Annotated in this window: 37 protein-coding genes; 18 read left to right on the plus strand and 19 right to left on the minus strand. The window is 69.6% G+C overall.

From position 1 onward, the window contains the following. From accD to ACFV4K_RS07820, 14 genes are all read right to left on the minus strand, one after another. The coding region (gene accD, locus ACFV4K_RS07755) for an acetyl-CoA carboxylase, carboxyltransferase subunit beta (RefSeq protein WP_379272946.1) at positions 1-1595 on the minus strand (1595 nt) is incomplete at its 3' end. A 2-nt stretch (positions 1596-1597) separates the two neighbouring features. Further along, positions 1598-3157 carry a PfaD family polyunsaturated fatty acid/polyketide biosynthesis protein gene (locus tag ACFV4K_RS07760; protein WP_379272947.1) on the minus strand — a complete coding sequence of 520 codons (1560 nt, stop codon included), beginning with the start codon at positions 3155-3157 and terminating at the stop codon, positions 1598-1600. Continuing rightward, positions 3154-5232 (minus strand): beta-ketoacyl synthase, encoded by a 2079-nt coding sequence (locus tag ACFV4K_RS07765; protein ID WP_379272948.1) that lies wholly within the window; start codon positions 5230-5232, stop codon positions 3154-3156. Before ACFV4K_RS07765 ends, ACFV4K_RS07760 begins: the two co-directional genes overlap by 4 nt. Next, complete coding sequence (locus tag ACFV4K_RS07770; RefSeq protein ID WP_379272949.1) at positions 5229-11375, minus strand: SDR family NAD(P)-dependent oxidoreductase; 6147 nt, start codon at positions 11373-11375, stop codon at positions 5229-5231. Before ACFV4K_RS07770 ends, ACFV4K_RS07765 begins: the two co-directional genes overlap by 4 nt. A gap of 25 nt (positions 11376-11400) precedes the next feature. Beyond that, positions 11401-12009 carry an SGNH/GDSL hydrolase family protein gene (locus ACFV4K_RS07775; RefSeq protein ID WP_379272950.1) on the minus strand — a complete coding sequence of 203 codons (609 nt, stop codon included), beginning with the start codon at positions 12007-12009 and terminating at the stop codon, positions 11401-11403. Between the two features lie 29 nt (positions 12010-12038). Next, entirely contained in the window at positions 12039-13277 is a 1239-nt protein-coding gene (locus tag ACFV4K_RS07780; protein ID WP_379272951.1) for an NAD(P)/FAD-dependent oxidoreductase, read from the minus strand. Positions 13278-13455: 178 nt separating this feature from the next. Then, positions 13456-15246, minus strand: coding sequence for an AMP-dependent synthetase/ligase (locus ACFV4K_RS07785; protein ID WP_379272952.1), 1791 nt, complete (start codon positions 15244-15246; stop codon positions 13456-13458). Positions 15247-15304: 58 nt separating this feature from the next. Further along, a complete protein-coding gene (locus ACFV4K_RS07790; RefSeq protein WP_379272953.1) occupies positions 15305-15943 on the minus strand; it encodes an HAD-IA family hydrolase in 639 nt (212 codons plus the stop codon). A gap of 67 nt (positions 15944-16010) precedes the next feature. Beyond that, the gene (locus ACFV4K_RS07795) at positions 16011-16943 is read right to left on the minus strand and encodes a LysR family transcriptional regulator (RefSeq protein ID WP_379272954.1); all 933 of its coding nucleotides are present in this window, start codon (positions 16941-16943) and stop codon (positions 16011-16013) included. A 116-nt stretch (positions 16944-17059) separates the two neighbouring features. Next, positions 17060-17884 carry an MBL fold metallo-hydrolase gene (locus tag ACFV4K_RS07800; RefSeq protein WP_379272955.1) on the minus strand — a complete coding sequence of 275 codons (825 nt, stop codon included), beginning with the start codon at positions 17882-17884 and terminating at the stop codon, positions 17060-17062. Between the two features lie 98 nt (positions 17885-17982). Further along, positions 17983-18795 (minus strand): carbohydrate ABC transporter permease, encoded by an 813-nt coding sequence (locus tag ACFV4K_RS07805; RefSeq protein ID WP_379272956.1) that lies wholly within the window; start codon positions 18793-18795, stop codon positions 17983-17985. Continuing rightward, positions 18785-19732 (minus strand): carbohydrate ABC transporter permease, encoded by a 948-nt coding sequence (locus ACFV4K_RS07810; protein ID WP_379272996.1) that lies wholly within the window; start codon positions 19730-19732, stop codon positions 18785-18787. Before ACFV4K_RS07810 ends, ACFV4K_RS07805 begins: the two co-directional genes overlap by 11 nt. After that, complete coding sequence (locus ACFV4K_RS07815) at positions 19732-21096, minus strand: ABC transporter substrate-binding protein (protein WP_379272958.1); 1365 nt, start codon at positions 21094-21096, stop codon at positions 19732-19734. The genes ACFV4K_RS07810 and ACFV4K_RS07815 overlap by 1 nt, the downstream gene beginning before the upstream one ends. Before the next feature lie 28 nt (positions 21097-21124). After that, positions 21125-22291 carry an ABC transporter ATP-binding protein gene (locus ACFV4K_RS07820; RefSeq protein WP_379272959.1) on the minus strand — a complete coding sequence of 389 codons (1167 nt, stop codon included), beginning with the start codon at positions 22289-22291 and terminating at the stop codon, positions 21125-21127. A gap of 203 nt (positions 22292-22494) precedes the next feature. On the opposite strand from ACFV4K_RS07820, the gene ACFV4K_RS07825 reads away from it, so the two are divergent. The 8 genes from ACFV4K_RS07825 to ACFV4K_RS07860 are packed head-to-tail and all read left to right on the plus strand — an operon-like array spanning position 22495 to position 29726. Then, positions 22495-23430: a PDR/VanB family oxidoreductase gene (locus ACFV4K_RS07825; protein ID WP_379272961.1), complete on the plus strand. Its 936-nt coding sequence runs from the start codon at positions 22495-22497 to the stop codon at positions 23428-23430. A gap of 42 nt (positions 23431-23472) precedes the next feature. Further along, the gene (locus ACFV4K_RS07830; protein ID WP_379272962.1) at positions 23473-24153 is read left to right on the plus strand and encodes a hypothetical protein; all 681 of its coding nucleotides are present in this window, start codon (positions 23473-23475) and stop codon (positions 24151-24153) included. Between the two features lie 32 nt (positions 24154-24185). After that, positions 24186-25133, plus strand: coding sequence for an acyl-CoA desaturase (locus tag ACFV4K_RS07835; protein ID WP_379272963.1), 948 nt, complete (start codon positions 24186-24188; stop codon positions 25131-25133). A 12-nt stretch (positions 25134-25145) separates the two neighbouring features. Then, positions 25146-25412 carry an acyl carrier protein gene (locus tag ACFV4K_RS07840; protein ID WP_379272965.1) on the plus strand — a complete coding sequence of 89 codons (267 nt, stop codon included), beginning with the start codon at positions 25146-25148 and terminating at the stop codon, positions 25410-25412. 2 nt (positions 25413-25414) lie between these two features. Beyond that, complete coding sequence (locus ACFV4K_RS07845; protein WP_379272966.1) at positions 25415-26326, plus strand: class I SAM-dependent methyltransferase; 912 nt, start codon at positions 25415-25417, stop codon at positions 26324-26326. Then, entirely contained in the window at positions 26323-27567 is a 1245-nt protein-coding gene (locus ACFV4K_RS07850) for a cytochrome P450 (RefSeq protein ID WP_379272968.1), read from the plus strand. The genes ACFV4K_RS07845 and ACFV4K_RS07850 overlap by 4 nt, the downstream gene beginning before the upstream one ends. Positions 27568-27576: 9 nt before the next feature. Further along, on the plus strand, positions 27577-29283 hold the full coding sequence (locus tag ACFV4K_RS07855; protein ID WP_379272969.1) for a fatty acyl-AMP ligase: 1707 nt from the start codon (positions 27577-27579) through the stop codon (positions 29281-29283). A 2-nt stretch (positions 29284-29285) separates the two neighbouring features. Continuing rightward, positions 29286-29726: a PaaI family thioesterase gene (locus ACFV4K_RS07860; protein WP_379272970.1), complete on the plus strand. Its 441-nt coding sequence runs from the start codon at positions 29286-29288 to the stop codon at positions 29724-29726. Between the two features lie 112 nt (positions 29727-29838). On the opposite strand, the gene ACFV4K_RS07865 is transcribed toward ACFV4K_RS07860, so the two are convergent. Beyond that, the gene (locus ACFV4K_RS07865) at positions 29839-32109 is read right to left on the minus strand and encodes a serine/threonine-protein kinase (protein ID WP_379272972.1); all 2271 of its coding nucleotides are present in this window, start codon (positions 32107-32109) and stop codon (positions 29839-29841) included. 244 nt (positions 32110-32353) lie between these two features. Next, a complete protein-coding gene (locus ACFV4K_RS07870) occupies positions 32354-33676 on the minus strand; it encodes a phosphoribosyltransferase family protein (RefSeq protein ID WP_379272973.1) in 1323 nt (440 codons plus the stop codon). A gap of 281 nt (positions 33677-33957) precedes the next feature. Between ACFV4K_RS07870 and ACFV4K_RS07875 the strand changes: the two genes are divergently transcribed. Continuing rightward, complete coding sequence (locus ACFV4K_RS07875) at positions 33958-35751, plus strand: adenosylcobalamin-dependent ribonucleoside-diphosphate reductase (protein WP_379272975.1); 1794 nt, start codon at positions 33958-33960, stop codon at positions 35749-35751. Between the two features lie 38 nt (positions 35752-35789). Here the strand turns inward: ACFV4K_RS07875 and ACFV4K_RS07880 are convergent, their stop codons facing one another. Continuing rightward, positions 35790-37124, minus strand: a complete 1335-nt coding sequence (locus tag ACFV4K_RS07880) for a wax ester/triacylglycerol synthase family O-acyltransferase (protein WP_379272977.1) — start codon at positions 37122-37124, stop codon at positions 35790-35792. Positions 37125-37391: 267 nt separating this feature from the next. Next, positions 37392-40607, minus strand: a complete 3216-nt coding sequence (locus ACFV4K_RS07885) for a protein kinase (RefSeq protein WP_379272978.1) — start codon at positions 40605-40607, stop codon at positions 37392-37394. A 177-nt stretch (positions 40608-40784) separates the two neighbouring features. Here ACFV4K_RS07885 and ACFV4K_RS07890 point away from each other — a divergent pair, with 177 nt between their 5' ends. Further along, entirely contained in the window at positions 40785-41288 is a 504-nt protein-coding gene (locus ACFV4K_RS07890) for a transglycosylase SLT domain-containing protein (RefSeq protein ID WP_379272980.1), read from the plus strand. Positions 41289-41719: 431 nt separating this feature from the next. Beyond that, the gene (locus ACFV4K_RS07895) at positions 41720-44812 is read left to right on the plus strand and encodes an NAD-glutamate dehydrogenase domain-containing protein (protein ID WP_379272982.1); all 3093 of its coding nucleotides are present in this window, start codon (positions 41720-41722) and stop codon (positions 44810-44812) included. A 97-nt stretch (positions 44813-44909) separates the two neighbouring features. Here the strand turns inward: ACFV4K_RS07895 and ACFV4K_RS07900 are convergent, their stop codons facing one another. Next, the gene (locus ACFV4K_RS07900; RefSeq protein ID WP_379272983.1) at positions 44910-46436 is read right to left on the minus strand and encodes a PucR family transcriptional regulator; all 1527 of its coding nucleotides are present in this window, start codon (positions 46434-46436) and stop codon (positions 44910-44912) included. A gap of 143 nt (positions 46437-46579) precedes the next feature. On the opposite strand from ACFV4K_RS07900, the gene ACFV4K_RS07905 reads away from it, so the two are divergent. The 7 genes from ACFV4K_RS07905 to ACFV4K_RS07935 all read left to right on the plus strand — a co-directional run bounded on the left by ACFV4K_RS07905 (position 46580) and on the right by ACFV4K_RS07935 (position 56166). Then, complete coding sequence (locus ACFV4K_RS07905) at positions 46580-48010, plus strand: aminobutyraldehyde dehydrogenase (RefSeq protein ID WP_379272985.1); 1431 nt, start codon at positions 46580-46582, stop codon at positions 48008-48010. A gap of 50 nt (positions 48011-48060) precedes the next feature. After that, complete coding sequence (gene gabT / locus ACFV4K_RS07910; RefSeq protein ID WP_379272987.1) at positions 48061-49404, plus strand: 4-aminobutyrate--2-oxoglutarate transaminase; 1344 nt, start codon at positions 48061-48063, stop codon at positions 49402-49404. 15 nt (positions 49405-49419) lie between these two features. After that, positions 49420-50877 carry an NAD-dependent succinate-semialdehyde dehydrogenase gene (locus ACFV4K_RS07915; RefSeq protein WP_379272988.1) on the plus strand — a complete coding sequence of 486 codons (1458 nt, stop codon included), beginning with the start codon at positions 49420-49422 and terminating at the stop codon, positions 50875-50877. Positions 50878-51026: 149 nt separating this feature from the next. Beyond that, entirely contained in the window at positions 51027-52604 is a 1578-nt protein-coding gene (locus ACFV4K_RS07920) for an APC family permease (protein WP_379272990.1), read from the plus strand. A 33-nt stretch (positions 52605-52637) separates the two neighbouring features. After that, positions 52638-53603, plus strand: a complete 966-nt coding sequence (locus tag ACFV4K_RS07925; protein ID WP_379272991.1) for a nitrilase-related carbon-nitrogen hydrolase — start codon at positions 52638-52640, stop codon at positions 53601-53603. Further along, the gene (locus tag ACFV4K_RS07930) at positions 53603-54637 is read left to right on the plus strand and encodes an agmatine/peptidylarginine deiminase (RefSeq protein ID WP_379272993.1); all 1035 of its coding nucleotides are present in this window, start codon (positions 53603-53605) and stop codon (positions 54635-54637) included. The genes ACFV4K_RS07925 and ACFV4K_RS07930 overlap by 1 nt, the downstream gene beginning before the upstream one ends. A gap of 164 nt (positions 54638-54801) precedes the next feature. Then, positions 54802-56166, plus strand: coding sequence for a flavin monoamine oxidase family protein (locus ACFV4K_RS07935; RefSeq protein ID WP_379272995.1), 1365 nt, complete (start codon positions 54802-54804; stop codon positions 56164-56166). Positions 56167-56534: the final 368 nt, after the last annotated feature.

Raw genomic sequence — 56534 nt, forward strand, 5'->3', positions numbered from 1 at the left:
AGGCATTCGATGACCGCCGAGCGCAGCGCCTCGGCGGCGGCGAGCAGGTCGGTCTCCGCGCCCGCGCCGGGCTCCTCGATCACCCCGTCGATGACGCCGAGTTCCAGCAGCGACCGGGCGTCGACGCGCAGCGCGGCGGCGGCCCGGGGCGCTTCGGCCGGGGTCTTCCACAGGATCGACGCGCAGCCTTCGGCGCTGATCACCGAATAGACGGCATTGGCGGACATGAGCACTCGATCGGCGACGGCCAGGGCGAGCGCACCGCCGCTGCCGCCTTCGCCGGTGACGACCGCAACCACCGGGATCGGCAGGCCGGCCATCAGCCGCAGGTTCTCGGCGATGGCCACCGCCTGCGCCCGCTCCTCGGCTTCGATGCCCGGGTACGCGCCCGCGGTGTCGATGAGGGTGAGTACGGGCAGCCCGAGTTTGGCGGCCAGCCGCATGACCCGGGCGGCCTTGCGATAGCCCGAAGGATTCGGCATGCCGAAGTTGCGCTGCGCCAGTTCGGTTGTGCTGCGGCCCTTCTGGGTGCCGATGACGACGATCGGGATCCCGGCCAGGCGGCCCGGTCCGGCCACGATCGCCGGGCAGTCGGCCGAGGCGCGATCCCCGTGGAGTTCGACGAAGTCGTCGACGACCAGGCCGATGTAGTCCAGGGTGGTGGGGCGGCCGAAGCGGCGCGCGGCGCGCACGCACTCCCAGGCGTCGCGTTCGGGCAGGCGCGCGGCATCGGTGACCAGTGCCCCGGTGCGAGACCCGCTGTCCACCACGGCGTCCGGGCGACGCGAGGCCACCGACAGCAGCCGGGTCAGGGTGGCCGGGAGTTCGGCGCGCGGCCTGATCATGTCCACGACACCGTGTTCGAGCAGGAATTCGGCGGTCTGGAACTCCGGCGGCAGACTCTGGCCGATGGTCTGCTCGATCACCCGGCGACCGGCGAAGCCCAGACGCGCACCCGGTTCGGCGATGATGACGTCGGGCAGGGTGGCGAAGGAGGCCGCGACGCCGCCGAAGGTGGGGTCGGTGATCAGGCCGACGGTCAGAATGCCCGCCTCGTCCAGCTGCCGGAGGGCCTGGCTGGTCTTGGCCATCTGCATGAGCGCGAGGATGCCCTCCTGCATGCGGGCCCCGCCGGAAGCGGTCACCAGGATCAGCGGAGTGCGTTCGGCGAGAGCGATTTCCGCGGCCCTGGTGATGGCCTCCCCGACCGCAGTGCCCAGACTGCCGCCGAGGAAGCGGAAGTCCATGACCGCCAGGATCGCGGCGAATCCACCGATCTCGCCGCGCGCGCAGACCACCGCCTCGGCCGATCCGGTGTGCTCCTGGGCCGCGCGGAGCCGCTGCGGGTACGGCTTGGTATCGGTGAAGCCCAGGGGGTCGGTGTCGGTGACAGCGAGTTCCAGAACCCGCACCGAGCCCGCATCGCACAGCGTGGCCAGGCGTTCACCGGCGGTGAGCGGACCGTGGCAGCCGCAGGCCGGGCACACCTGAGCGGCCAGTTCGAATCGCTTGCGGTACAGCATCTGTCCGCATCCGCCGCACAGCACCCACTCCGGGTGTGCGGCGGCGGGCCGGTCGGATTGGACGACGGTCATGATCATTCCTCCAGCGGGGTGGGCAGATAGGTGCAGGCCGCGGCCGGCAGCCGCGCGCCCGCCTGCCGCAGCGCCGCCACCCGCGCGGTCACCGCGGTGCCGCGCATGATCTGCGCCGCCAGCTCGGCCACCTGACGGTTGCGCGCCGGGGCCAGAAACGACCCGGCCGCCCACGCGTTGAACGCGCCCATGGCGGGACCGCACCACACCTGATAGTCGGTGGCGCGCTCCGGTTCCCCGCCGATGCTCCACGCCGAGGACAGGCCCAGGTACCAGCGGAAGATCAGCGCCATCTTGCGTTTCGGATCGCGCTCGGCCCGCACCAGCTGCTCGGGATCACGTTCGGTGAAGTACCCGACGCACCCGGCCCAGACCTCGTCGAGTGAGCGCTTGAAGGTGCGCTCCTCCAGCAGCAGGCGCTCAGCGGCCGGGATGGCCTCGATCGAGTCGCAGGCGCGGTAGATCTCGTAGAGCTGCTTGGCCCGCGCCGCGAACATGGTGCCGCGCTTGAGGACCTGCACCTCGACGCCCATCTCGAACATGTCCGCCGAGGGGGCCATGGCGCAGTCGGCGCTGCCCGCGGTGACCAGCAGCTGCTTGGTCGACTCCGACTGCCCGGCTTCGACACTGGCCTGATTGATCGAGCCGGTCACCACGTAGGAAGCACCCAGGGACAGGGCGGCGAAGGCGGCGGTGGGGGTGCCGATGCCGCCGGCCGCGCCGATCCGGACCGGTTCTGGATAGCCGAGTTCGGACTGGACACGGTCGCGCAGGGCGATCAGTTCGGGCACCAGCACGGTCAGCGGCCGACGGTCGGTGTGCCCGCCCGAATCGGCCTCGGCGGTGATGTCGTCGGCCATCGGCACCCGCCGGGCCAGTTCGGCCTGTTCGGCGGTGATCAGACCGGCGGCGAGCAGCTCCCGGACCATCGGTTCGGGCGCGGGCCGCAGGAACAGTTCGGCGACCTCGAGCCGCGACACCTTGGCGATCACCTTGTTCTCGGCGACCACCCGGCCCGCCCGCAACGCCAAGCCCGCGAGCCGGTAATGCACCACCTGCGGGGTGAGGCTCATGAACGCCGACGCCTCGATGCACCGGACCTGGTGGCGCAGGCACAGATCCACCGTGGCGCGCTCCATCGCGAGCTCGCTGGGACTGTGAATCAGATTGCAGGCGAACGGCATCCCCGGCGCCTCATGGCGAATCTCGGTGAGCGCCTCGTCGATGCGCGCGGGCAGCACACCCGCGGCGCCGAAGGACGCCAAGATGCCCTCGCGAGCCAGCGCGATCACCATGCGCGCCGAGGCGATGCCATTGGCCATGGCCCCGGCCATGTAGGCATGGCGCACGCCGTGAGCGCGACGGAAGGCTTCGTCCCCCAACACTTCCGGCCGTCCGGCCGGGACCGCGGCGAGCACCTGCGCGGTGCGCGCCGCCGCCGGGTCGTTGGTGGCCGCGAGACCGGATTCGGTGCGCACCAGGAAGAACGGGTCCTCCAGCCGCAGCAGCGCGGCCTGCACGCCCGCCACATCGGCGGCCATTCGGGTGGGTACGGCGCTCACCACGGCAGCGCTCCTTCCGCACGCAGTTCGACTGCGATATCGCTCAGTTCGTAGATGCGCAGGCCGGGCTTCCACATGCTGGCCTCGCCGACCACGCGGACCCGGCCCGGCCGCCGCTCGACCCGCTCGATGTGGACCTCGAGGGTGAATTCCCCATCGGTGGGCAGGAATTGGCCGCGGTATTTCCAGGTGAACGGCAGCCCGGCGGGCAGCACGAACCCCGGATTCTCCAGGCCGTCGGCGAACCCGCTGTCCAGCACCCATTCCTGCATGGCCTGGATGCAGGATTCGATGCCGAAGGAACCGGGGATCACCGGGTCGTAGCGAAAGTGCCGCGCGAACACCCAGTGTGACGGGTCGATCGGCTGCACGGCGTGCAGATAGCCCTGCCCGTAGCGGCCGCCGCCGTCCACCACGCGCACCTGATCGAGCAAGGCCAGGTGATCGCAGGAGACCAGCCGCGCGGCAGGGTCGTCACGGCGGGCGGCCACGTCGATGATCCGGCTCGCGGGCGGGGTGTCCTGGCTGTCGAGCCAGGTCGGGATGAGGCGGCCGGCGTCGAGACCGGTCTGGTTGGCCATGGCGGCATCGCTGAAGTAGCCGAAAAGCGTATCACCCGAATAGAAGGGCTCGCCGTCGACGGTCATCGTATAGGCGAAGTTCTGCAGCGTCGAACCCGGCACCGGCGAGGTGGACAGCAGCTGCGAGTGCTCGACGATGGTCTTGTCGCGCAGGTCCACCTCCCGCAGCACCGTGGCCGTCCCGCCCAGATTGCGCAGGCTGACCGTGGCGCCTGGGTCGTCGAGGGTCGGTCCCAGGTAGTAGCCGAGCAGCAGCGCGGCCTGCAGGGAGGTCTCCATGTACACGCAGTTGGGCATGGAGGCGTTGGCCGTGTCGCTGTAGTACCAGGAATCGGCGGGCGAATCGTATTCGGTTCGGTGCGAACCACTGTCGAGTTTGCCGCGGGTGCCCGACATCTCCATGAAACGGTCCACCAGCAGCAGCCCGCCGTCCGGTGGACGGGTGGCCTTGCGGGTGCTGTTGCCGGTGAACTCCGGGCCCATACCGATGCCCTGATCGCCGCGGCACATGTGCGCGAGATGGAATTCGCTCAGCAGCGCGTGTTCGCCGAAGCGGCCGACACGTCCCAGCCAGCGGGCGGGAACGCCGCCGAGCTCGGGACCGATCGGGACGCCCGGCTTCTCCACCACCGCGACGGTCACCCCGCGCACCCAGCCCAGCACCGCGCCTGCCGCCGAAACCTGTGCGTCCACCCGCAGATACGGCCTGGGCACCAGATCGATCTCGGTGACCTCCACCACGAGGTCGATCTCGCCGACCGGCAGGGGCTCGCAGTCGAACACGACCGGCAGCTCCGGCAGTCCCGGCGCGGTCCGTTCGAAGGTGGCGTCGGCAAGGCACAGGTGCAGGCCCGCGTGCAGGGCCAGGATCTGCGCCGCCTGCACCACGGCCTCGATCACCACGCCGGAATCGAGCGCCGTGCCATGGGAGGCGGACGGGCGCAGCAACGCGGTCAATCCGCCTCTGCCCCAAGCCCCGCCGTACACATCCAATCCGCGCACCGCCGCCAGTGTGGAACCGCTGGTGCGGATGTCCGGGTTCGCACCGTCCTGGGCGTAGCGGTCGCCGAACACCGCCGCGATGGCACCGGTGGCGAGGTTCGCCAGCGCGGCGTCATCGAGGTCGGTGACAGTGGTGCGGGCCAGCGGCTTGAAACGGGCCTCGGTGTCCGCGCGCGTCCCCGACGCGCGCACCCGCGGGGCCGCCGCGCCCGCAGACGGTGCCGCGAGTGCGGTGTGCGACTCGAATGCCCTGAGCTGCATGGCCGTTTGTGCTCGCAAGACCTGCTCATGGGCGCGGACCATGGCGAACCGCAAGTCCCGAACCAGGCCCGCGACGCTCTCCGGTGCGGGTGCGATCGGCCGTTCGGCGGTGACCTGGACGGGCCGGGAGTCCGTGGCCGCACGCGCCGGTGCGGGCGGCTGGATCGCAGGTCCGGTCAGGGCGAGCGCGTCGAAGGGCTCGCCGACGAAGTCGAGTTCGGATGTGTTCACTGCGCAGTCTCCGTCCGCCAGTTCGCCACCGATTCGGCGAATTTGGCTGCCATGGCCGGTGTCGCCACGAACACCAGCTCGTCGAATCGCATCAGTACCCTGCCGTCGTCGCCGGTGGCCGTGGCGGTTGCGGTGATGCCGTTGGCGTTTCGGCGAAGACCGTCCACGACAAGGAGGAAGTCCTCGTCGCCGGGCAGCGCCGCGTAGTACTCGGCGCTGCCGATGGCCACGGGCAGGCAGGCCTGCCCGAGCAGCCGGCCGCCGAGCACCGACGGGCCCTGCAACAGCAGGTCCGCCAGCACGGGGCTGTGCAGGCCACCAGCGAAGGCTCCGTTCGCGACCCGGGTGTCGGTGAGGCGGCAGCGCACGACCAGGCGTTCATCGGTGAACTCGAGGACCTGCCGCAGGCCTTGCAGCCGGGGGCCATGGAACTGGGTGGCGCTGGTGTAGATGGACGCGCCGTCCTGAGCACCGAGACCCGACGGATGCGGGGGCCGCACGGGTGCGACGCCCGGCGCGGCGGCCAGCTCCAGGGTGGCCGTGTAGTGCGAGACGGGCAGGGCACGTCCGCTGTCGCCACGCGCCGCGGCGTCTACGATCACGCGGTCGCCCGCGACGCGGGAGTCCGAAAGTTCCACCCAGCGTGGAATATCGGGTCCGTCGTCGAACACGATCCCCTTGTTCACCTGGAAGCCGGAGGCCCGCACCACCCGCAGCCCGGGGTGTGCTCGCTCCGCGGCATTGACCAGCCAGCCCAGACCGAATGTCGCGGGCAGCACCGCCTGCGCTCCGATACGGTGATCGCCGATGACCGGATCGTGGCGCAGCGCGGCAAGTTCCCGGCTGGCGATGCGGCCCGGTGCGGGCACCGGCTCGGTCCCGCCCAGCGCGGTGGCCGCCCCGACCAATACCCGGGTGTCGTCGCGGTGGGCCGCGGCGAACTCGTTGGCGAATGCCCGTGCGCCCGTGGCGGGATCGAGCAGGGGCACACCGCGCGCGGTGAACAGGGCGCGCAGTTCGGCGGTCACCATACCGCCGTCCCAGGCCGACCAGTCGATGGCGATGCCGTGCCGTTCGGGGTGCCGGTGCCGCCAGCTCGCGACGAACCGGGCCAGCGCCTCGTTGGCGGCCGCGTAGTCGGCTTGCCCCGGGTTGCCCAGCAGGCCGGCGATGGAGGTGAACACCACCAGGTGCCGCAGCCGCTCGTTGTCCACGGCGTCGAGCACGGCGGCCAGGCCCCGCAGTTTCGGTGCGAACACCCGGTCGATCTGCTCGATCGTCTTGTCCGGCAACAGCGCGTCGGCGAGCACGCCCGCCCCGTGCACGATGCCGGTCACCGAGCGATCGGCCAGGGCGGCCCGCACCGCGGCGGCGTCGGTGACGTCCACGGCGAGGTAGGTCGCCCGGGCTCCGGCCACGCGCAGCCGGTCGAGGGTGCCGCGGATCTCGCGGTGCGCGACCAATTCGCCGTGCAGGCGGGCGATCTCGCGCGGGGCCGGTCGTTCTCCCCCGGCCCGTAGCCGCTCGATCACCGCGGCGCGCAGGTCGGAGTCGGCCACGCCGGCCGCCCACTCCGGCTCGTCGGTGAGCTCGGTGCGGCCCAGCAGCAGGAACTCCGCCGGGCAGGTTTCGGCCAGCGCCGCCACACACAGGGCAGTGACGCCACGGGCGCCGCCGGTCACCACGAACACGTCATCGAATTCGAGTTCGGGGCCGTCGGTCGTATCGGGTCCGATCGGCGTCGCGTCCACCGGGTAGGGGTAGCGGCTCGGCACGACGGTGTGCCGGGTTCCGGTGCGGTCGACGCCGACCTCGAGGGTGTCCACGGCGGCATCGCCGAGTTCGGCCAGCACCACCGCGACCAGCTGGTCGTCGTCGAGGTCCGGGTGGACGTCCACGGCCCGGCAGAACAGCCGCGGGGCCTCGGCGGCAAGGGTTTTCACCACGCCGCCGACTCCCGCCACCAGCCCGGCGGCCGGAGCCGCCGTACCGATGTGCCCGAGCCCGCCGTCGAGGCGGGTCAGGGTGAGGAACGCCGCGCGACCCTCGGTGCCGGTCAGCGCCGCCGGTGCGTGCTTGGCCAGCAGGATCGTGTCGGTCAGCGCGGCTTCCGCACCGGCCCACGACGGCTCGCCGTCGGCCACGGCCAGGACCAGATCGGCCGGTGCGGCCAGGGCAGCGCTGATCGACTGCTCCACCGCCGCCGCGCCGGCGGCGCCGGAGAGGTCGACATGTCGCACGCTCCAGCCTCGTTGTTCCAGGCCCGCAATGATTTTCGTGGCATCGACGCCGCCGTGGTCCGCGACTACCGCGACGGGTTCGGCGCGGAACGGCCTGTCCATGACGTCGATGGCGGGCAGGTCGACGAGTGCGACCCGGTGCCGCAGGGTGGGTGCCGGACCGACCTCCGAGCTCGGCTCAGTGGTCGGCGCCGGTGCTTTTGGGTCGACACCACCCGCCTCTCCGACCAGCACGTCCACCATCTGGTCGAGAGTTCGCAATTCACCGAGTACTTCGGGGCCGATGACCGGCAGGTCAGGGAAGCGCTCCTGCACCACGCCGAGCACCTGGACCCGCTTGATGGAGTCGACGCCGAGGTCGGCTTCCAGATCCATGGTGGGGTCGATCAGGTCGGTCGGATAGCCGGTCTTGTCGGCGACGACCTCGACCAGCGCGGCACGCACCGCCTCGGCGTCGAGACCCTGGTCGTTCTCGGTCACGGGCTCCGCCACGATCGGCGGGTTCGGCTGGGTGGCAACCGGTTCCGGTGCCGCGACCGGGACCGGTGCCACGACGGCGGGCGCCGCCAGGGTCATAGCGGCGGGGACCACGGCTGCCGGGGCGGGGGCGAGCGCGGGCACTGCGGCGGTCAGCCGCCGGGGCGCGACGGGCGCGAGGGCGGGCGCGGGCCGGTATTCGACCGGTTCGCTCCAGACGGCCGGCGCCACACCGGATTCCAGTTCCGCCAGGCGAGCCAGCACTTCGGCGGCCCGCTCGTGCGCGTGGCCGATGGCCACGCTCTGGTCGCGCACCGACGCGATGACATTCGGCAGATTCGGATCGTCGAGCCCGTGCTGGGCGATCAGGCCGACCAGGGTCTCGGCCACGTTCAGCTGGCTGTCCAGGTAACGCGAGTGCAGCGCCAGGTGCTGGGCGGCCGGGTCGCCCTCGGATCGGTTCCGGGCCTGCGGATGAACGGTCATCGGGTCTTCCTCCTGAGTGTGGTGTGCCGCAGCCCCATTGCCGCCGGCCGGAGCCGGTGTGCCCGCCGGAACGGACGCGGGCGGGGTGGTGAGTGCGGAGATGCGGAAACCGTCGGTGAGCCCGTCCTGGTAGGCGGTGCGCCGGGCGGGCGAGATGTGTTCGGGAGCGGACATGCTGATGGTCATGCCCTTGCGGGCCGGTGCCACCGGCGCCGGCGCGTCATAGCGGTTGATGGCGTCGAGTTCGACACCCAGCACCGCGAGCTGCACCGCCGCCTGCTTCAGCGCGAGGTCGGAGTCGCCGAGCGGGCCGCTGTCGGTGGGGACGGCCACGATGTCGGCCTCGGCCAGGATGGTCCGGACCAGGCCGGTGAGAACCTGTTTGGGGCCGAACTCGACGAAGACGGTGACCCCGTCGGCGTGCATGGCGCGCACCGCCTCGACGAATTCCACCGGGCGCAGCAGCTGCCGGGCCAGGGTGTCGGCATTGGCCTTCGAGTCCGCGGAGTACGCGGCCCCGGGGCTGTTGGCGTAGACCGGTACCGCGGGTGCGCCGATCTCCACCGTGTCCAGCGCGGCGCGGAAATGCTCCACGGCGTGCCCGACGTAGGGGGTATGGAAGGCCGCGGACACCGGCAGCCGGCGCGCGGTGATCCCCTGGCTCGCGCACTCGGCGAGCAACGCCTCGACGGCCTCGGTGCCACCGCCCACCACCACCTGTTCCGGGGCGTTGTGGTTGCACACCAGCACATCCGGCGTCTCGGCCAGCAGCTTCTCGACCACGTCGCGGGTGGCCGCGACGGCGGCCATGGTTCCGGTGTCGGCGCTGTCGGCCACCGGCGCCATTGCCGCGCCGCGGGCGGCGGCCAGCCGGAAGTACTCGGCATCGGTCACCGCGTCGGCGGCCCACAGCGCGGTGAGCTCGCCGAAGCTGTGCCCGAGCAGGCCGTCGCAGCGCAGGCCCAGCTCGCGCAGGAAGCGGAACTGTCCGGCCGCCAGCGCGCCGATGGCGGGCTGGGCGTATTCGGTGCGGCGCAGCGTCGACTCCTGGCGCTGACGCAGCTCCGGATCGAAGATCGGCGGCGGGAACACGGCCGCGGCCAGGCCCGGATCCTCGCCCGGGAAGGCGGCATTGGCCGCGTCGAAGGCTTCGGCCAGCGTCGGGACGTTGACGACGGCTTCCAGGCCCATGTCCAGGTACTGGCTGCCCTGCCCGGCGAAGAGCGCGCCGATCTTGACACCCTCCGGCGCCTGTCGGCGGAAGTACACGCCCTGCGGCAGCGACCACTGCTCGGCGTCGAGCTCGGCGGACAGCCGTTCGACCACCAGGGCACGCAGCCGCGCCTCGGTATCGTCGTCGACCGCAACGAATCCCACGCGGGCATGCGCGGCGGGCACGGGGCCGCCGTCGACGGCGGGCGCGCCCGAGTTCAGCAGCTCCAGCAGCGCGGCCGGGTCGGCCGCGTGCCACAGGTAGGCGCGCGCGGTGCGGTGCAGATTGCGCACCGCCGTCCGATCACCTTCGTACTCCTCGAGCACCATGTGGAAGTTGGTGCCGCCGAAGCCCATCGCGGAGGCGGCCGCGCGGCGCACCGCCCGGCGCGGATCGCGGATCCACGGACGCAGTTTGGTGTTCACGTAGAACGGCGCGGAATCGAAGTCGATGGCACTGTTGGGCCGGTCCACATTGATGGTCGGCGGAAAGACCTTGTGGTACAGCGCCAATGACAGTTTCATGACGCTGGCGGTGCCAGCCGCGCCCTTGGTGTGCCCGATCTGGGACTTCACGCTGCCCAGCGCCGCGCCGTGCAGCGGGGCCGCGTTGTCGGCGAGCAGCTCACGCAGCGCGGTCAGCTCGGTGCGGTCGCCGACGGCGGTGCCGGTGGCGTGCGCCTCGAACAGTTCCACCGACGCCGGGGAGCAGTCGGCGTCCTCGTAGGCGCGGTCGAGCGCGATGCGCTGTCCCTCGGCGCGCGGCGCGTAGATGCTGTTGGCGCGGCCGTCGCTCGAGGAGCCCAGGCCGCGGATCACCGCGTAGATCCGGTTGCCGTCGCGTTCGGCGTCGGCCAGCCGGCGCAGCGCCAGCATGCCGATGCCCTCGCCGAGCAGGGTGCCGTCGGCGTCCTCGGCGAACGGGCTGATCCGATCGGACTTGGACAGCGCGCCAACCTTGCCGAAGGACATGTACACGAAAATGGTGTTCTCGGTGTCGACTCCGCCGGTGATCATCATGTCGGCGCGGCCGTCGACCAGTTCCGCGATGGCCATGCGCATGGCCGAGAGCGAGGCGGCGCACGCGGCGTCCACGGTGCAGTTCAGCCCGCCCAGGTCGAGCCGGTTGGCCACCCGCCCGGCCACCACATTGGCCAGGAAGCCGGGGAAGGAGTTCTCCTCCCAGGGCGCGAACGCGCGCACGTAACGGTCGGCGATCTCGTCGGCGTCGGCGGCGGTCAGGCCCGCCGCCCGCACTACCTCCTTGAGCACCGGGGTCGATAGTCGCGCAGCCAGCGGGTGCATGAGCGGCACCGGACCGGTGGTGCCGAGCACGACTCCGGTGCGGGCGGGCCGATACCAGTCGGAGCCGTCGGCGCCGGTGTCCCGCAACAGGTCTCGCGCGACCATCAGGCTCAGCGTCTGCATGGTGCTGGTGACGTCGAGCTGGTTGGGCGGCAGACCGAATTCCAGCGGATCGAAGTCGACGTCCGGCAGGAACGCGCCGCGCCGGGCATAGGTCTTGTCGGGGGCGTCGGGGTTCGGGTCGTAGTAGTCGGAGATCTTCCACCGCGATTCGGGCACCTCGCTGGTGCAGTCCAGACCGTCGACGATGTTCTGCCAGTAGTCCCGGTGATTGCGGGCCATGGGGAACAGGCTCGACATGCCGACAATCGCGATCGGATTGTCGGCCAGTCGCCGTCCGATCCGCGTCGTTTCCTCGCTCACTGCTTTCCTCTCTGAGTGGCCGGGCCTAGGCCGCGGCCAGCGACATCCCGGTCGTGTGCGCCAGCAGCTCGGCCACCGAGCGGGCGAAGTACTCGTGCCCGAGCGGGCTGGGATGCAGGCCGTCGGGCGACCACATGGCCGGATCGGCCCATTCGGGCACGGCGGTGACGTCCAGGCACAGCGCTCCGGTGCGTGCGGTGGTCTCGCGCAGGGCGTCGTTGGCCCGGGCGAAGCGGTCCCGCAGCAGGGTCCGGAAGGTTTCGGGGACCGGCAGATTGGCCGGGATGTCGGCGTACGTGGCGGTGAAGACCACCGTGTCCATGCCGGTGGTCTGGTCGAAGATGGCGGTGAGATTGCGCGCGAAGCGCTCCGGGTCGTAGTCCCCGACCAGGTCGTTGACTCCGACGATGACGCCGATCACCGGCGCCTTGTTGCTCAGGGCGCGGGTCAGCTGGTGGTCGACCACGTCCTGGGTGGTGGCCTGGTAGGCGCCCAGGTTGCGCACGGAATCCGCAGGCAGCCAGAGCATGTCGGCCAGGCGGGGCACCCAGCCGTGCCAGCCGCCGCCCGGCGCGGTGTCGCCGCGCCCTTCCACGAAGCTGTCCCCGAGCGTGGTCAGTCTGATGGTCGCCATGGTGGTGTCTCCGATTCGACTGGGGGCGATCAGGATTGGCCGGCGGAGTACATCCGCTCCGCCGCCGGCGTGCCCGCGGCGGTGTAGAGGGTGTCCAGGTGCTCGGGAGCGAAGAACTCCTTGCCGTGCAGGCCGCCGCCGATCAGCCGGAAGAACTGGGTCAGGCCCAGCTCGCTCTCGCCGGCGGCCCGGAAGACCGTCTCGTAGAAGGGCGGAGCCTTCAGCTCGGAGATCATGCAGGTGAAGTTGAAGGTGTCCAGGCTGCGCTCGTCGCGGATCCGCTCGTACTCGGCCACGGCCTCATCGATGGGGCGCTCACCGGACAGGCCCGCGTGCAGCTGCTCGGCCAGCACCTCGGTGTAGACCAGGGCGTCGGAGATGCCCCAGCCGGTGAAGGGGTCCTTGTGGTAGCCGGCGTCGCCGACCAGCGCCCAGCCCGGGCCGGTCGAGCGGCGGTAGTAGTTGTCCGGGTAGCGCATGGACCGCAGCCGCTCGGCCCGCTTGCCGTTGTCCCGCAGTTGCGCACCCATTTCCGGCAGGATCTGGTCGAAGACCTGCTGGAAGTTGGCGTCCACATCGGTGCGGAATTCGGCGAATCGGTCCAGCGGGCGCATGATGGTGACCAGATGCTGATCGTCATTGGTCGGCCAGGCGCCGAACTGCTGCTTGCCCATTCCGGTCCAGTGGTGGAATTCCCAGTCCAGGCCGTCGTAGTAGGTGTAGTAGACGAAGCAGGAAGCCGGTCGCACGGTGTGGTATTCGGCGTCGACCAGATCGCCGACGGTCGAATTGCGGCCGTCCGCGCCGACCACGAAGGTGGCGCGGAATTCCTGCTCGGGCCCGTCGGCGAGGTTGCCCTTGACACCGCACACGCGGCCGTCCTCGACCACCAGACCGGTGACGGTGAACCCCTCGATCACCTCCGCGCCCGCTTCCCGGGCGGCATCGACCAGCAACGCGTCCAGCACGGTACGCCGCGGCGCGTACACCTCGTCGATGCCCTCGACCTCGGCGAAACCGCGCAAGGTGATGCCGGTGTAGGAGAAGTTCAACCGGCGGATGGGGGTGACGCCGCTGGCGACCAGCTTGTCGAGCAGGCCCCAGTCCCTCAGCCGGGCCACGCCGACCTGGTGCATGTAGTGGGTCGACACCACGTCGCTGGGGAAGGTCGACCGGTCGACCACCAGAACGCGATGTCCCTGGCGGGCGAGCAGCATCGCGAGGGGCGAGCCCGCGCAACGCGCGCCGACCACGATCACGTCGTACATGGAAAATACTCCCTACTGCCGTGAATTCGACATGATTATTCTCGAGGTCCCGTACCGGGGCTCTCAAGGTCCGAGAATTGAATCGCATTGTGCGATTGCGGATTTCGATCGGAGATGGACGGCGTTCCGAATCGCAGAAATAGGCCGGTGCGGCATCAACCGATTCCGCACACGGTTGTCATGCGGATGGACGCGGCGCGTACAGTGCGGCGATATCGTCGGCGTAAGCCTGTTCGATAATCGCCCGCCGCAGTTTCAGCGACGGCGTGAGCTGACCATTGTCGACCGTGAAATCGCCGGACACGATCCGGAATTCACGGATCGACTCCGCCTGCGACACCAGGCCATTGGCATCGTCAATCGCGGTCGCGACCGCGGCCACCACCTCGGGATGGCGCACCCACACCCCTTCCGGCACCGCCGGTTCGCGGTCGTGAGCCCAGGTTCGCAGCGCCACCGGATCGAGCGTGACCAGGGCGGTGACGTACGAGCGCGCCTCGCCGAGCACGATGCAATTGCTCACCAGGGGATGCAGGCGCACCCGGTCCTCGAGCGGAGTGGGCGCGACGTTCTTGCCGCCGTTGGTGACCAGGATCTCCTTCCGACGGCCGGTGATGTACAGGTACCCGTCCACGTCGATGGCGCCGAGATCACCTGTGCGCAACATGGTTTCGGCCACCCTGGCCTCGGTCGGCCAGTAGCCGGGCGAGGTGTTCGCCCCGGCGACGAACACCTCGCCGTCGGCCGCGATGCCCACGGTGGTGCCGGGCACCGGGCGGCCCACACTGCCGTGCCGGTTGGCGCGCACCTGGTTGATGGTCACCGCGGTGGCCGACTCGGTCAGCCCGTAGGCGCCGAGGATCTGAATGCCGACCCCGGCGTAGTAGGCGTCGGTGGTGGCGTCCAGGGACGCGCCGCCGCTGATCACATAGCGGCATCGGCCGCCGAAAGCCTCACGGACACCGGCGAATTCGACGTCGTGGTGGGCGCGATGCGCGGCGGCCAGCGCCGGATCCACGGCGTCGGCCTCGAACAGCGCCCGGCCGTACTCGACGGCCACCCGGTCGGCCTCGGCGCCGATGGCGACCCGGCAGCGTTTGCGGATCTTCTCGAGCGCGTAGGGCACCAGGGCCAGGAAAGTCGGCCGGAATTCCGGCAGCGCGTCCAGCAGATCCGGGATTCCGGCCAGCAGCCGGGTCCGGGTGCCGCCGTGCAGGCAGGCCAGCAGCACGGTGCGCCCGAAGATGTGCGAAAGCGGCAGCGCCAGCAGCGTCGCGGCGTCTTCGGAGCGGAACAGTTCGGGCAGGTGCCCGACCGTGTTGCCGGAGGAGGCGAACATATTGCGGTGGGTCAGCACGCAGCCTTTGGGCATGCCCGTGGTGCCGCTGGTGTACACGATGGTCGCTATATCGTCGGCGCGCACGGCGGCGCTGCGCTCGGCGAAGGACTGCGCCGGCGCGGCCGGAGCGCCGGGGTGCACCGGCGGGTCGGTGAGCAGCCGCACCGGCATCCGCCACCGCGAGTCTCCCTGCCGGGTCAGCAGTTCGCGCTGCTCGGCGGTCTCCGTGAAGCCGTAGACCGCGCCGGAGTCGGCGAGGATATGGGCGATCTGCTGGTCGGAGGCGGTGGGATAGACCGGAACCACGATCGCGCCGATGCTCAGCGCGGCGTAGTCCAGTACCACCCACTCGTAGCTGTTGCGGCCCAGCACCGCCACCCGGTCGCCGTGCGCCACTCCGCAGCCGAGCAGGAACTCGGCGAATTCGACCACGTCGCGGTGGAATCCGGCGAAGTTGACGTCGATCCATGCGGTCCCGGTGTGGCGGCACAGCACCGCGCGGCCGGGCCGGTGGCGCGCGCCCTCGGCGACCACATGGAACAGCCCCGCCTCGTCGGGGAGGGCGTCGGCGTCGGTTTCGCCTCGGGAGATCGCCGACAGGGCATGATCGTCGACGGATGTGGACAGCATCAAGGTAACCACCTGAAGATTCGATGACGTCGAAGCTCGGTGTCCGTGGCGCCGGTCGCTACCTCGCGGCCAGGGCCCGGTCGAGCTGTTCGAGGGTTTCGGTATTGCCGAAGTGCTGAATTGCCTGCCAGCCCGCCGCTTCGGCGGCACGGCAGTTGCGCGCGCTGTCGTCGATGAGCAGGCAGCTCACGGCGGGCACGCCGAGGGTCTGCTCGGCGATGCGGAAGATGCGGGGATCGGGCTTGCGGACGCCATGTTCGTGGGATCGCACGATCACCTCGAACGCGGCGGATTCTGGAATCAGCCTGGCGCGGTGGGTTTCCCACTCGCGCACGCTGTTGGTGAGCATTGCCAGCCGGCACTCCGCATCGAGGCGGCCGCTGAGGGCGTCGTACAGTTCACCGTTGAAACTGCGTCCGCGATACCATAATTCGCTGAATCGGCCGAGATCGGCGGCCGGCGGCCAGGCCGGTGTCAGCTGTGCCGTCACCAGCCCACCCCACTCGGCCTCGCCGAGCGCTCCGAGCTCCAGGGGAGCGAGCTCGTCGCCGCCGTACTCGGCGGCGACCGCCGAGCAGGCCCGCAGCAGGATGTCGGCGGGCACCGCGCACTGTGCGGCCACCCGTTCGAGCACCTCCGCCACCGGATCGGTGAGCACGCCACCGAAGTCACACCAGATGACCAGTTCGCCGATCACGAACCAAGTCTCACCGGGCGCGCATGACTCGGCAAGGCCGATAATCCATACGCACGGTTGTTGATTCCTATTGCGCCAGACGGGATTCCAGCTTGATCGCGGAATCCAGCGGCCGCGCCGATTCGATGCATCCGAGGAACGAGCGGACGATCGGGCGGGTATCGTCGGCGCGCCAGGCGACGCACAGCTCGACCGACGGCACCGGATCGTGCAGCGCCACCGTGACCGTCTGGTTGTATCCCGCGGAGGGCGCGGCGCCGGCCCGCACCGAGGAGGCGAACCCGATCATCGGCTTCACCGATACCATGATCGCGGTGGCATTGGGATCATCGAGCTGATGCTCGACATTGAGCTTGATCCCGCTGCGCTCCGCGGCATGGTGAATGGCGTCGTACATGGCCGGGCACTGCTGGCGTTCGAAGAGAATGCAAGACTGACCGGCCAGTTCGGCGAACGAGGTGCTCGACCGCCGAGCCCAGCTGTGCCCGCGGCCCACCACGGCTACCAGTGGCACCTGTAGCAGGGGCCGGCTGTGGAATTCGGTGGCCGCGGGCCGGCCGTACACCAGTCCCACATCCAGCGCCCCCGACGACAGCGCGGCCAGCTGCGGGCCGGTACGCTGCTCGATCAGATTGACGGTGACATTGGGCAGGATGGTGTTCATCCGCGCCAGCGCGCTGGGCAGGATGCGCTGGCCGGACGCGAAGTTGTAGCCGATCCGCAGGGTCCCGGCCCGGCCGAGCGCCACCTCGCGCACCGTGGATCGGGCCTCCTCGGTCTGGCTGAGGATGGTCCGCGCGAGATCGCGCAGCACCTCGCCCGCGGGTGTGAGGTTGACCTGGTGTGAGCTCCGCTCCACCAGTTGGACTCCCACACTGCGTTCCAGCTTCTGGATCTGCTGGCTGAGTGAGGGCTGGGCCAAATGTAGTCGGGCGGCCGCGCGGCCGAAGTGCAGTTCTTCCGCGACGGCGATGAAAGACGCCAAGAGTCTGAGCTCCATGTTTACCTCCCCTTCGGGATGGAGCTCAGCGTATCCGGCCCGGGTAACCACGGGTGAACCAGACGAACTGCGAAATGAATTATGGACGATACAACCGCTGGCACACCCCCGCTGGGCTACGGGGCGATCTCGTACACCATCCCTGGGTGGGCCAGCTGCACGCGGCCCGGAAACAGTTGCGCCGCTTCGTCCAGACGGGCTTTGAGCCAGACCTCGTCACTGGTCGGCAGGTGCGTGAGCAGCAGTTCGCGCGACTCCGCTGCCGCGGCGGCCCGGGCGGCGTCGGAGGCGCTGAGATGACCGTGCGCACTGCGATCGGTCTGCTCGAGGCTGGCCTCGGACAGGAACAGGTCGACCCCGGCGGCGAGCCGTTCCAGGGCCGCCGAGACGCCGGTGTCACCGGTGTAGGCGAGCGAACCGTCCGGACCGCAGATCCGCAGTCCGCAATTGGGTTTGGCGTGCGGCAGGGCGATGAACTCGCAGCTGCTCTCGCCGATGGTGACGATGTCGTCGGGCCGGTACTCGCGAATGTCGAAGGCGGCCTCGAAGACTCGGTCCAGCAGGGGCAGCGATTCGGTGGTCAGCGCCGAGGCCAGCGTCTCCAGGGCCGGGCGCGCCCCGGCCGGAACATACAACGGTATCAACGGCATTCGATCCGGCAGGTCCGCGTACCAGGACTCGAAGCCGGGATACTTGGCCAGCGCGTAGGGGGCCAGCAGCATCTTGCCCAGCGGCAGCAGGTCGTAGCAGTGATCGATGTGCAGATGGCTGATGATCACCGCGTCCAGCCCGGCCGGATCGAGGTGGGCGGTGAGCGCGGTCGCGACGCCGGGGCCGCAGTCCAACAGCACCCGGCTGCCGCCGGTCCGCACCAGGTAGCCGGAACTGGGCTGGCCGTCCGCCGGCATTCCGGCCCGGCAGCCGAGCACAGTGAGTTGCATGATCCTTCTCCATTCCACGGGCGCGCCGAATCCAGCGCGCCCGAATTCATCAGGGGGGAACGGCCGGTTGACCCGGCCGTAAGGGATGACCGGGGCCGTTACTTGAGCCCCGAACGCACGAAGGCGTTCACGATCTGACGCTGTAGCAGCAGGTACAGCACCAGCACGGGTAGGCAGGCCAGGCTGGCCACCGCCATCATCGGGCCCCACTGCTCGCCCTCGGTACCCATGAAGCTGCGCAGCCCCAGCTGCAGCACGCTGTTCGACCGGCGCAACAGCACCGCGGGCCAGAAGTACTCGTTCCAGGCGTTGATGAACAGCACGATGGTCAGCGCGGCCAGGGCGGGCCGCAGATTCGGCACCACCACCGTCCACAGGATCGACCAGGAGGAGCGGCCGTCGATCTTGGCGGCGGCCACCAACTCCTTCGGGAACGCGGCCATGTGCTGGCGCAGCAACAGCAGCGCCAGGGCCGAGCACAGGGTCGGGAACACCACACCGACCAGCGAATCCACCAGGCCCATCCGATTCAGCAGGATGTAGTTGGGCAGCATGGTGACCTGGAACGGCACCAGCCAGGTGCCGACGAACGCCAGGTACAACAGCCGCTGCAGCGGGAAGGTATACATGGCGAAGGCGTAGGAGGCCAGCAGCGCCACCAGCAACTGGCCCGCCGTCGACAGCGCCGCCACGAGGAAGGTGTTGACCACCAGGCCGGTGATGTCCACCTTGTGCGCGGCGTCGGCGTAGTTGGCCAGCGACATCGGCCACGGCACCAGCGACAGCGAGGTGACGTCCTCGGGCCGGCGCAGCGCGGTGGCGAACAGCCAATAGATGGGGAAGATGCACACCACCGCGGTGACGATCAGCAGGGCATGGCTGCCCAGCACGCGCAGACGGTCAATCATCATGGAAGGCCACCTTTTCCGAGATCCACACCAGTGCGCCCGCGACCACGCCGAATCCGAGGAACAGCAGTACCCCCGCCGCGGCGCTGAGCCCGGCGTCGAAGCTGTGAAACGCGTAGTCCCAGAGCAGGTAGTAGATATTGGTGGTGGCCTGCGCCGGACCGCCCTGGGTCATCGAATCGATGAGCGGGAATGTGAGGGTGGGACTGAGCAGAACCGTGGTGAGCACCAAGAACAGCAGGGTGGGCGAGAGCAGCGGCAGCGTGATCCAGCGGAGGACCTGCCGGGGACCGGCTCCGTCGACCCGGGCCGCCTCGTCGTAATCATTGCTGATCCCGGCCAATCCGGCCCACACCACCAGCATGGCGAAGCCGAGCAGGTGCCACCCGGTAATGACGATGATCACCCACGGCGCGGCTTTCGCGTCGTACACCCAGTTCCGGTCGGTGCCCAGCACCCGGTCCACCGCGCCCGAACCCGGGTGCAGCAGCCAGCGCCACACCGCCGCGGCCGCGACCGGGGCCACCAGGAACGGCGCGAAGGCGAAGGCCTGGTACGCGGTCCGCGCCCGCGGCGACACCCGCCGGCCGGCGAACGCGATCAGCACCGGCAGCAGCACGGTGAAGGGCAGCAGGCCGACGATGAGGACGACGGTGCGCCAGATCGAGTCGCTGAAGGACGGAAGCTGCAGCAGTCGTTCGTAATTGGCGGCGCCGACCGAGCGCATAGGCGAGGTGGGCAGCAGATTCCACGACCGGGTGGACAGTTCGAAGGCCTGCGCCAGCGGACGATAGGTCCACAGGAACAGCAGGCTCAGCGCGGGGGCCAGGTACAGGTAGGGCACGGCGCGCCGCAGCAGGCGGCGACGCGCGGGGCGGCGCGCCGGAACCTCGTCGGGGACAGCGGTACCGCTCTCCTGCGGCGCTTCGAGGACGAACATCACGGAAGCAGTTTCGCGCCGGCTTCGCGGGCCGCGGTCAGCGTGGACTGCGGATCTTTACCCTGGAACACCACCGATTCGACGGCCTCCATCATGCCGTCGCGGATCTGCAGATAGCTGTTGCCCGGCATGGAGATCCACGGCTCCATGCGGTCGAGCTGAGCCACGTTCGGCGCCAGCAGCGGGTTGGACTTCGACCAGGCGGCCAGGCCGTTGGCGTCGTCGAGCAGGCCGGTGCGCAGCGGCAGGTAGCCGATGCCCTGGGAGATCTTGGTGTACGCGGTCTCACTGGTGAGGAAGGTGATCAACTCCCAGGCGGCGCGCTGCTTGGCCGGATCGTTGGACAGGATGTGCAGTCCGGCACCGGAATTGGTGGGAATCGTGGCCTTGCCGTCGAAGCTGGGCATGGCGGCCGAGCGCAGGTCCCATTTGCCCTTCGCACCGGTCATGAAGGTGCCCTGGATAGCGCTGGACTCCAGAATCATGCCGATCTCACCGCGGGCGAAGGCCTCGTAACCCTGCTTCTGGTCCAGCTTGGGCATGGCACCGGTGGAGACCAGCTGCTGGCCCATCTTGGCCACCTCGACCACGGGCTGATCGGCGTACACCAGCTTGGAGCGATCCTCGGAGATCACGCGCCCGCCGTTGGAACGCACCATCGACTGGAAGCACCAGTCCTTGGCGGACTTGGTGAGGCAGTCGATGTAGACGCCGCCCTTGCCGGTGCGCTCGGCGATCGTCTTGCCGGCCTCGGCGACCTGCGCCCAGGTGGCGGGCGGAGTCGCCGGGTTCAGGCCCGCCTGCTCGAAAAGCGAAGCGTTGTAATAGAGAACGGGCGTGGACAGCACGAACGGAACGCCATAGGTGTGACCGTCCCAATCGCTGAGGGTGCGCGCCTTGGGCGCGAAGGGATAGCGCGCGCCGTCGAAATTGCGCTGCACCTCCGGCTTGCCGACCAGAGTGTCCAGGGGCTTGGCGCCGAGCTGGTGAATGGTGAAATCCAGGTCGCTGAAACCGAGCTGGGCGACATCGGGGGGCGTGCCGGCCACGATCTGGCTCTGGATGCTGGAGATGGTGTCGGTGGTCGGGTTGGGGCTGTTGCCCTGCGGCTTCTGCGCGGTCACCTTGATGTTCGGGTGTTCGGCGCCGAACTGGGTGATCAGTGCGTTGAAGGTGTCGGTCCAGGCGCCCGCCAGGCCGTAGTTGTAGGACTCGAAGACGATCGAGACCTGCTGGCCGGGGGTCAGTTCGGGGATCTTCGCGGCGGTCGTGGACTCGGTCTGGCCGGTGGCGCCGAGGCCGCAGGCGGTGAGCGCGACCAGGGCGGTGGTCACCAGGCCCAGCAGGGGCACGGTGCGTTTCACGGTTCTTCTCCTCATCAGGGGGTGGCAATCAGGGGACGGGAACGACTGCGGAGGCGTCGGCGGCGAGCGGGCCGTGAGGGCTGGGCTGCTGCCAGGTCAGGCGCAGGCCGGAGGCCGGATCGAACAGGTGGATGTCGGCCGGGGCGACCGCGAAGCCGATCGCGTCGCCGACGCGGACCCCGGCCGGGCGCGGGGCCCGGGCGACCACCGGACGATTCGACGCACCCGGCACGGTATCGCCGACCTGGATGTGGATCAGCTCCTCGCTGCCCAGGTTCTCCACCATCGTCACCTGGCCGCGAATCGCGCTGATATCGCTGGTGATCCGTAGTCGCTCGGGGCGGATGCCGACGATCACGTGGGTCGAGATGGCGCTGTCGATCGCCTCGTCGGCGTCGATGCCGAGTGCGGCGTCGATGCCCTCGGCCGTGACGCGCAGCCCGTCGATGTGCGGGCGCACCTCGGCATCGAAGAGGTTCATCGGCGGGGATCCGAGGAACCCGGCGACGAAAGTGGAGCGGGGGCGGTCGTAGAGCTCTTCGGGCGTGCCGACCTGTTCGATGCGGCCGCCGTTGAGCAGGGCGATCCGGGTGGCCATGGTCATCGCCTCGACCTGGTCGTGGGTGACGTAGACGAAGGTCGCGCCCAGCCGCCGGTGGAGGGCGATCAGTTCCGCGCGGGTGGCGCTGCGCAGTTTGGCGTCCAGGTTCGACAGCGGCTCGTCCATCAGGAAGGCCCCCGGGTCGCGAACCATGGCCCGCGCCAGGGCGACTCGCTGCCGCTGGCCACCCGAGAGCGCGGCCGGGCGCCGGTCGAGCAGCTCACGCAGCCCGAGCACAGACGCGACCTCGGCGACCCGCGCGGCAATGGTGCGCTGGGGCCGGCGCCGGGAACGCAGCGGGAATCCGATGTTCTTCTCCACGGTCAGGTGCGGGTAGAGCGCATAGCTCTGGAACACCATCGCCAGATCGCGGCGCTGCGGCGGTTCATCGGAGATGTCGGTGCCGTCCAGCAGGATTCGGCCCTCGGTCGGCTCCTCCAGGCCGGCGATCAACCGCAACAGCGTCGACTTCCCACACCCGCTCGGACCGAGCAGGACCAGGAATTCCCCGTCGGCGATGTCCAGCGTCACCGCCCGCACCGCATCGGTCCCCGCGAATCGCTTGGAGATCGCATCCAGGTATAACCGCGCCACCACTGCTCCTTCAGGCCTGGCCGGCCACTGTCGGCATACAAGTCACCGGGTCAGTCTGGGACAGATCCCGGCCTCGGAGCCGTGGCGATTGTCAACGCCAATCGGACGAATCGAGTCACCGCAGCGGCCCTGCGCGACGGGCCGACCTCGGTGAGGGTTGGGGCGACGACGATCGGGTTTTCGAGATTCGACAGGGGCCGGACATGACCGAACTTCCCGTGCGAGTGGTCCGCCGCCGTGACGAGGCCGAAGGTGTCTTCTCGCTGGAGCTGACCGCCGCCGACGGCGGCCCGCTGCCGGCGTGGTCGCCGGGGGCGCACATCGACGTGCACGCCGGTTCGGCCGGAGTGCGGCAGTATTCGCTGTGCGGCGATCCGGGCGACGACCGGACCTGGAGGATCGCGGTGCTGCACGAGCCCGGCGGACGCGGCGGTTCGGATTATCTGCACCGCACCGCCCTGCCGGGCACCGAGCTGCGGGTTTCTCTGCCCCGCAACAACTTCGAACTGACACCGCGATCGTCGTACGTGTTCGTCGCGGGCGGGATCGGCATCACCCCGATCCTGCCCATGATCGCGGCCGCCGCCGCAGCGGGTGCGCGGTGGCGGTTGTTCTACGGCGCCCGCAGCCGCGCCCACATGGCCTTCGCCGACGACCTCGCCGCGCGGCATCCGGAAGTCACGCTGGTGCCGCAGGACGTCGACGGGCTGCTGCCGCTGCCCCGCATCCTCGGCGAAGCCGCGCAGGCCGAGATCTATTGCTGCGGGCCCGAACCCATGCTGGCCGCCATCGAGGCGGAGGCCGCCGCCCGCGGATCAGCGATCCGCACCGAGCGTTTCGCGGCCCGCCCCGCCGCCGCCGACGCGGTGAACCTGCCCTTCGACGTGCGCGTGGACAGCACCGGCGCCACCTATCGCGTCGAGGGCCACCGCTCGATCGCCGATGTGCTGGAGGCGGCCGGGGTCGACATCATCACCTCCTGCCGTGAGGGCACCTGCGGCAGTTGCGAAACCACCGTCCTCAGCGGCGACATCGACCACCGCGACGCGATCCTCACCGACGAGGAACGCGCATGCGGCAACACCATGATGCTCTGCGTCTCCCGTGCCCGGTCCGAGGTCCTGGTCCTGGACCTCTGACCCCCAGATCCCCCGTCACCAACCGAGAAAGAAAGAAAACCGATGAGGAAAACCGCTGCGACGACCGTGCTCGCCGCCGCATTGGCCGTCTCCGCCGCGCCCACCGCGCACGCGGAGGAGGCCGCGATCAACTACGCCGCCACCACCACCGACAAGTCGATGACCATCCGCACCGACACCGGATCGATGGTCGCCGAGGACGGCGTCTTCAAGATCAAGGACGCTGGCGGCAAGCTCATCGGCGGCACCGAATTGTCGTTCCGGGTCGACGATTACGTCTTCCCGATCGCCGCCGAGATCACCGACCGCACCGCGGTGCTGACCCCGCAGTTCGACGCCGACCATGCCAAGTACCAGCCGGTCGCGCTGCCGTATGAGAACCAGGCCCCCTGGAAGAGCGAGTACGAGCGCGAGCAGGCCGCCTGGAACCGCATGGTCACCACCATCAGCACCGGCGCCACCATCGGCACCCTGGTGGGCGGCATAGGCGGCGCGGCCATTGGCTGCCTGCTCGGCGGCGGGGGCGGCGCGGTGCTGACCGGTGCGCTCTCGGCCATGTTCGGCGCGGTGCCCGGCGCCATCGCCGGCTGCATCGCCGGGATGAGCGTCGTCGGCTTCCTGGGCACCATCGCGGGCCAGCTGCTGGTCACCGCGCCGGTCGCGATTCTGGCCGCCGGCCAGTACTTCACCACCATCAACACGCCGTTCGCGGCAGCCAAGTAGATTCCCCCGCGATAGGAAGAACGGATCGGCTCATGGCCATCACCTCGAGCGCCGCGACCGGAACACCCGAGCCGCGTAAGAAGACGATCAGCAATCCCTACATCCATCGCCTCCAGCGTCGGCACTTCCTGCTGTTCGACGTTCTTCCTATCGCCGGAACCGCCGTGGCGGTGGCGTTCCTCTGGATCCGCCCGTTCGGCCTGCTCGAATTCGCCCTGCTGTCCTCGATGTGGCTGCTCACCGGCCTCGGGATCACCGTCGGCTACCACCGGCTGTTCACCCATCGCACCTTCACCGCCGCGCCGGCGGTCGCCGTGACGCTGGCCGTGCTCGGGTCGATGGCGGGTCAGGGCGGGGTGATCTCGTGGGTGGCGCTGCACCGCCGCCACCACGAATGCAGTGACCGCGAGGGGGACCCGCACTCCCCCAACCTGTCCGGCAATGGATTCATGGGAGCGATTCGCGGGCTGGCACATTCGCACTTCCTGTGGATGCGCCGCCACGAATACCCCAATATCGTTCACTACGCCCCCGACCTGATCAAGGATCGCCGGCTGGTGCGGGTGGCGCGGCTGTACTACTGGTGGGTCGCGCTCGGGCTGCTGATCCCCACCGTGATCGGCGGGCTGGTCACCCTGAGCTGGACCGGCGCGGTCAGCGGGCTGCTGTGGGGCGGCCTGGCCCGCATCTTCATCCTCGAACACATTGTGTGGGCGATCAATTCGTTCCTGCACATGTTCGGCACCAAGCCCTACGAATCCCGGGAGAACAGCCACAACGGCGGCATCTTCGCCCTGGTGACGCTGGGCGAATCCTGGCACAACAATCACCACGCCTTTCCCGAATCGCCGTCCTTCGGGCTGGACTGGTATCGACTCGACCCCGGCTACTGGCTGATCCGCGCGCTCGCCGCGATGGGCCTGGCCTGGGATCTCAAAGTGCCTTCGCAGGCACGCATTTCCGCCAAACGTATTGCCTGAGAGGGGCTCACGATGGATACCCGTCCGACGAGCATCGCCGATATCGTCATCTGGTGCCGGGAGTACCTGGCCGGTCAGCTGGAAGTGCCGGCCGACTCGATCGACCCCACCGCCGATTTCGACCGGCTCGGCGTCGATTCGGCGCTCGCGGTCGCGCTGCTGATCGAGGTCGAGGAACGCTACGGCGTCGACATCTCGCCCGAGGACCTGTTCCGGCATCCGACCCTCGAGGCGGTCGCCGCCTACCTGCACCAGCAGATCAGCGCGGATGTGGCCTGAGCATGGCCACCCTCGATACCCGTCGGACCGTGATCGAGCGGTCCGACGCCGCAGCCGCGGCCATTCGCCACCACTACGACGTCGGCAACGACTTCTACCGGCTCTGGCTCGATTCCTCGCTCAGTTACTCCTGCGCTCTGCGGGAGACGCCGGGCGACACCCTGGAGATCGCGCAGGCCGCCAAGCTTCGCCACCACCTCGACGCGGTGGACGCCCGCCGCGCCGGTGCGGTCCTCGACATCGGGTGCGGGTGGGGAGCGATTCTGCGTGAGCTGTCGCAGGCTCGGGGCGTGGGCCGATCGGTCGGCCTGACGCTGAGCAACGAGCAGGCGGATTACGTTCGCGCGCAGGAGTATCCCGGTGTCGAGGTCCGCGTCGAGGACTGGCTGAACTACCGGCCGGAGCAGACCTTCGACGGCATCATCAGCATCGGCGCGTTCGAGCACTTCGCGCGGCCCGACGACCCGGCCGAACAGAAGATCCGGGTGTACCGCGAGTTCTTCACCCGCTGCCGGCAGTGGTTGGACCCGGCGGGCACGCTCTCACTGCAGACCATCGCCTACGCGAACATGACCGCCGCCCAGGCCGATCCGTTCATGCAGCAGGACATCTTCCCCGACGCCGAGCTGCCCACGCTGGCCGAGATCGCGGCGGCCACGGAAGGCCTGTTCGAGATCACCGCGGTCACCACCGGCCGCCGCGACTACGCGTGGACCTGCACCGAATGGGCGCGGCGACTGCGCGCCCGGCGGGCGGAGGCCACCGAGCTGGCCGGACCCGAGGTCGTGGCCCGCTATTTGCGGTATCTCACGCTGTCGGCCATGGGGTTCCGGATGGGGAAGCTCACTCTGCTGCGGCTGGTGATGCGGCCGTATCCGGACGGATTCTTCGCCACCGGGCAGGAATCCGCATGACCGCGCAGGCCGCGGGCGCCCGCACCCGGTTCAATCCGTTCGGCGTCGAGTTCCGACGCGACCCCTACCCGATGTACCGGGCGTTGCGGGAGCAGCGGCCGGTGCACAAGACGCTCGGCATGTGGGTGCTGACCCGGCACGAGGATGTGCGGGCGGTGCTCACCGACCGCAGCTTCAGCGCCGGGTTGATCCCGCAGCTGGTGTCCGAGCAGGCACAGCGGCTCGGGCAGACCGACATGGATCGCGTTGCCCGGCTGGGCCGAAAGTCACTGGTGTTCACGGACAATCCCGAGCACGCCCGGCTGCGTGGACTGGTGAATCGGGTCTTCACCGCGGCGGCGGTCGAGGAACTGCGGCCGGTGGCCGCCGAGTTCACCGCGCGGCGACTGTGCCGGGCCGTGGCCGGCGGCGAGCTGGATGTGGTCACCGATCTCGCCGCTCCCCTGCCGGTCACGGTGCTGTGCGAATGGATGGCGTTGCCCGCGGCCCTGCGCGAACGGGTTGGGCCCTGGACCCACGACATTCGATTCCTGTTGGAGCCGGGCCTGATGCAGGAGTCCGACTTCATCCGGGTGCGCGAGGTCGTGGAGGAGTTCGCGGACGCGCTCGGCGAGGTGCTGGCCGCGCGACGGCGGGAACCCGGCGATGACCTGATCAGCCGGCTGCTCGCCACCCGCACCACCGGCGGAGACGCACTCAGCGAAGAGGAACTGATCTTCGTCTGCATCATGTCCTTCGTCGCGGGCAACGAGACCACCAAATCCCTGATCGGCAACGGCACACTGGCGCTCATCCGGCATCCGGGGCAGGCACGCATGCTGCGAGATGGCACCGCGACGGTGAAATCGGCGGTGACGGAAGCGCTTCGCTACGACAGCCCGCTGCAGCTCACCAAGCGGCTGGCCACCCGCGATATCGAGATCGGCGGTGAGGTCATCCGCGCGGGCGACCAGGTGATGGTGTGCCTGGGTGCGGCGAATCGGGATCCCGAGGTCTTCGACCGGCCCGACGAATTCGATCTGGTCCGGGGCGGCCTCGGTCATCTCGCATTCGGCCACGGGTTGCACGGCTGCCTCGGCGGGCAGCTCGCCGAACTGTTGGCGGAGGTGGCCTTCACCGGTCTGCGCGAGCTCGACCTGATCCCGCTCTCCGATGAATTCACTTGGCAAGAACACAGTTTCATCGTGCGCGGACTCGCACATCTACCCGTGGCGGTCCGTGACACACAGGGCGCACGGTAGGGAACCGACATGCCGCAACCGATACTGCTTCCGGAGATCCTGCGGCGACGAGCCGCCGCGGAACCGGACCGGACCGCCTATATCTTCCTCGACGACCGCGGCGCGGAGTCCGCGGTGATCACCTACGGCGAGCTCCACGCCAGCGCGCTGGCGGTGGCCGCCGAGCTCGCCGAACGCTGTGTGCCGGGTGATCGCGCACTGCTGGTCTTTCCACAGTGCCCGGAGTTCATCGTCGCCTACTTCGGCTGCCTGTACGCGGGGGTGCTCGCGGTGCCGTTGAATCCGCCGCGCCGCGATCGGATTCAGGACGCCACGCTGTCCATCGTGCGGGACTGCACCCCGGCCGCGGTGCTGACCATGGACCTGTTCCTGGAGCCGCTGCGGGCCGCCCTGGACCCGTTGTGTCCCGGCGCGCACTGGCTCGCGGCCGACCGGAGATCCACGGCGGCAACCGGATTCGAGCCGATCCCCCGCACCGGCGCCGATGTGGCCTTTCTGCAATACACCTCGGGCTCCACCGCGGCCCCCAAGGGCGTCATGGTCACCCACGGAAACCTCATCGCGAACGAGGAGATGATCCGGCGGGGCTTCGGCCACGACCGCGACTGCACCGTGGTCGGCTGGGCGCCCTTCTTCCACGATCAGGGTCTGATCGGCAATGTGCTGCAACCGCTCTACATCGGCACGACCAGCGTCCTCATGTCGCCGTCGGCGTTCATCCGCCGCCCGCTGCTGTGGCTGTCGGTCATCTCCCGCTACGGGGCACACACCAGTGGCGGCCCCAACTTCGCGTTCGACGCCTGCGTCGCCCGCGCCGCCGGCGCGGCCGAACTCGGCCTGGATCTGAGCAGCTGGAAGGTCGCCTTCAACGGTGCCGAACCGCTGCGGGCCGACACGCTGCACCGCTTCGAGAAGGCGTTCGCCCCTTACGGTTTCAGCACCGGTGCGTGGTATCCGTGCTACGGGCTCGCCGAGGCGACGCTGCTGGTCACGGGCAGTGTCCCCGGCAGCGGACCGCGCTTCCTCGAAGCGGACGCGACGGCCCTCGAGGAACGCCGGTACATCCCGCCAACCGGTGGGCGGGTCAAGACGCTGGTGGGTTCCGGCCGCATCCTGGCCGACGAAGACGTCCGAATCATCGACCCGGACACCGGCGTATCCTGCGCGCCCGACCGCATCGGCGAGATCCGGGTCTCGGGTGGCCATGTCGCGGCAGGCTATTGGTGCAATCCCGAGGCCACCGCGCAGACCTTCGGCGGCGGCGACCGGTTCCTGCGCACCGGAGACCTCGGCCTGCTGGTGGACGGCGAACTCTACGTGGTGGGCCGCTCCAAGGACGTTATCATCATTCGTGGGCGCAACTACTACCCTCAGGACCTCGAGCAGGCCGCCCAAGCCGCTCACCCGATCCTGCGATCGGGTGTGTGTGCCGCGTTCTCGGTTCCCGGCCGCGACGGCGAACAACTGGTGATCGTCCACGAGATCCGCCGCGCCGAAGCCGCCGATCCGGCGGCTCTGATCGCCGCGATCAGAGCCGCCGTCCTCGCCGAACACGGCATATCCCCCAGCGCGGTCATCCTCACCGCGCCCGACCAGGTCCAGCGCACCAGCAGCGGCAAGATCAGACGGTCCGCCGCACGAACCCGCTACCTCGCAGACGAATTCACGCCGTGGTCACCCCCGTCCGCGGTACTCACCGAATCCCACAGGAGCTGACGATGCAGAACTGGGAAACACCGAACCCCGACTACGCGACCCTCGTGCCCGCCGTGGTCCTGAGCATGCCCGCCGCCAAACACCTGGGTTTCGGATTCGACCGCGTGGCCCCCGGCGAAGCCGACATCCGCCAGCCCCACCGCCCCGTACTCACCCAGCACAACGGCTACTTCCAGGGCGGCGTCCTGGGCTCTCTCGCCGACTTCGCGGCAGGCTCGGCCGCGGGCACCCTGCTCCAGCCCGGCTGGATCAACATGACCATCGACTACACCGTCAAGATCCTCGCACCCGCCAAGGGCACCCACCTCATCGCCAAGGGGCGAGTCCTCAAACCCGGCGCACTCATCACCACTGCCGCCGCCGACCTCTTCGCCGTCGAGAACGACACCGAAACCCACTGCGCCACGGCCCTGGTCACCATGCGAAACGTGAAAGCGGGGTAGGACACCGAGGTCAACGCACCCGTGCTCAGACGCCTGTTACGCGATCATGGCGAGCCCAGCGGGCGTAGTGACGGCCATGGCGGTGCGAATCCGCGCCGTACAATGGCGCGGCTCAGTGATCGGTCAACACGACGCTGGATGCAGTGGCGACCCGTTCGAGCGCCTCGAGGTCCTTCTCGATGACGCCGTACAGCAGATAAGCGAGCACGAAACCGATGATGCCGCCGACGCACAGGATCCGCACCGCCCAGATGATGGACTCGATATCCACGCCGGGCAGGAACGTGACCCCGGTGACGCCGACCAGCGGCACCGCGGCCGCCACGGTCAGATAGAAGCCGGTGCGCCCGGCGAGCCGGTGCAGGTGGTCGATATCGGCGGCGTCGGACCGCCCGTGTTCCAGGAACACCGGGTACAGGCACCGCACCACGTACCAGGTCAGCCCGAAGTACGGATACGACACGGCCATCGCGCCGCACACCACGACCGAGAGCAGGAAGTGCACGTAGGTGGTGTACGGCACGCCCCCGGCGATCAGGTTCAGCAGGACCGGGAACACGATCCCGCCGAGCACCCAGAACACGAAGGCGATCCACACCACCCGGGGGCCGAGCCGGAGCGCGTCGATGCGTGCACGGGTGAGCGTCTCATCGGTGAAGTCCCAGCCGATGCGCAGGCCGACGAGGACCAGCACGAGGCGGCGCGCGGCGAAGAGGATCAGCACCGCCGCGACCACGATGGCAAACGGATACAGCACCAGCGCAACGTCTTCGAAGGTGTGCCGGGCCTGCGGCGTGAGCTTACCGACGATCAGTGTCCTGCTGTAGTAGAAGTTGTATGCGACCGCGATCAGGTTCGGAATCGCGATCGCCAGGGCGAGAATCGGGATCGCCCACAGGGGTGCGGTCGGCAGCCACCGACGCTGCGGCGCGTCCACCAGCTCCCGGGCCCGGGGGTCGAGGCACAGTTCGAATTGCTGGGCCAGCTCCGCGCCATTGGCCCAGCGGTCCTCCCGTTTCGGCGCCAGGCAGGTCAACAGCACGCGGCGCAGCGAGGGCGGAGTGTCCGCGGGGAGGTCGTCCAGGAATTCCTGTGCGATCGGACGGCGGCGCACCTCGAGCAGTTGCTCGACCGCGGCCTGCGAATCCTTCGCCTCGAGCTTGGGAAACGGCCGCCGCCCGGTCAGCAGCTCCCACAGCACGACGCCGAGCGAATAGATGTCGCTGCGTGTGTCCAGGTCCACGACGGTGCCGTGCAGTGCCGGGCGACTGGCCGCCAGGTGCTCGGGCGACATGTAGGCCAGCGATCCACCGAAGTAGGCGACCGGACTGCCGCCGGCGACGTGGTCGCCGGCGCTGATATTGAAGTCGGTCAGTTTCGGGACGCCGTCGGCGGTGAGCAGCACGTTCGCCGGCTTGATGTCGCGGTGCAGGACGCCGCGCTCCTCGGCGTAGTCCAGGGCCTCGGCGAGCCTGCGACCGAGCCAGGCGATCGTCTCGGGCCACGACAGCGCGGCGATCTCGTCGCGCACCCGGGCGCCCGAGGTTCGCAGCTCACCCTTCTGTTCCAGCGCCGAGTCGGCGGCGTCGAGCAGCAGTTGTCCGCCGCGTTGTTCCGGCGGGGTCTCGCGCACGCGGTTCAGGACCGCGGACAGTGTTCCGCCGGGCAGATACTGCATGTACATGAGTTTCAACGCCCGGTCCGGCAGTACCCGCTGGTCGTATACGCGCACGATGTAGTCGTGGTCCAGCTGGGCCAGTGTCTGCGGTTCGGTGCCGTGGTCGGTGGAGACCTTCACCGCGACCAGCCGCTGCATCGAGAGTTGCCGTGCCAGAAAGACTCTCGCGAAGGCGCCGCGGCCCAGTTCCAGCAGCAGGTCGAAGTCGTCGATGCGGTCGCCGGGTTCGAGTTCCTCACTCGCGACCGGCGGGCCGGTCCGATCCACGAGGGTGCTCTCGTAGGGATCGTTCGGCCGCAGGATGGCGTCGATCTGCTCCGCGTATTCGGGATAATCCCGAGCGTATTCGGCGACATCGATCCGGACGCCCGCGCGGCGCAGAATATGGAACTCCTCATAGAGCAATTGCCGCGGCATCGGGCCGGACGCCAGTTCCGGAAACCGGGCGCGGTATTCGGCGAGCCGCTTCGGGTGCTCGTAGCGTAGCCATCGGTATTTCAGATCCACTTTGATCAGTGCGATCAGGGAGGCCCGGCGGACGGTGTCGCCGGTCAGCGCGAATTTCGCCAGATCGGGGGGCAGGCCACCGGATTCCCATGCGGCCGTGAACTCCTCGACCGCGTCGACGAGCCGCAGCAGGGTATTCGCGGCACGATCGGCCAGCGGATCGAATACCGCGGTTGCGTTCGTGTTCGGCTCGCTCATGGCGGTCACTCCGGGGTGAAACTCCGAGGCGGCTTACCCAGACCACGGTATCCGGAATTCCGGACATCCACGAGATCAGGAATGCCTTCGGCCCTGTCGCCCGAGGCTATCGCCCGTTGCGGCATCCGGGTCGCACCGGGCGACATCTTCGCCACCGCCCCGCACGGTCCGCGCTTCGCGATCGGATCGCCCACCGGCAGATCTCCCGTCGGCGGGCAACGCGAGGACATCGCGCTGCCCCTGTTCACGATGTACTCACGGCGGGTAGCCGGGTGGTGAACCAATCGCGCGCAAGCTCCGCCGCCTTGCGCAGAGTGCCCGGTTCCTCGAACAGATGCGTCGCACCGGGTACCTCGACGAGTGCGGTCTCACACGACATCGCCTTCGCCGCTTGGCGATTCAGGTCCAGCACCAGGTAGTCGCGGCCGCCGACGATCAGTAGGGTCGGCGCCCGAACCCCGGCCAGCGCGGCGCCCGCCAGATCCGGTCGCCCGCCCCGGGACACCACCGCAGCCACGTGTACCCGCGGGTCCGCCGCGGCGGACAACGCCGCCGCGGCTCCGGTACTGGCTCCGAAGTACCCGATCGGCAGACCTCGGGCGTGCTCCTGCCCGGTCAGCCACACGGTGACCTCGACCAGTCGCCGCGCGAGCAGGCCGATATCGAATACGTTGGCGCGGTCGGCTTCCTCGGCGGTGGTGAGCAAGTCGAACAACAGGGTCCCCAAGCCGGCCCGCTGCAGCACCTCGGCGACGTATCGATTGCGGGGACTGTGGCGACTGCTGCCGCTGCCGTGTGCGAACACCACCACGCCCACCGGATTCTCCGGGATGGTGAGATGCCCTGCCAGTTCGACCTTCCCGGCCCGCACGCGCACCTCATCGTCACGCAACGGCGGATCCGCGGCCGCGACCGGTGGTGGCTGCGGCGGCGGTGCCGCGGCGTGGCCGAGCAGCTCGACGACCTCGTCGTCGGTGGTCTGCCCGAAGCGGTGATACCACTGGCCGACCGCGTAGAAGAACCGCGGCTGTTCGAGGCAGATCACCTCGTCGGCGTCGCGGGCCAGCTGGTGCAGCGCTTCCCGGGACGCCACCGGCACCGCCAGCACCACCCGCGCCGCGCCCTGTGCCCTGGCGACCTGGCAGGCCGCGCGCGCGGTGGCGCCGGTCGCGACCCCGTCGTCGACGATCACCGCGGTGCGGCCGCGCAAGGGAATCCGCGAGCGCCCGGCACGGAAACGGACGGCTCGGCGGTCCAGTTCCGCTCGTTCGCGCTGCTCCACCTGCGCCATCTCCGCGCCGGACAACTTCGCCCGCACCACCACTGTGGGGTTGGTGACCCGGACTCCGTCCTCGCCGAGAGCGCCGAAGGCGAGCTCCGGCTGATAGGGCACACCCAGTTTGCGCACCACGAGCACATCCAACGGTGCGTTCAGCTGCCGGGCCACCTCGAACGCGACCGGCACCCCGCCGCGGGGCAGCCCCAGCACGACGACATCGTCGCCGCGCAGCGTCGCCAGCTGTCGAGCGAGACGTCGCCCCGCGTCGGCACGATCCTCGAAGATCATCGCAACCTCCTCGCACACAGTTGTCTGTCAGCGTCTGCTTCCCAGCGTCGCAGCACCGGCCGCGTGACGGCACGTCCGGTTGTCGCCGGTCCGTGGGTCCTTGGGCCCTTCGCCGAGGCCTCCCTCGGCACTCCGTCGCGGCTCGTGCGCCAGGAACACGGTCGGGACTTCGGCCGCGGCGGTCAGGGAATTTCGTCCCTGCCGGTCTCGCGTGCGGCGAGGTGTACTGGGGGATACGGCCCAAGCCATCGGCGAGGGCGCGGACCGAGAGGACTGATGAGGTGACGCAGCCGACGTGCACCACGGATACCAACGATCTCGGACTGCCCGCGGCCGCGCTCACCGTTGTCACCGAACGGTATCTGCGCCGCGACGCCGACGGTCACGTCTGCGAATCGCCCGGACAGATGATGGATCGCGTGGCCGGATCCGTCGCCCGGGCGGAGGACGGGTACCGTCCGGGTGACGCCGACTCGTGGACGGAACAGTTCTCCGCGGTATTGCGTGCGCGCGAATTCCTGCCCAACTCACCGACATTGATGAACGCCGGCACTCCCACGGGCGTGCTGTCGGGTTGCTTCGTGCTGCCCCTGGCGGACCGCCTGGACTCCATCTTCACCACACTGCGCACCACGGCGCTGCTGCACCAGGCCGGCGCCGGCACCGGATTCTCGTTCTCCCACCTGCGTCCCCGCGATGATCTCGTGCGCTCCACCGGAGCACGCGCCAGCGGACCGGTCTCCTTCGTCGGACTGTTCGACTCCGCGGCGCAGGTGATCCGGCTCGGCGGGCGACGACGAGGAGCGAACATGGCCGTTCTCGACGTCCATCACCCAGACATCCGGGAATTCATCCGCGCCAAGGACGACCTCGGTGCCCTGCCCACCTTCAATCTGTCGGTCGGGGTCACCGACGAGTTCATGTCGGCAGCCGCCGCGGACCGACCACATTCGCTCACCGATCCGCGCACCGGCCGCGTCTTACGCATGGTCTCGGCCCGCGCCCTGCTGGAAGCCATCGCCGAACAGGCATGGCGGAACGGCGAACCGGGGCTGCTGTTCCTCGACGCGATCAACCGTGCCAACCCCGTGCCCGGTTTGGGACCGCTGGAGGCCACCAACCCGTGCGGCGAGGTCCCGCTCGCGGCGTACGAATCCTGCAATCTCGGATCCATCGCACTGCCACGCTTCCTCACCGGCGAGCACCTCGACGAACGGCGCCTCGCCCAGGTCGTGCGCTGCGCGGTCCGGTTCCTCGACGACGTCATCGACGTAGCGACCTACCCCGCGCCGGAACTCGCCAGGGCGGCCCGGGCCACCCGCAAGATCGGACTCGGCATCATGGGACTCGCCGAAACTCTGGCGGCCCTGGGAATTCCGTACGACAGCGAGGCCGCGGTGCACTATGCCCATCGGCTCATGTCGCTCATTTCGTTGTGGGCACACGCGGCGTCACGCGAACTCGCCGCCGAACGCGGCGCCTTCCCGCTGTTCGCGCGGAGCAGCTGGGCCATGAGGCCCGGAGCGCCCATGCGCAACGCGCAGGTCACCTCGATCGCGCCGACCGGGACCATCGCACTGATCGCGGACACGTCCTCGGGCATCGAGCCCTTCTTCGCCCTGGCCTACACCCGGCACGTGCTCGGGCGTGACTTCGCCCGAGTCGAGCCGCTGTTCGAACGCCTCGCCACCGAACACGGCGTGTGGTCTCCGCGGATCGCCGCCGAGATCGCCGGCACCGGCACCGCCGACCACCCCGACATCCCCGCGGACTTGCGCCGCCGCTTCGTGACCGCCCACGAAATCGACCCCTACTGGCATGTGCGGATGCAAGCCGCCGTGCAGCGGCACACCGACGCGGCGGTCGCCAAGACGGTCAATCTGCCCGAATCCGCCGATATCGACGAGGTGCGCGACGTATTCGGCCACGCCTGGCGTGCCGGGTGCAAAGGCGTCACGGTCTACCGCTCGGGCAGCAGGCCCGATCAGGTCCTTCGGCACAACACACCCGACCGGAAGGTCCACGTGCACGGCGGCTACACCGGCGGCATGCCGGTACCCGGCCGGGCGCCGTGAATCCGACGCTGTCCAGAGCGGTCGTTCGACGCGATCGTTCAGCGCGCTCGCCCGCGGGCATGAGCCAGCAGGACCGCGATCTCGGTCCCGATGCCCGACGCGATCTCATCGATGTCGGGGGTGGTGTCGTAGTCGCCGGTGATGCCGAAGTTCAGCTGCTCGGCGTAGCTGAGGATCGCGACAGTGGTCCGCACCCGCATGGCGACCGGGATGGCGGGCCAGATCTCGAGGACCTTCCGGCCGCCCAGCGTCAACCAGTGGCGGGGCCCCGGAATATTCGTGGCCAGCGCGCCGACCGAGCGCTGCGGGACGCGCAGGGCCGTGCGGAACACCCAGGCCGAGACCACGAACGGCAACCAATCGGCGAGTGCGAGCAGTGATTTCTCCGCCTCGGCCTCTCCGCGATTCCGGTGCCGCGCGATACGGTCATGAGCCGCGGCGAGACGTTCGACCGGGTGTTCCACCTCGATCGGCAATTGTACGATCATCGCCGAAACACGATTGTCCGGAATGTATTTCGCATCGGCGGTGCGGGTCGATACCGGCACCAGAATGCGCAGCTTCCCGGGCGCGGGCGTCTCTCCCCGGGCCTCCAGCAGCCGACGATAGGCGGCGGCGATGGCGGCGACCACGACATCATTGACCGTCACCCCGAAATCCGCGGCGATCTCACGTACCTCCGGCAGACGTGCCCGCGTCACGGCGTAACGGCGCTGACGCCCGATCGGACCGTTCAGCGACGAGCTCGGCGCGGGCGCGACGGCCTCGTACGCCACCGGCACCAGTGTGCGCACCGCGCCGATGACCAATCGGGGCACGGTGTAGGGCAGCCGGAGGGCGCGGGCCAGCGCGGTGAATCCCCCTGTGCGGACCCCCGTTTCCGGCCGGGCCCGCGATGTCCCCGCATCCGCGTCACAGAAGCTCTCGAACAGAGTGATCCCCGAGATGCCGTCGACCATGCTGTGATGAGCCCGCACGATCATCGCCCAGCGTCCGCCGTTGAGGTTCTCGACCACGACCACTTCCCACAGCGGGTGGTCTCGATCGAATCGCTCGGCGATTTCCGCGGCGACCAGCTCGCGCAACGCGTGCTCGTCACCGGGTTCGGGCAGAGCCATCCAGCGAATGTGGTGCGCCAGATCGAAACCGGGGTCGTCCTCCCAGACCGGCGCGGTCAGATCCCACGCGGCCCGGCGCATCCGCTGGCGCAGCCGCCCGTGTAGTTCCAGACCACGGTCGAGGCCCGCGCGGAAGGCTTCCCGCCCCGGCGGCGAACCCTCGATGATCGCCACCGCGCCGATGCCCAGACTGATGTGCCGGTCGGTGTCTTCCATTTCCATGAATCCCGTGTCCAACGGGCTCAATTCGGTCATGACAAGCGCCTGATTCCGGCAGTCGCCGCGGCCTATACCACGGCTGAGGAAACTGCCGCTGTAAAGGAGAACTCTCCCGGACAATGACCCGTGCGCGGCAGATGCCAAGGTAACCGCACACGGTGACCTTCGCACCCTCACAAGCCACCACCACACCGTGGCCTGAAAGCCGTGCCGGGTGGCGCGTCACCGAGCGGGTTGGGCCACCCCCGGTGGGGCGAACGCACGGTCCTTACCGGTTCCACGCGATTTCGGACATCCACGAGATCAGGAGTGCTCCGCCACCCAGGCGGCGATCTGCGCGCGGGAGGTGAACCCCAGTTTGACCAGGATGTGCTCGACGTGGCCCTGCGCGGTGCGCTGGGAGATCACCAGGCGAGAGGCGATCGCCCGGTTCGTCAGGCCCTCCGCGACGAGTTCGGCGACCTGCCGTTCTCGTTTCGTCAGCACCTGCGGGGCGGTCTCGCCGGCCGGGGACGGTTCGTCGAGCGCGAGGCGTACGGCGGAGTCGAGGCTCAGGGCTTCCCCTTCGTGGCGGGCCCGGTCGAAGGCGCGCGGGCCGAGCGCCTCGCGGCTGCCGCGCATGCAGTCGGAGCGGTAGGTGAGCAGGTCGCGGACCATGAGGGTCGCGGTGCCGGCGAGGCGGCCCAGTTTGTCGGCCGCGCCCATGAGGACGGCGGCGCGGCGCGGTTCGTTCCGGTCGGCGGCGATCCAGGCCAGGATCTCCAGGCAGCCCGCGGCCACCAGCGGCTCGGTGATCAGGGCGGACAGCCGGACGCCCTCCTCCAGGAGGCGCTTGGCGCGGTCGACGTCGCCGGCTCGCCAGACGGCGAAGCCCGCCGCGAACAAGGTCCAGGACCGGTAGATCGATTCGCCGGCGGTCGACGTCATGGCGAGCGTCTTCTCGTGGCAGGCGACGGCCCGGGTGATGTCACCGCCGAGGGCATAGGCCCAGCCCAGGGACAGTTGGGCGTCGAACTGCATGCCGAGTTCGCCGCACGCCTCGTACTTGCTGATCGCGTCGGTCAACAGGGCGGCCGCGTCGGACTCGCCGACATTGCCGCGGGCCAGCGCCGCATTGGCGTCGACGTGGTCGACCAGGGCCGCGACCAGCGGGTCCGGAGTCTGCTCGGCGAGGACGCGGAGCTCGTCGAATCGCTTGTTCGCGGTCGCCAGGTCGCCGGTCAAACCCACGAGAGTGCCCGCGGCGAACAGTGCCCGGGCGCGATCGGTGGTACTGCCGCCGGGGTGGCTGAGCACCCGCTCGTACCAGCGGCAGCCCTCGTGGAGCCGCCCGCGCAGACCCCAGAACAGGTACATGCCGGTGACCATCCCGAGGCCACCCTCAACGGTCTCGGACAGGTTGTACTCCAAGGCTTTTCGAAGATTCGGCAGTTCCCGTTCGAGGCGGGCGACCCAGTCGAGCTGACGCGGGCCGATGATCTCGGCGTTCGCCTCCCGGACCAGCCCCTCACACCAGTCCCGGTGGCGCCGATGCAGATCCGGGTACAGGCCGGACTCCTCGGCCTGCTCCCGGCCGAATTCCTGCACAGTCTCGAGCATCCGGAAGCGCACCGACCCATCGGTTTCCTGCCGGACCAGGATGGACTTGTCGACCAGCGCGGACAGGGTGTCGAGGACCTGGTATTCGGGCAGGTGACCGGCGCACACCTGCTCGACCGCGTCGAGTTCGAAGCCGCCGGTGAACACCGACAGGCAGGCCCACAACCTCTTCTCGTCGGGGGTGCACAGGTCGTAGCTCCAGTTGATGGAGTATCGCAGGGTCTGCTGCCGTTTCGGGGTGCCCCGGCCGCCACGGGACAGCAGGGCGTACCGGTCGCTCAGACGAGTGCGGATCTGCTCGACCGACATGGTGCGCAGGCGCGCGGCGGCCAGCTCGATCGCCAGCGGCAGGCCGTCGAGGCGGGCGCAGATCTGGGCGATCGCGGGCTGATTCGCGTCGGTCATCTCGAAGCCCGGCAGGGCCGCGGCAGCGCGTTCGACGAACAGCGCCACGGCGTGCGAATGCGCCGACGCGCGTTCCTTGCTCGACTCGGGAACGGTCAGCGGCGGAAGCGGATACACGGCTTCGCCGCCGATGCCGAGGGCCTCGCGGCTGGTGGCCAGGATTCGCACATTCGGGCAGACCCGCAGCAGTGCCTCCGACAGCTTGGCGGCCGCGTCGATCACGTGCTCGCAATCGTCGAGGACCAGCAGCAGATCGTGCGGGGCCAGCGCCTCCACCAGGGTGTCGAGCACGGATATGACGCCCTGGCTTCGGATTCCGAGGGCGGCGGCCACCACATCGGGCAGCAGGGCGTCGTCGTGCAGCTCGCCCAGTTCGACGAGCCACGCGCCGTTCGGGAACCGCTGCCGGGCCTTGTGCGCGACTCGCAGTGCGAGCCTGGACTTTCCGACCCCGCCGATCCCGGTCAGGGTCACCAGTCGGGACCCGGCCAGCAGGTTGACGACCTCGGACAGCTGGGTTCGGCGATCGACGAAGCTGGTCAGTTCGAGCGGCAGATTGCCGGTCCCGTCGTGCAAGCCGTCACTGTGCAGCCGCGGAACTCCGTGCGATGCGATCATTTCCGATCCTGTGAGCGATTCGGATTCAGCGCCCGGTTCGTCTCGCACCGCCATCTCGTCGACCGGGAAGCCGCGTTCGATCTGGATCCGACGCAGCTGGTCACCCAGGGAGGCCGCGGTCGGACGGTCGCGCGGGTCGCGGGACATGGCCGCTTCGATCACCGCGCGGACATCCCAGGGGATCTCGATCTCGCAGAGTTCGGGATTCGCCGGGGTGGCGATCCGCACGCGCTGAGTCCCTTCCTCATGGTCTGGCTGCTCGACGGTGACACGGCGGGTGAGCGCGCAGAGCAGGGTGGCTCCCAGCCCGTAGACGTCCGAGCCACGGCTGGGGGCCTGCCCGTCGAGCACCTCGGGCGCGGTGACGGCTTCCGAGCTGACGACGTCCGCGATGCCGAAGTCGGTCAGCACGGGCTCGTCGTAGTCGGTGAGCAGGATGTTCGCGGGCCGGATATCGCGGTGGACGACCCCGGCGCGATGCGCGGATTCGAGCGCCCCCGCGATCCGCACCCCGATGTGCAAGGCGTCGGGCAGCGACAGCGGGCCGTCGGCGTCGAGCCGTTCACCCAGCGAGCCCCGGGAGAAATACGGCATGACCAGGTAGGGACGGCCGCTACCGGTCTCGCCGACCTCGAGCATGCTGACGATGTTCGGATGCCCGGTGAGGCGTCCCAGCGCGCGCTGCTCGCGGAAGAGCCGTTCCCGATCCTCGTCGAGGTCACCGGTGAGAACCTTCACCGCCACATCCCGTTCCGCGGCGACCTGGGTGCAGCGGTAGACGATTCCGAGTCCGCCGCGCCCGATCTCGTGCGCGCCTTGGAATCCGGCAGCACTCAGCTCCGTGACGACGTCGGAACCGGCATCACGCTGCGCTTCGAATGGATCGGATTGGACCATCGGTAACTCGCAAATCGCCGGCAGCGGGCACCAGCCAGCTTATCTCCCCCCACACGTGCGCGGCGGAAATAGGTATATGCCCGGCAGAACGACCGTCGTGCGCAGGTATCCCCCCGACCGACGCTGGTTTCACCGCCGAGCGACCGCACGGCATCGAAAACCCTCAGGAGAACCACCATGGCTACCGGACACCGCTCCCCCTCCCGGACCGCCCGCCGTCTCGCCGCTTGCGCCCTGGCCGCCGCCTCGCTGTCGATCGTGGCAACCGCCCAGGCCTCGGCACTCGTCCCGGACGCTCCGGCGCGGACCCTGCCCGCAGCCGTGAACCTCTCGGCCACGAAGATCGCGCCGACCGCCGCCTCGAACGACCTCGACGGCTGGATCCGTGAAGCCATGGGCGTCATGGCCGCCCACGGCATTCCCGGCAGCTACGAGGGCATCCACCGCAATATCATGCGCGAATCCGGCGGCGACCCCGGCGCCATCAACCTCTGGGACTCCAACGCCGCGGCGGGCATCCCGTCCAAGGGCCTGCTCCAGGTGATCGACCCGACCTTCCAGGCGTACCACGTCGACGGCACCTCCTGGGACATCTGGGATCCGGTCGCCAACATCGCCGCGGCCTGCAACTACGCCGCGGCCCGCTACGGCTCGATGGACAACGTCAACTCGGCGTACTGACCACTCGATGCGCTCCACCGCTCGGGCGGTGATCCACTTCTCGGATCACCAGCCCGGCCGGAGCATTCGGGGATGCGCGTACGGTCAACGAGACCGGTGTGACGGGAACGGTCGAGGAGATGGTCGCCTATGCGGCGACCGGGGGCTTCACCTGGATGTCCGGTAACTGCTCCAAAGTCGCCCCGGAAACCCGCGGCCGAATCATGATGGGACACATCACGTTCGCAGTCAGTAGCCACCCGAGCCGCTCTCTGAACCCACCCCTGGACCACCTCACTGGAGACGCCGGAGCCGGACGCGCAGGTGGATCCGGCATTGGACGAACCGGAGTGCTGGATCACACCGACCACTCCGCTTTGTCGACTGTGTCGTTACTCTCTTTGCGGCAGATTAACTGCGACATCACAGGTCACGCGCAGGGAGTTGAGCAGATGCATCTCGGAGCCGTCGGCATGCTGGACGAGGATCGGACGGAGGCCGCCCCCCGCCTCCACTTCGATCCCGATTCGCTGCCGCCCCGCGCGAGGCTGACCTGGCCCGGTGCCCCGGCGTCACTGACCGAGCTGATCGAGATCTTCTCGGCCCTGGGCCTGCACGTCACCGCCCACGAGGTGAGCGTCGAGGGGCTGTGCACCGAGCATCGATTCACCTTCCGGCCCACAGCCTTCGGGCTGAGCGAGCCGACGGCCGGGCTGCTCGCGGAGGCGTTCACCGCCGCCACCGCGGGCGCACTCGAGATCGACGGTTTCACCGGTCTGATCGCCACCGCGGGCCTGGCCTGGCAGGACGCGATCCTGGTGCGGGCCGCCTGCCGGTATCTGCGGCAGGCCGGGCTGCGCATGAGTGAACCCCGGATCGCCGAAATCCTCACCGCCCATCCGGATTTCGCGCGTGCGTTCGTCGCGCTGTTCCACGCGCGCTTCGATCCCGGACACCCGGATCGCGCCGCCGCGGTGGCTGCCGCCGACGTCGAGGCGAGGCACCGCCTGGAGTCGGCCACCACCCTGCCCGAGGATCAGCTGCTGCGCGGGCTGTACACCTTCTGCACCGCGGTCGTGCGCACCAATTGGTTCCAGCCGGAGCGGGCGGTCGCCGCGTTCAAGATAGATCCCGCCCGATTGTCGCTGTCCACGCCGATCACGCCCTATCGCGAGATCTTCGTGCATTCCACCCGGGTCGAGGGCAGTCACGTGCGCGGCGGCGTGATCGCGCGCGGCGGCCTGCGCTGGTCCGATCGCGTCGACGACTTCCGCACCGAGGTGCTGGGCCTGATGAAGACCCAGACGGTGAAGAACTCGGTGATCGTGCCGATGGGTGCCAAGGGCGCGTTCGTCGTGCGCGGCGGCCGCACCGATCCGGCCTCGGCGGAATACGCGTACGCGGCCTTCATCGGCGGCCTGCTCGACGTCACCGACAATGTCGTGGACGGCGTCATCACCACCCCCGCGCACACCGTCGTCTACGACGACCCGGATTCGTACCTGGTGGTGGCCGCCGACAAGGGCACCGCCCGCTTCTCGGATCTGGCCAATTCCATTGCGGTGGCCCGCGGTTTCTGGCTCGGCGACGCCTTCGCCTCGGGCGGCTCGACCGGCTACGACCACAAGGCGCTGGGCATCACCGCGCGCGGCGCGTGGCGGTCGATTCGCCAGCACTTCGCCGAACTCGGCATCGATCCCGACACCGAGCCCTTCACGGTCACCGGAATCGGCGACATGTCGGGCGACGTCTTCGGCAACGGCATGCTCGAGACCGACCGCATCCGCCTGGTGGCCGCCTTCGACCACCGGCACATCTTCCTGGACCCCGACCCGGATCCGGTGCTCTCGCATCAGGAACGCACCCGGCTGGCCGGATTGGAGCGCAGCAGCTGGGCCGACTACGACCCGGTGCTGATCTCCGCGGGCGGCGGCGTGTGGCCGCGCACCGCGAAATCGGTGCCGCTCGCACCCGAGGTACGCGCGCGGCTGGGCGTCACCGCCACCGAACTGCCCGCACCCGAACTGATCCGGGCCATGCTCGGCGCGGAGGTGGACCTGCTGTTCAACGGCGGCATCGGCACCTACGTGCGGGCCCGGGACGAACAGGACGCCGACGTGGCCGACCCGTCCAACGACGAGGTGCGGGTCACCGCGGATCGACTGCGCTGCCGGGTCATCGGCGAAGGCGGCAATCTGGGCCTCACCCAGCAGGCCCGCATCGAATTCGCCGTCGCCGGCGGCAAGGTCAACGCCGACTTCATCGACAACGCCGCCGGCGTGGCCACCTCCGACCGCGAGGTGAACCTCAAGATCGCATTGGATTCCGCGGTGGCCGCGGGACTGTCGACGATCGACGAACGCAATCGGCTGCTGACGGCGGAGGCCGACGCCGTGGCCCGCGCCGTGCTCGCCGACTGCGATCGACAGGCCCTGGCCATCAGCCTCGCCGAGACGCACGCCCCCTTCCTCATCGACCGGCACGGCCGCCTGATCGAGAACCTCGAGCACGCGACCGAACTCGACCGCGCCGCCGAATTCCTGCCCACCCCGGCCGATCTCGCGGCGCGCCGCCGCGCGGGCAAAGGCCTGGTGCGCCCGGAGATCGCGGTGCTGCTGGCCACCGCCAAAAACCTGGTCCGCGAGGAACTGCTGGCCTCGGACGCGCCGACCGACCCGGTGGTGACCGGCGCGCTGGCGAACTACTTCCCCGACCGCATCCGGGACCTGCTGGGCGAGCGGCTGCTGAGCGAGCATCCGGTGGCCCGCGAGATCATCGCGGTGGCCGCGGCCAACCAGGTGATCAACCGGGTCGGCCCCGGCATGATCCACCGGCTCGAGGAGCGGCTGGCCGCGGGCACCCCGCAGATCGTGCTGGCCTGCGCCGTCGTCGACGCCGTCCTGGACGTGGACCGGTGGTGGCGGGAGGCGCTGGCGCTGCCGGGCGTCTCCCCGCAGAGTCGGATGGGCATCCTCAAGGGCATTCAGGACGCGGTGGAACAGGCCACCGCCTGGCTGCTCACCCATCGCAGCGCGGCCACCTGGTCCGACGAGATCGACTGCCATGCAACGGTTGTCGCCGAACTGATGACGGTCCTGCCGCGCCCCGGCGGCCACCCCGGGCGGGATCTGGCCAACCTGCGCCTGCTCGCCCAGGCCCTGCCGCTGAGCGCGACCGCCCGCCGCACCGGGCTGCCGGTCGCGCTGGTCAGCCAGACCTACCGCGAGCTCGGCGACCTGATCGGCCTGGACTGGCTGGCCATGACCTTCGCCGCCACCCGCACCTCCGACCACTGGGAGACGCTGGCCGCCGCGGTGCTGGCCGATGAACTCCAAGCCCGCTGGCACGCGCTGGCGGCGGCGGTCCTGTCCTCGGCCTCCCCCGCCGATTCGGCCCGCGACCACATCGCCGCCTGGAAGTCCACGCCGTCCGCGCTGCGGCTGGTGGAGTTGGTCGCGCGCCTGCGCCGTTCCGGCACAGTCGATCTCGCCCGGCTCTGCGTCGTCAACGCCGAACTGGCGACCGCCGCCCTCGGCAAAGAGTAGCCACTGAGCCACCGCGAGCGCCGTCGATCGAATCGGGATCGAACGGCGCTCGCGGCGCTGCGGGGCCAGGCACGCACCGCCCCGTGCCCCGAGCCGATCAGCGGCGGGCCACGACAGCCAACAGCAGTTCGGCGCGGACCAGCGCCTGATCGAGCTTGCAGCCCAGGATCGATTCGATCCTGGCCACGCGGCTGCGCAGGGTGTGGCGGTGCACGCCGAGCGCGGTGGCGGCGGTCTCCCACTGGCCGTGGGCCTCGAGGTAGGCGCGCAGCGAGCCGATGAGATCGGTGCCGTGCCGGTCGTCGTAGTCGATCAGCGGCTGCAGCATGGCCTCCGACACCGCGCTCAGCACCCGCTGGGCCTCCGGAAAGGCCAGCAGCGCATGGCCCGCCAGCGCCGCCAGCTCCAGCGGGCGGGCCCCGGGCGCCGCCGCCGAAGCGGCCAGCTCGGCATTGTCCACGGCGGCGCTGAAGCGGCGCAGCGGATGCGGGGAGCTCAGGCCCGCGCGCACGGTGGCGCGCGCGTCGGCGGGCAGATCGGCCAGGAGTTGCTCGGCGACCTCGTCGGTGTCGGAGCCGCGGAGCAGGACCGCGGCGTGGTCACCCATGACGTGCGCGAACAGCTGCCGGTTGAGCAGGCGCAGCCGCGCGTCGATCGCGTCGAGGGCGGCCGCCGCGGCCTCGGGCCCGGGGCACCACAACACGAGGGCGCGGATTCTGCCGGTCCGGTCGGCGGCCGCTGTCAGGTGCTGCCACATGCTGTCGGGGTCGCCGGGCTGTTGCAGCAGCATGGCGATGGCCTGAGAGTTCAAGTGGTTCTGGGCGATTCGCAACCGGGCGGGCTTCTCGAAGTCGAGGGCGAGCAGCGAGCTGGCATGACCGAGCAGCACCTGATCGACCGGACCGAGCGCGGTGGCGGTGACCACCGCGAGGTGCCCGTGCACGGTCTGCCCGGCGCTGATGGCCTGCAGCACGATGTACTGCCCCGACGACACCTGGATGACGCCGCTGCCCGCGCTCTCCCCGTGCGCCGCGATGAACTCCCCGATGCGGTCGAGGGTCTCCGCGGCGGGTGAGCGCGGATGCGCCTCGGTCACGGCGCTGTCGGCGCCGACCACGAGCACCGTCGCCGACAACGCCACCGACAGCTCCTTGATGACCGCGCGCACGCCCTGCACCGCCGCCCGCGTCATGCGCGGCTGCGCCCGCGAGGCGCGCAGCACCTTCTCGTACTCCTGCTCGGCGAGCCGCTGCATGACCTTCTTGGTGATGGCCGCGAACGGGGTCGGCAACGGCACCTCGAACAGCGGCAGCCCGAGCCGGTCGGCGGCCTCGACCAGATCCGCGGGCACCGTCTCGTGGGAGAGTCCGATGCCGAATCCGACGCCCGCGACGCCGGCCGCGCCGAGGTCCTCGAGGTACCGTGACCGGTCGGCGCGACTGAGCGGCAAACCCATGCCCGTGGTCAGCACCAGCTCGCCCCCGGACAGCCATTGCTGGGGTTCGGTCAGCTCCGAGGTCAGGACGAGGGTGATGACCCGTCCGAGCCCGCTCGCGCCGCCCTTGAGCACCAGGCCCAGCTCGGGTTGGGACAGGACCCATCGGACAGGTATTCCCGCGTTCACAGCGCTCCCATAGCAATCTGGACGATCTGTCGAAACCGAATTCTTCTCCCACGCCGATCTGGCAGGTGACGCAGGGGTGTGTTGCGCAGCACACTAACTGGCAACCCCACAGAACGCACTTTCGAACGAGATCGGGCACACACATGACGAATGAGCTGCTCCGCAACTACATCGATGGCCGGCTGGTGGCCGCCACCACGTCGGAGTCGTTCGAACTGATCAGCCCCGTGGACGAAGCGGTGACCGGCCACAGCCCGATCTCCGGCCGGGCCGATGTCGATGCCGCCGTCGCCGCCGCCACCCGCGCTCTCCCCGCTTGGAAGGCGACCACCCCGAGTCAGCGGCAGGCCGCGCTGCTGAAGCTGGCCGACGCCATCGAGGCCAACTCCGACGCGCTCGTCGAGGCGCAGTGCCGCGAGACCGGCCAGCCCAAACATCTGGTCGCCTCCGAGGAGGTCGCCGCCGGCGCCGATCATCTGCGCTTCTTCGCGGGCGCCGCGCGCATGCTGGAGGGCAAGTCCGCCGGCGAGTACATGTCCGGCTTCACCTCGTATGTGCGCCGGGAGCCGATCGGCGTGATCGGCCAGGTGACCCCGTGGAACTACCCGCTGATGATGGCCATCTGGAAGATCGGCCCGGCGCTGGCGACCGGGAACACGGTGGTGCTCAAGCCCAGCGACACCACTCCGGGCAGCACCCTGCTGCTGGCCGAGCTGTCGCACGGCATCCTGCCCGACGGCGTGCTCAATGTGGTGCTGGGCACCGCGAGCACCGGCGCGACCCTGGTGAGCCACCCCGACCTGGACATGGTGGCGATCACCGGTTCGGTGCGGGCGGGCATCGCGGTGGCCGAGGCCGCCGCCGCGCAGGTCAAGCGCGCGCACCTGGAACTCGGCGGCAACGCGCCGGTGGTGATCTTCGGCGACGCCGATCTGGCGTTGGCCGCCGACCGCATCGGTGACGCGGCCTTCTTCAATGCCGGTCAGGACTGCACCGCCGCCACCCGGGTGCTGGTGCACGAGTCGGTGCACGACGACTTCGTCGAGGCGCTGGTGAAGAAGGCGCGGACGGTGAAGCCGGGCCTGCCCGACGACCCCGAGGCCGCCTACGGCCCGCTCAACAACATCCGGCACTTCGAGTCGGTCGTCGGCAAGATCGCGGAGCTGCCCGCGCACGCCACCGTCGTCACCGGCGGTGAGCGGATCGGCGAGCACGGCTTCTACCTCGCCCCGACCGTCATCACCGGTGTGCGCCAGGACGATCCGATCGTGCAGGAGGAGATCTTCGGCCCGGTCATCACCGTGCAGACCTTCGCCGACGAGGCCGCGGCCGTACAACTGGCCAACGACGTCGCCTACGGCCTGGCCTCGAGCGTCTGGACCCGCGATCACGGTGTGGTGCAGCGTGTTTCGGCAGCCCTGGACTTCGGTGCGGTGTGGGTCAACTGCCATATCCCGCTGGTGGCGGAGATGCCGCACGGCGGGTTCAAGCGCTCCGGCTACGGCAAGGACCTCTCCGCTTACGGCGTGGAGGACTACACCCGCGTCAAGCACGTGATGAGCGCGCACGACTGAGCGCACCGCCGCTATCCGACCTGTAACCCCTTTCCGCAGAAAGACTTTCGATGACCGAGATCACCTATCGGCTCCCGCAGCAGCGGGTGCTGACCACCGCTCTACCGGGCCCGCGCTCGCAGGAGCTGGCCGCCCGCCGCAAGGCCGCCGTCGCGGCCGGGGTGGGTTCCACCGCGCCGGTGTACGCGGCCGATGCCGACGGCGGCGTCATCGTCGACGTCGACGGCAATTCGCTGATCGACCTCGCCGCCGGTATCGCGGTGACCAATGTCGGCGCGTCGCATCCCCGGGTGGTCGCGGCGGTGCGGGAGCAGGTCGAGCGGTTCACGCACACCTGCTTCATGGTCACCCCCTATGAGGCCTACATCGAGGTGTGTGAGCAGCTTTCGGCGCTCACCCCGGGCGATCACGAGAAGCGCAGCGTCCTGTTCAACTCGGGCGCGGAGGCGGTGGAGAACGCGGTCAAGGTGGCGCGCCTGGCCACCGGCCGGACCGCGGTGGTCGCCTTCGACCACGCCTATCACGGCCGCACCAACCTGACCATGGCGCTCACCGCGAAATCCATGCCGTACAAGTCGCATTTCGGCCCGTTCGCCCCCGAGGTGTACCGGATGCCGATGTCCTACCCGTTCCGCGACGGCGGGCAGGACGGTGTGGCCGCCGCCCGTGAGGCGATCACCCGGATCGAGAAGCAGATCGGCGCGGATTCGGTGGCGGCGATCATCATCGAGCCGCTCCAGGGCGAGGGCGGCTTCATCGTGCCCGCCGCCGGTTTCCTGCCGACGCTGGTGGAGTGGGCGCGCGCCAACGGCGTGGTGTTCATCGCCGACGAGGTGCAGACCGGTTTCGCGCGCACCGGCGAGTGGTTCGCCTGCGATCACGAGGACGTGGTCCCCGACATCATCACCATGGCCAAGGGCATCGCGGGCGGTATGCCGCTCTCGGCCATCACCGGCCGCGCCGAGCTGCTCGACGCCGTGCACGCGGGCGGCCTGGGCGGCACCTACGGCGGCAACCCCGTCGCGTGCGCCGCGGCGCTGGCCGCCATCGAGGCCATTCGCGATCACGATCTGCCCGCCCGCGCCCGCCACATCGGTGAGACGGCATTGACGCGCTTCCACGCACTGGCGCAAGAGGTTCCGGCCGTCGGCGACGTGCGCGGTCGCGGCGCCATGCTGGCCCTCGAGTTCGTCCGCCCCGGCACCACCGAACCCGATGCCGCGCTGACCGCCGCCGTCGCCAAGCGCTGCCTGGAGCAGGGTGTGCTCACCCTGACCTGCGGCACCTACGGCAATGTCATCCGACTGCTGCCGCCGCTGGTGATCAGCGACGAGCTGCTCGACGAGGCGCTGACGGTGCTGTGCACCGCCATCAGCGAGCTCGCGGGCCGATAGAGGGCTGGGAGAACGATGTTGGAATACGACAAAATCAGCGCCCTCGTCCCCACCGGGATGTGGATCGACGGAGTGTCCGTCCCGGCCGCCGGCGGCCGCACCTTCGCGGTCCACGATCCCGCCGGTGGTGAGCTCCTCACCGAGGTGGCCGACGCGAACGGCGAGGACGCCCTGCGCGCCCTCGACTCGGCCAGCCGCACCCAATCCGCTTGGGCCGCAACGTCTCCGCGGGAACGCTCGATAATCCTGCGCCGCGCCTGGGAGATCCTGCTCGAACACACCGAGGACATCGCGCTGCTGATGACCCTGGAAATGGGCAAGACCCTCGCCGAAGCGCGCGGCGAGGTCGCCTACGGCGGCGAATTCCTGCGCTGGTTCAGCGAGGAGGCCGTGCGCGTCGGCGGCCGGTACACCGAATCCCCCGCCGGAACCGGGCGCATCCTGGTCACCCAGCAGCCGGTCGGCCCCTGCCTGGCGATCACGCCGTGGAACTTCCCGCTGGCCATGGGCGCTCGCAAGATCGCCCCGGCGCTGGCCGCGGGCTGCACCGTCATCGTGAAACCGGCCGAGGACACCCCGCTGACCACGCTGGCCCTGGCACGGATCTTCACCGAGGCCGGTCTGCCCGCGGGCGTGCTGTCGGTGCTGCCGGGCAGCGACGCCGCGGCCATCACCGCGCCGCTGCTGGCGGACCCGCGCCTGCGCAAGGTGACCTTCACCGGTTCGACCCGGGTGGGCAAACTGCTGCTGCGCCAGGCCGCCGACAATGTCCTGCGGACCTCGATGGAGCTGGGCGGCAATGCCCCGTTCATCGTGTTCGAGGACGCCGACCTGGACCAGGCGCTGGCCGGGGCGATGGCGGCGAAGATGCGCAATGGCGGCGAGGCGTGCACGGCGGCCAACCGCATCTACGTGCACAACTCGATTCGCGCGGAATTCGCCTCGCGCCTGGCCGAGAAGATCGGCGCGCTGCGCGTCGGCCCCGGGTACGCACCGGGCGTCGACACCGGCCCGCTGATCAACGAGCGGCAGCGCAAATCCGTTGCGGCACTGGTGGACGACGCCGTCGCCGCCGGCGCGGTGGTCCGCACCGGCGGTCAGATCATCGACGGGCCGGGCTGGTTCTTCCAGCCCACCGTGCTCGACGAGGTGCCGCGCGCCGCGCGCATGCACCGCGAGGAGATCTTCGGCCCGGTCGCCGCCGTCTACGGTTTCGACACCGAGGACGAGGTCGTGGCCTTGGCCAATGACACCGAATACGGCTTGGCCGCCTACTTCTACACGCAGGACCTGGATCGCGCGCTGCGCGTGTCCGCCGCGCTCGAGGCCGGCATGGTCGGCGTGAACCGCGGCGTCATCTCCGACCCGGCGGCCCCGTTCGGCGGGGTGAAGCAGTCCGGCCTGGGCAGTGAGGGCGGGTCCGAAGGGATCCACGAGTACCTCGACACCAAATACGTCGCGCTGACCCGCTGACGTCATCCCCCCGGCACCCCGGCCCCTGCGCCGGATCCTGTGCCAACCCGGTCTCCGGCAACGACGCCGCCGATCGGTTCGCCACCGCGGCGCGGTGTGGTCGAGGGCCCCGGCCTTCGACCACGCCACACCCCGTACCAGGAGCTTGAATGCTCGTACAGAACACCTCCGAGACGGCAGAGCCCGCTCAGGACGACACCGCTTTCGGCGGTAAGGGATTGGCCACCGACAAGGTCGGCACCCTGGCCGGCGCGGTGCTGAGTATCGCGTCCATCGCCCCCGCCTACACCACCACGGCCAGCGTCGGCCTGATCGTCGCGGCGGTCGGTCTGAAGATGCCCGCCCTGCTGATCGCCGGGTTCGTGCCGATGTTCCTGGCGGCCTTCGCCTATCGCGAGTTCAGCGCCGAGACACCGGACTGCGGAGCCTCCTTCACCTGGTCGGCGCGTTCGCTCGGTCCCTACGTCGGCTGGATGGCCGGCTGGGGTTCGGTGATCGCGGTGGTCATCGTGCTCGCCAATATCGCCGCGGTGGGAGCGGAATTCCTCTATCTGGTCATCGGCCGGATGACACACTCGGAATACATTGCGGCACTGGGTGATAACAAGCTCATCAATATCGCCACCACGCTCGTCTTCCTGGCCGCGGCCGGATGGGCGGCCAGTCGCGGCATCAGCTCCAGCGAGCGGGTGCAGTACGTGCTCGTCGGATTTCAGCTGACCGTGCTGCTGCTGTTCGCGGGCATCGCCCTCGCCAAGGCCCTCAGCGGCGATACGCCGTCGGGGCTGAGCTTCAGCCTCGACTGGTTCAACCCGCTGACCGGACTCACCCTGGGCGCCTTCGCGATCGGACTGATCGGCTCGGTGTTCATGTACTGGGGCTGGGACACCGCCCTCACCCTGGGCGAGGAGTGCAAGGACCCTCAGCGCACGCCCGGCCGCGCCGGACTGCTGTCGATCCTGACCGTGCTGGGCACCTATCTGCTGCTGGCGGTCGCGCTCATGTGGTACGCCGGGGTCGGCGACACCGGCATCGGCCTGGGCGGGGAGAAGGCCCGCAACAATGTCTTCGGCACGCTCGCCGAACCGGTGATGGGCAGCGCGGGCGAACTGCTGCTGTTCCTGGCCGTCCTGGTCTCCACCATCGCCAGCCTGCAGGCCACCTTCCTGCCCGCCGCGCGTGCCATGCTCGCCATGGGCGCGTTCAAGGCGCTGCCCGAGCGGTTCGCGTCGGTGCACCCGGTGTACCAGGTGCCGCGGTTCGGCGCCGCCGTCGCCGCGGTGGTGGCGGGCGGTCTGTACGCGATCACCGCGCTGCTGTCCGAGCACGTGCTGCTGGACACTATCGCCGCCCTCGGCATCATGATCTGCTGGTACTACGGCATCACCGCGTTCGCCTCGGTCTGGTACTTCCGCAAGCGGTGGTTCGCCTCCGCGCGCGACACCGTGTTCAAGCTCGTGTTCCCACTGCTGGGCGGGGCCATGCTGCTGGTGGTGTTCGCCATCTCGGTCCGCGAGAGCCTGAAGCCCGAAGTCGGCAGCGGCGCTTCGATTCTCGGCATCGGACTGGTGTTCTATCTCGGCTTCGGGATCCTGGCGCTGGGCGCGGTGCTCATGCTGATCCAGCGCTGGCATCAGCCGGACTACTTCCAGGGCAAGACCTTGCCGCGCGCGGTCTCGGGCGATCCGATGCCCGAGCCGGTGGCGCCCCATCTCAGCGGGCATTAGCGCGCCGCACACTTTCGACAATCAGGAGCAGTCATGCACGTCATCACCTGTTTCGAACCGCCCGTTTCACATGCGCGAGTACAGGATCCGGTCCGCCCGCCGCTGCGGGTCGCGCTGGTCCAGCACCGCTGGCAGGCCGACGGCGAGGCCATGCTCGCCGAGCTGAACGAGGGCATCGGACGTGCCGCCGAGCTGGGCGCCAAGGCGGTCTTCCTGCCCGAGGTCACCTTGAGCAAGTACCCGGCCTTCGTGCGCGGCGGCGAGAATCCGGCCGCCGACGCCGAGGACCTGACCACGGGTCCGACCTTCACCTTCGCGGCCAAGGCGGCCATCGAGCACGGCGTGTTCGTACACGCCTCGCTGTACGAGCGCGCCGACGAGGGCGACGGGCTCGGCTTCAACACCGCGATCCTGGTGTCCCCCACCGGCGAACTGGTCGGCCGCACCCGCAAACTGCACATTCCGGTGTCGGCCGGCTACTACGAGGACACCTACTTCCGGGCCGGACCGGCCACCGACGAGGCGTACCAGCCGCACAGCCACCCCGATCTCGGCCCGGCGCGCATCGGCATGCCGACCTGCTGGGACGAGTGGTTCCCCGAGGTCGCCCGCATGTACTCGCTCGCGGGCGCCGACATCATCGTCTACCCGACCGCCATCGGCTCCGAGCCCACCTTCCCGGCCTTCGACACCCAGCCGCTGTGGCAGCACGTGATCGTCGGAAACGGCATCACCGCGGGCACTTTCATGGTGGTGCCCAACCGCTACGGCGACGAAGGCGAGATCACCTTCTACGGTTCCTCCTTCATCTCCGACCCCTACGGCCGGGTGCTGGTGCAGGCCCCGCGCGACGAATCCGCCGTGCTGGTGGCCGATCTGGATCTGGATCAGCGCACCGACTGGCTGACACTGTTCCCGTTCCTGGACACCCGCCGCCCCGATACCTACGCCCGGCTCACCGCGCCGGTCGACACCGAGCACCCCTTCGGGCGGGCCTGATGACCTGGCGTATGCCCGCCGAACACGGGCCGCACCGCCGCACCTGGATGGCGTTCCCGCCCGAGGGTTCGGAGATCACCGCGACCCCCGAGGCGACCGACGAGGCCCGCACCGCCTGGACCGCGGTCGCGCACGCGGTGGCCGAGTTCGAACCGGTGACCATGGTCGTCGATCCGGCCGACGTCGGCGCGGCCCGGCGCACCCTGTCCGCGGCGATAGACATCGTGGTGGCGCCGCTCGACGACGCCTGGATGCGCGATATCGGGCCAACCTTCGTGCACGCCGCCGACGGTTCGGTGGCGGCCGTGAACTGGGTGTTCAACGGCTGGGGCCAACAGGATTGGGCCGCCTGGGACAACGACCGCGAGATCGGCCGGGCGGTCGCGGCGGCGGCCGGGATCCCGGTCGTCGAGTCGGCGCTGGTGAACGAGGGCGGCGGCATCCAGGTCGACGGCGCGGGCACGGTCATCCTCACCGACACCGTGCAGCTGGACCCGTTCCGCAATCCGGGCCTGTCCAAGGCCGAGGTCGAAGCCGAACTGCGGCGCACCATCGGCATCGACACCGCGATCTGGCTGCCGCGCGGGCTGTGGCGCGATTCGCAGCGCTTCGGCACCCGCGGGCACTCCGATATCGTGGCCGCGCTGCCCGCGCCCGGGGTGGTGCTGGTGCACGACCAGCGCGACGGCGAGCATCCCGACCACGCGCTCAGCCTCGAACTGATGAAGCAGTTCGCGAACGAGACGACCTCCGCCGGAAAGCCTTTCACGGCGGTACCGCTGCCCGCGCCGCGCACGCTGCGCGATGCGGAGGGGTTCGTCGACTACAGCTACATCAATCACTACGTCTGCAACGGCGCGGTCATCCTGTGCGGGTTCGACGACCCGAACGACGCCGCGGCCGCGGCTGTACTGGCCGAGGTCTATCCCGGCCGGACCATCGTCACCGTCGACGCGCGGCCGATCTTCGCGCGCGGCGGCGGCATCCACTGCATCACCCAGAACGAACCGCTGCCGGTCCCTGCCGGGCGGTAGCGGCCTCACCCGCACGGATACCGGACCGTCACGCCACTCCGGCGAATGAGGGGCGGCCCGGTGCGCCGAATCGGCGCGGGCATGATCGTGACCGCGCCCACATACTGAAATAGCAACCTCCGGGCTATCCGGAGGTCCCCCGAATTACCGGTTAAGGAGCTCTCGTGGCTGTCATCACTCGTGACGTCGTGATCGTGGGTGCCGGACCCTCCGGCCTCACCGCTGCGGCGGAATTACGGAAGGCCGGCCTGACGGTGGCGGTACTGGAGGCCCGCGATCGGGTCGGCGGCCGCACCTGGACCGGCGACGTCGACGGCGCCATGATCGAGATCGGCGGCCAGTGGCTGTCGCCGCACCACACCGCCGCGCTGGCGCTGGTCCAGGAACTCGGGCTGGAGACCTTCTCCCGCTACCGCGACGGCGAGTCGGTCTACCTGGCCGCCGACGGCACCCGTCAGCAATTCGTCGGCGACGTCTTCCCCGCGGCCCCCGAAACCGCCGCCGAGATCGACCGGCTGATCAAGCTGCTCGACGAACTGGCGGCCGAGGTCGGCGCCGAGGCCCCGTGGACGCATCCGCAAGCGGCGGAACTGGATTCGGTGCCGTTCAGCATCTGGCTCGAACGCCAATCCGACAACGAGTACGCCCGCGAGACGGTGTCGTTCTACGTCGCCGGGGCCATGCTGACCAAACCCGCGCACACCTTCTCCACCCTCCAGGCCCTGCACATGGCCGCCGCGCAGGGCTCCTACACCTCGCTGGCCACCGACACCTTCATGCTCGACAAGCGCGTCATCGGCGGCATGCAGCAGGTGTCGCAGCGTCTGGCCTCCACCCTCGGCGAGGATCTGCACCTGGGTGCGCCGGTGCGCCGGATCCAGTGGTCCGAGGCCGGGGTGACGGCCTTCGCCGACGGTGATCTGGAGGTGCGCGCGAGCCGCCTGGTGCTGGCGGTGCCGCCGAACCTGTACGCGGGCATCAGCTTCGATCCCCCGCTGCCGCGCCGCCGCCATCAGATGTACCAGCACATGTCGTTCGGCTTCGTGGTCAAGGTGCACGCGGTGTACGAGACCCCGTTCTGGCGCGCGAAGGGCTTGTCCGGCACCGGTTTCAGCGATACCGACATGGTCTCGGAGGTGTACGACAACACCAACCACGGCATGGACAACGGCGCCATGGTCGGCTTCATCGCCCACGAACAGGCCGACGCCTACTTCGCCATGGGTCCGGCCGAACGCAAGCGGGCCGCGCTCGACTGCCTGGTGCGCTACCTGGGCCCCGAAGCCGCCGAACCGGTCGTTTTCTACGAATCCGATTGGGGCTCCGAGGAATGGACGCGCGGCGCCTACGGCGTCAGCTTCGACCTCGGCGGCATGACCCGCTACGGCCACGATCACCGGGACCCGATCGGGCCCATGCACTTCGCCTGCTCGGACCTGGCCGGCCACGGCTTCCAGCATGTCGACGGCGCGGTCCGGATGGGCAAGGCGGCGGCCGCCGCCATCGTGGCGCAGCACAGTCTGGTCTGACGCACCGCGATGGGCGATCGAGGGACCGCCGCACTGGGCCGTTGACTGAATTTTCAGTCGACAGGTTGGCCCGGTGTCAAAGGAGTGGTGCGATGCGGCGGCGGCGGCTTCTTCCAGGCGAGTCTGGCGATGACGGGCGGCCTGCTGCCGGCCGCGTGCGACGACATCGGCTCGGACACCAATGACACTCCGCCCAACCGGGTTCCGCACGACGATCGCACGCCGGCGCGCCGCGCTCGACCAGATGGTGCTGGTGGAACTGCAGAGCACGCTCGACGTGCGCATGCACTGCGTCGCGTGGGGTGAATTGCGTTCCGGTGCAATCGCCGCCGAGCTCGCCGCGATCCGATCGGTGTCAGACCCGGCCC

Source organism: Nocardia sp. NPDC059764, from assembly GCF_042732555.1.
In the GTDB taxonomy this organism is placed as follows: domain Bacteria; phylum Actinomycetota; class Actinomycetes; order Mycobacteriales; family Mycobacteriaceae; genus Nocardia.

Excerpts from the sequence above, each read along its gene's own strand:
- ACFV4K_RS07775 (WP_379272950.1), bottom strand. The coding sequence starts at position 12,009 with ATGGCGACCATCAGACTGACCACGCTCGGGGACAGCTTCGTGGAAGGG.
- ACFV4K_RS07780 (WP_379272951.1), bottom strand. The coding sequence starts at position 13,277 with ATGTACGACGTGATCGTGGTCGGCGCGCGTTGCGCGGGCTCGCCCCTC.
- ACFV4K_RS07785 (WP_379272952.1), bottom strand. The coding sequence starts at position 15,246 with ATGCTGTCCACATCCGTCGACGATCATGCCCTGTCGGCGATCTCCCGA.
- ACFV4K_RS07795 (WP_379272954.1), bottom strand. The coding sequence starts at position 16,943 with ATGGAGCTCAGACTCTTGGCGTCTTTCATCGCCGTCGCGGAAGAACTG.
- ACFV4K_RS07800 (WP_379272955.1), bottom strand. The coding sequence starts at position 17,884 with ATGCAACTCACTGTGCTCGGCTGCCGGGCCGGAATGCCGGCGGACGGC.
- ACFV4K_RS07805 (WP_379272956.1), bottom strand. The coding sequence starts at position 18,795 with ATGATGATTGACCGTCTGCGCGTGCTGGGCAGCCATGCCCTGCTGATC.
- ACFV4K_RS07810 (WP_379272996.1), bottom strand. The coding sequence starts at position 19,732 with ATGTTCGTCCTCGAAGCGCCGCAGGAGAGCGGTACCGCTGTCCCCGAC.
- ACFV4K_RS07825 (WP_379272961.1), top strand. The coding sequence starts at position 22,495 with ATGACCGAACTTCCCGTGCGAGTGGTCCGCCGCCGTGACGAGGCCGAA.
- ACFV4K_RS07830 (WP_379272962.1), top strand. The coding sequence starts at position 23,473 with ATGAGGAAAACCGCTGCGACGACCGTGCTCGCCGCCGCATTGGCCGTC.
- ACFV4K_RS07835 (WP_379272963.1), top strand. The coding sequence starts at position 24,186 with ATGGCCATCACCTCGAGCGCCGCGACCGGAACACCCGAGCCGCGTAAG.
- ACFV4K_RS07840 (WP_379272965.1), top strand. The coding sequence starts at position 25,146 with ATGGATACCCGTCCGACGAGCATCGCCGATATCGTCATCTGGTGCCGG.
- ACFV4K_RS07845 (WP_379272966.1), top strand. The coding sequence starts at position 25,415 with ATGGCCACCCTCGATACCCGTCGGACCGTGATCGAGCGGTCCGACGCC.
- ACFV4K_RS07850 (WP_379272968.1), top strand. The coding sequence starts at position 26,323 with ATGACCGCGCAGGCCGCGGGCGCCCGCACCCGGTTCAATCCGTTCGGC.
- ACFV4K_RS07855 (WP_379272969.1), top strand. The coding sequence starts at position 27,577 with ATGCCGCAACCGATACTGCTTCCGGAGATCCTGCGGCGACGAGCCGCC.
- ACFV4K_RS07860 (WP_379272970.1), top strand. The coding sequence starts at position 29,286 with ATGCAGAACTGGGAAACACCGAACCCCGACTACGCGACCCTCGTGCCC.
- ACFV4K_RS07865 (WP_379272972.1), bottom strand. The coding sequence starts at position 32,109 with ATGAGCGAGCCGAACACGAACGCAACCGCGGTATTCGATCCGCTGGCC.
- ACFV4K_RS07870 (WP_379272973.1), bottom strand. The coding sequence starts at position 33,676 with ATGATCTTCGAGGATCGTGCCGACGCGGGGCGACGTCTCGCTCGACAG.
- ACFV4K_RS07880 (WP_379272977.1), bottom strand. The coding sequence starts at position 37,124 with ATGACCGAATTGAGCCCGTTGGACACGGGATTCATGGAAATGGAAGAC.
- ACFV4K_RS07885 (WP_379272978.1), bottom strand. The coding sequence starts at position 40,607 with ATGGTCCAATCCGATCCATTCGAAGCGCAGCGTGATGCCGGTTCCGAC.
- ACFV4K_RS07890 (WP_379272980.1), top strand. The coding sequence starts at position 40,785 with ATGGCTACCGGACACCGCTCCCCCTCCCGGACCGCCCGCCGTCTCGCC.
- ACFV4K_RS07895 (WP_379272982.1), top strand. The coding sequence starts at position 41,720 with ATGCATCTCGGAGCCGTCGGCATGCTGGACGAGGATCGGACGGAGGCC.
- ACFV4K_RS07905 (WP_379272985.1), top strand. The coding sequence starts at position 46,580 with ATGACGAATGAGCTGCTCCGCAACTACATCGATGGCCGGCTGGTGGCC.
- gabT (WP_379272987.1), top strand. The coding sequence starts at position 48,061 with ATGACCGAGATCACCTATCGGCTCCCGCAGCAGCGGGTGCTGACCACC.
- ACFV4K_RS07915 (WP_379272988.1), top strand. The coding sequence starts at position 49,420 with ATGTTGGAATACGACAAAATCAGCGCCCTCGTCCCCACCGGGATGTGG.
- ACFV4K_RS07920 (WP_379272990.1), top strand. The coding sequence starts at position 51,027 with ATGCTCGTACAGAACACCTCCGAGACGGCAGAGCCCGCTCAGGACGAC.
- ACFV4K_RS07925 (WP_379272991.1), top strand. The coding sequence starts at position 52,638 with ATGCACGTCATCACCTGTTTCGAACCGCCCGTTTCACATGCGCGAGTA.
- ACFV4K_RS07930 (WP_379272993.1), top strand. The coding sequence starts at position 53,603 with ATGACCTGGCGTATGCCCGCCGAACACGGGCCGCACCGCCGCACCTGG.